This window comes from Pseudonocardia oceanicola (assembly GCF_047200735.1).
Taxonomy (GTDB): Bacteria; Actinomycetota; Actinomycetes; order Mycobacteriales; family Pseudonocardiaceae; genus Pseudonocardia.
In genome coordinates this window covers 113,656-171,326 of the sequence record NZ_JBJZON010000005.1, presented here as the reverse complement: position 1 = coordinate 171,326, position 57,671 = coordinate 113,656, and the positions used below count along the sequence as shown (strand labels likewise).

Below are 57,671 nucleotides of genomic sequence, written 5' to 3'. Positions count from 1 at the left end.
GCCGCCGGAAATCACACCGAAGGTGTTGCCGTAGGTGGCGTGCAGCGACGCCGCGTGGCGGAGCCAGAGCGCAGGTGCCACCAGGGCCGCGACTCCGGCCAAGTAGAGCGATGGGCGGCGTAGCCGGTCCCGGGCCGCGAACACCACCCACAGTCCGATGACCAGCCCCAGGTGCAATGACGTGGGCTTAACCAGCGCTGCGACCGAGGTGGCTGCCGCGGCCCAGACCAGGAAGACCGGCCGGTCCTCGCGGAGCCAGCGCAGGAAGCCGAGGAGTGCGAGCAGGTAGAACGCCAGCACGGTTGCTTCGGGCATGAACGCCGTGCCCCAGCGCATGAATGCGGGGGAAAGGAAGAACGCAGCGAGCGCCCAGCGGGCTGCGATAGAGGGCAGTACGCGCCGGGCGACTCCCCAGAAGGCGGCGGCAGCGATGAGCATGAAGGTCAGCGAGATCAGCCGACCCAGCACAACGTGCTCGCCGAAGATCAGGTAGGTGACCGCGGTCAGCCAGGGCAGCAGCTGGAACTCGGTCTCCACATACCCCGGGCCCGCTCCGCCCCAGTTGATCTGCGGGAAGAAGATGTTCATCCCGTTCACGGCGAAGTTGCGCGCGATCGTGGCGGTGTCGGACTGCCGCCAGATGTCGCCGGGGTAGGTCATCGGCGCAAAAGCGCGCACGACCGACAGCGCCACGACCGCCGCGGCGATCGCCAGCACCCACCAACTCAGGGAGGCCAGCCTCGTTGTTGCGGGGCCGGTGTCAGCGGATGGCGTCTCGCCGGTCGTCGTGGAGGGGCGGCGCTGTAGTTGTTCGGTGGGAAGGTCGAAATTCGGGTGCGGCGCACCCGTAGGTTGCCGGGAGGACACAGCTCAGTCACCTCGCCAGAAGGGCGGGAAGGAGGGGAACGCCGAACGCCTCGAAGGATTCGCTGCCCACACGGGCGTGACGACGGCGTCGGGTGAGGACGTGCAGAAGCGTGGAGGTCGGCCTACGTGCGGATCACGCAGAGCGCGTATGGCGAGGGCCACTGCGCGGGTGGAGAGCCGTCGTGCGGGGTGTTGGCCGGGAGTTCCCGAGCGATCGTGGCTGCCGAGTCGGAAAGGGACGTCGCGAGCGCGGGGAGGAACAGCCGAGCGGGCGATCCGGCTTCGAGCGTCGGCGTGGGCACGGGTGGCCCGCAGTCCGCGGCGATGCCGGTGAACCGGGCCGCGCTGTCGCGGTCTGCGGGATCCGGGGCGTTGTCGGCGTCGAATCCGCTCGACGGCCTCCAAGACGCGGCAAGGTCGCCGTCAGCGGGGGAACCCGGCACGACGGGGTCAGCTGCCGCCAAGGGGGGAAGCATCCGCGCGTGAACGTCGGCGGTGTCACCGTCCTTGCTGTGGCCAGCCAGGACGACTGAGGAGGACGTGGTGCTCGACATCGCAGCGACCGGGTGATCGGTACAGCAGCACAGAGCGAGCACTCCGCCCACCAGCACCGTGGCCGCAAGTAGGGCAACCCAGTGCAGAACCCAACGGCGGCCGCGCACGATTCGGGGAGGGGCCGCTCCGCTGCGGAGTGCGGCCCCCTGCAGCCGCATCGGCGCTCGAGTCACGAGCGGGAAGCCTAATCGGGTGAGTTGAGACGGCGCTGAGGCCGCCCGCCGAACTCCTTCCCTCAGCGAGCAGGCTAGGGGTTGGGGTGGCGCCACCGGCGAAGGTCACGGGCTTCGACCCGATCCTGTGCCGCGCCCCGGCCAGTGGTCGCCCGCAGCCGCTGCCTCGTCATGACCGCCAGGAGGGTCAGATATGTCAGAGCGTGGCGAGCAGCTCCCGGCCCGCGGTCTCGCACCGGCGGCACTGCTCGGCGCAGGCTCGGCAGTGCTCCATACCCATCTCGGCATGCTGCGCACACTCGTCCCCGCAGCTCTTGCACGCCTCGCACAAGCCTCCGGCACTGCGCGCGTGAGCTCCGCGTCGTAGCCGGTGTGCCGTGACAGCACCCGCCCGGTGGTCTCGCACATGTCTGCGCAGTCGTTGTTCGACCGAATGCACTTGGTCAGCTCGGCGACGTTCTGCTCACTGACACACACGTCTGCACAGCAGTGCAGGTCTGGGTACACGCGATGCACGCCTCGATGCACGATCCAAGTTGTTCTGGCGGCAGCAGGACCGTACCCGCGGGCGCAGTCCCGCGTCAATCGGCAAGGTGCGAACGAGAACCTGAGCAAGCGGGGCAGGCCGCCGTGAGCAACGGCTCGCGCCCGCCTGCGGAATCAACCGGTAGCCCTCGCCTTCATCGGCTGGGCCTGGACGTATGCGCGATCGCCGGATGACGCCAGCGGCTGCGGCTCGGGCAGTTCTTGAGCGGGATTGCCGCCCCACCGGGCGCCGGCCGGGATCTCCTCGCCCTTCATGACGAAGGAGTCGGGGGCGATCTCCACGCCGTCACCGATCGACACGCCGTAATGGATGAAGGCATAGACACCGACTGTCACGCCGGCGCCGAGCGTGGTGCGGTCGGACTTGAACGCGCCGTCCTCCTGCGAGTGGCACTGGATGATCGCGCCGGCGTTGAGAGTGCAGTCGTCGCCGATGGTGGTCAGCGTGCGCTCGGTGAGCCCGGACCCGTCGTCGAACACGCACCGTCCGACACGCACACCGAGCATCCGGGCGATGAGATTCTTCCACGGGGTTCCGCCGAGCAGCCGCTCCAAGGGCGGGACCACCATCTTCCAGAAGCGCTCGTGCCGCCAAAAGATCGGGTCGTAGATCGAGCACGACTGCGGACGAAGCCGGCGGAACCAGACGACCAGCCGCTCCCACAGCACGAACCAGAGGATGGTGAACATCAGACTTGCGACCAGCTCGGCTGCGAAGGCCGCGGCGCCGAACTCCTGGAAGTGGTCCAGCGCCAGCAGACCGAGCAACAGCAGCCCGAGCACGTTTCCCCAACGAACGAGCAGGACGAGGGCGATGGTGCGCAGATTGTGGCCGTTCTTGCGGCGTAACCGCCGGCGTCGCTCGCGCGCGTCGAGCTCGAGCGTCCGGTCGCGCTGCACGGTGCGGGGGATCTCGAAGGCCGGCGAGCCGAGCAGCCCGACCCCCTGACGTACTGGCCCGTCAATCGGCACCGCGACTTTGTTCGCGAGCAGGCAGTCGTCGCCGGTGCGGCCGCCGATCGGATAGGCGATGTTGTTGCCCAGGAAGTTGTGATCGCCGATCGACACCCGGGACAGGCGGAACGAGGTGCTGGTGAAGTCGACATTGTTCACCGACAGCCCGTCGGCGACGACCGTGCCACGGCCCACCGAGGCGAGGAACGGCGACTCCTGGGCCAGGTTGGACCCGAAGTTCGACCCCGTCTGCTCCCACTTACCCAGGTTGTAGCCCAGCAGGTAGAGGTAGCCGACGATGTAGGAGCTGTCGCCGAACAAGTAGACGAAGGTCTTGACGTTCGTCAGGCGGGTGACGGTGCGCTGCATGGAGTACCGCCACCCGTGGATCGGATAGACGCGGTCTGGCCGCACGAACAAGGCCAACAGCCGGGGCACCGTCAACACAATGAGCAGCCCGACGGCGAGGCTTCCGAACACCAGGATAGTCGATTCGATCAGCGCGTTGAGGTAGAACGGCGCGGATCTGTAGCCGACCGCTCCGGGCTGGAGCAGCTCCGCCAGCCGCGGTATCTCGGTGATCAGCAGGAACAGCCCGCCGAAGCCGAGCGGCAGGTAGATCCCGAACAACTTGACCAGCTGGCTCGTCACATAGGTGATCTTGCGAAGGACCCGTACCCGGGTCGGCGGAACCGCACGGAAGTCGGTGCCGGTCGACACCGCGGGCGAGCCATGCCAGCTCTGCCCGGTCGGCACGCTCTGGCCGCGGTGCAGGGCGGACGCGTGGCCGAGCTGGGCGCCGTCGCCCATCACGGTGTCGATGTCGAGCACGCTTCGCTCGCCGACCACGACGTCGCGCCCCAGCGTGACCCGCCCGGTCTGGATCCGCCCGAAATGCGCGCGGTAGCACTGGAAGTAGACGTCCTTGCGGATCACCGTCCCCGATCCGATGCTGAGCAGGTCGGTACAGATCGGCAGGTGCCGGGTGAAGATCGCGACGTTCTTGCCGACCTTCGCACCGAGCGCTCGGAGGTAGAGCGTGTAGAGAGGCGAGCCGACCATGAGGAAGACGAGCGGGTTGGCCCGCACCAAGGTCTTGACGAGCCAGAATCGGAAGTAGCGCAGGCTCCAGACCGGGATCTCCTTCTGCCTCCAACGCCCGATCAGCAGCCACTTCAGCACGATGGGAAGCAGGGCCATCGTCACGAACGCGGCGGCACCGGCGGTGACCGAGCGGACGTAGATCTCGAGTTCCCCGACGCTGGTGGAGATCCACGCGTAGGCGCGGTCCATGACGATCCCGGCGCCGGTCGCGTAGAGCAAGAAGCCCAACAGCTGCAGGAAACCGGTGAGCAGGTACCCGAACGTGCTGTGTCGTACAGGCGTCACAGGTGTGGGCGCCGACGGCAAGGGAGACGGCCGGGCCTGCATGAGCGCCCCCGGCATTGCCGCGGCAGCCATGCCGACGATGGTGGGATTGGCGTAGACGTCGCGGATGGAGATGGACGGCAGGTCCTCCCGCTTGCGCAGCCGCGCGCAGAATCGCGTCATGACCATCGAGTCGGCGCCGAGGTCGTCGAACACATTGCGGTCGGTCGGCACGCTGTCGACGCCCAGCACCTCAGCGAGGACCTGGGCGAGCTTCTGGACGACGTCGTTGCCAGGGACCTCGGACGGCATTACTGGGGCGGCGGGCGTGGACGGCGCGAAGGCGGTGGCGAGCCCGGCGATCGTTGGGTGGGCGTAGACGTCCTTGATCGAGATCGACGGCAGGTCGCCCCGCTTGCGCAGGCGCGCGCAGAAACGGGTCATCATCATCGAGTCGGCGCCGAGGTCGTCGAAGACGTTGCTGTCGGTCGGGACGTGCTCGGCCTCCAACACCTCGGCCAGCACTCCGGCGAGAGCCGCAGCGAGACCCGCTGTCGCGGTCGCGTCGCCGGCTGTGGCGGTCGCCGTTTCCTGCGCGGCGAGCGGTGTCGCAGCAGTCCAAGCGCGTGCAGGGTGTGTCGGGATCGCTGCTGTCGGGGCCGCCGTCCGCGGATACGGAGTGGGTCCTGCCGACGGGGGTGCGCCGGTTGCCGTCGTGCGGGGGTACGGCGAGGGCCGTGGGGCCGGAGATGCCTTCTCTCGAGATGGCGATGAGTACGGCGCTGAAGGCGGTGGTGCCGGTGGTGGAGTTCCGACGATCTGATCCGACGTGAGTATCTCGGGCTGTTCCCTAGGCGGCTGAGCGGGCTGAGGCTGCGTACGGGATTCCGCGTCCTCTGTACGCCGCAGGATTTGGTCGAAGGTGAGGATGTCGGGGTTAGGAATCCCAGGATGCTGGCTCGGTACGCTTGGCGGGACCGGGTCTGGAGGCACGGCCGACGCCGGTTGCTCGCCGAGGTCTTCCGCTGAATGCAGTCCTTCTAGCTCATCGTGTAACTGCGTGTTCTCGAGAAGTAGCCGATTCCTCTCCTCGGTCGAGAGCAACGCCGGAAGCGCCGATCGATCGACTCGACCTTCGACCGTCAGGGGCAGGGCATCGACTCGGTGCAGCCGGGCCGGCAGGTGGCGGGCCGGCAACCGGTCCCGCAGCGACGACCAGATTGCCTGCTCGTCGGCCGCGGGCTGCGTGCCGAAACAGGTGTAGAAACCGCTGAGCTCGGTAACAGCTGCCTGCGGGCTGTGCGCCGTCACAGCAGCTGAGGCCACCCCGGGCACCGCCAGCATCGCGGACTCAACCGCGGTGAGGTCGACTCGCTCACCGTTGAGGCTCACTTGTAGGGAAAGGCGCCCACGATACTCGACCTCGCCTGTCGGGCCGACACGCCCGAGGTCGCCGGTGCGAAATATCCGTCCACTCGGATTTCCGGGTATGCGCAGGAAGTCTTCTATGAACGCGTCGCCGGAGGCATCTGCGTATCCACAGGCCAGCCCGAGTCCGGCGAGGCCGATCTCGCCCGTCTCGCCGTGTGGGAGGGCACGCGGGAAGTCCGGGTCGAGCACGACGATTGCGTAGGTCGGCAACGGCACGCCGATCATCACACGATCGTCGGCGTGCACCTCGGTCCAGGCCGCGGCCACCGTGGCTCCGGGCGGCACGTAGACCGAAAGGACACGTCGGGAAGGACGGTCCCAGCGAGCGACGAGACTCGGCGGGCACGGCTCGCCGGACACCAGCAGCAGCCGCAACGCCGGCAGATCCGCCTTGAGTGTGGACAGCACGGCTGGCGTGGTGCACAACGCGGACACCCGCCGTTCTGCCAGCTCAGCGGCCAGCGCCGCGCCGCGTTGCGGGGGGCCATGGCGGGCAGGAACGAGGGTGGCGCCAGCTGCCCAGGCCATCCAGACTTCTCCGACACCGCTGCCGGAGAAGAGCGGCCCGCCCTGGTAGAGGCGATGTCCGCGGACGCCGAACGTCTCGGACGCGATCCGCACGGCGTTGCAGATACTGCGGTGGTCGACAGCTACAGCCTCCGACCAGCCGGAGGCGTCGGCGACGTGCACGATGTAGGCGGGGCGGTCGTCGGTGAGACCGCCGCGCTCCACCGGCTGCAAGCGTTGCGGACTCATCTCACGTATCAGCGCCGCCGCCTCGTCGATGGCGACTACCTCGGCCGAACTCCCCAGCAGAACGCCCGTTGGCGCGACCCTCCCCGGCAGGTGCGAGCAGCTGAGCACGATCCGCACCGCCGCGTCCGCAAGAACGAAGGTCAACCGGTCTACCGGCGCGGCCGGGTCCAAGGGTACGCAGCTGCCGCCGATCTTGAGCACCGCGAGGAGCGCGACATAGCAATCGACGCGGTCGTCGAACAGCAGAGCGATACGGTCGCCTGTGCCGGCACCGTGCAACCGCAGGTACCGGGCGAGGCGGTTGGAGCGTGCATCGAGCTCGTCATAGGTCAGCGAGGTCTCTGGCCCGTCCACGGCGAGATGGCCCTCGCGCCCGTATTCGCGCATCCAGTCGCAGCGCTCCTCGAACACATAGTCGAGCCGCTCATGCCTGCGCACCCGCCAGCCCTGCGCCTCATGCCGATCGACAACCACGAGGTCGCCCAGCGGGATTTCGGGCTGGCTGCCGAACGCCGACACCACGCGCTCGAACTCGGGGTCGGAGCTCGCCGGGGTAGAAGGCATCGTTCACACCACCCGCCCCGGCTGTGTGCGGAGGGGTTCTACGGGTACAGCGATCATGGGCTCCTCATCCAGCAGACGCTGCTGCGCGCCTCAGCAGATCACTCCGCGCGATCCGGCTACACCCCTACGGATACCCTGGGTAGAGTTCACCGGCAATGGAACAAATACCCGCAACGGGGGGGCGGAGTATTTTTTGCCGTCCGTTTACATCGCCGGGCCGCGCCGCCGGTGTCCGGGCTGATCATCAGACCGGAAGACGACGGTCTTGGCCCACCCCGCATCCACATGTCCTCGAGCAGCGGTAGGGCCAAGGGGGAGCGGCCCGGCTGCCGAGCCGCCTGTGGTCGACACGCCTACGGCGCCTGCGTGCGTGCGCATCGCAAGACGACGGGGTGTCCCCGCCCCGCCGCCGGCGCGAGCAGCGGCAGGGCGAACGTTCGTGCCTACAAAAGCGCAGGCTTCCGAAGCCTCCAGGGCTACCCCGACACCATGACGCATGGTGTCTTGGTCAAGCGGGCTGCATCGAGAAGTGCTAGCGCAGCTCGCGGACGAAGGAGTGCACGAGCGGCGCCGGCACCTGCCTTCCCCGACGAGCTCGATCCCGCTGTGGGCTCGGCGCGCTGAGATCACTCCAGTTCGCGCCCGCCATCGTCCGGCTCGGTACGGAGTCCGTCCTCGCTCCAAGGCGGGCGGCCCTCGCTGCGCTGCCTGCGACGACGGCGTCCCCGAACCGCGGCGATCGCGCGAACCACGGGCGTCAGCTCGGCCACCTCGGCCTGGCAATCCGCGCAACCGCCCAGATGCCCAAGGAACGCCTCGTGCTCGTTGGCCTCCAGGCCGCCGAGCATGTATGCCCCGACCTCGATTCCCCATGGACACCCTGAGGTCAAATCCATCGCCTCCCGATTCACCTCAGCTGAGTCCGAGCGCCCAGCCTCACCATCGCGCGCCGTCCCTGCGCCCGCCCCCGCCCGCAGGGCAACGGCCTCCACTCGGTTGTTAACCAGGACTAGAACGCCAGCGGCGCCCCCGAACCGGCATCGCTGTTGCCGCGCAGCCGAGACCGTGAGATCGAAAGCGAACCAATAGCACGCGACCAACAATCCTCCGCTGCCCGCCGCGCCAGGCGCCGGACCCGTAGCTGCGTGACAGACCCGCGTGGACACACTACTATCTCCGTACAGAGATAGTAGGTAGTAGATCGGCGCGCAGGTAGGTGTTCGCGGACGAAGCGCGAGCACCCTCTACGAGAGGGGAACCTTGGAGTCGTTGCTGTACGGCGTGGCCATCCTCGCGTGCCCGGTCGGAATGGGCGCGATGATGTTGATGATGCGCGGGAAGAGCAAGAGCACGGAGAGCGCGAGCCAGCAGCAGGTTGCGCAGTTGCGTGCAGAAGTCGAACAGCTTAAAGCCGAGCGCGCTACGCAGCGGGCGCAGGAAACACTCTGATGCCGACCTTGCTCGCCGCGCTGACCGCAGTCGCTGCGATGACGGCAACATACTTCTTCTGCGTGCGACCCGTGAGGCGGGGGAACTGCACCATGGGTGGCACGTCGGGGACGGACTCCGAGATCGATCGCCAGCTGACGGAACTGGAGGACGAACTGCGCGCACTGCGGGCTCAGATCGCCTTCGAGACTGCGGCCATTTCGCGAAGTTCACCAGGTCACGGCCCTAGAGGTGAAGCAGCACGCCTCCAATGACTTCTCCCGGCGTGGTCTGAGAGACGGCTGCACGGGGGCCACGCCGAACCTTGCCGCCCAGGGCGGCTTGCACTTGCGGCCTGGCTACACCCATGTCGTAGCCAGGAATCTGGCGATGAGCCTAGATTCGCCCGTCGAGGGCGCCATTCAACGTCGTCAACAGCACCCGGCACCCATTTCCGCAGACCGGGCAGCCAGCCGATCTGGATGAGCTCGTGATGGCTGATCGCTGAGTACAGCGAACTGCTCAAGAGTGTTCTGACGGCCGGGCTGCCCGCGGGCCGCCTAAGGTCTTGAAGCCCGGAACTTGGCCGTCCTCTCCTGCGCGAGTTCTTCACAGTCCGCACTCGGTGCACGAAAGGTTCCGCACGTGCCGTCCCCGTTCCGTCACACCTCGTTCCGAAGGTCTCCCTGCGGACGAGCTGTTGAGCGGTCCCGGACCTCCTTCAGCGGATGGCTGGCCCGGCCGATGACCTCGCTGCACCTGCTTCTCGCAGTGTTCGGGTTGCTGACGCTGTTTGGTCTGGTAATGGTCCTCTCGGCTTCCTCCGTGACGGCCCTCACCTCGAGCGGGTCTTCCTACTCGGTGTTCAACAGGCAGCTGATGTTCGGCTGCGTGGGACTCGTGGCCTTCTACATCGCCCTTCGGGTTCCACCGCATTGCTGGCGGCAGATCTCCCCGATCCTGCTCTTGGGTTCGATCGCCGCGCTGATTGCCGTGCTGGTTCCCGGAGTTGGTGTGATACGTAACGGGTCTCGGGGCTGGTTTGCCGTCGGGTCCCTATCCCTACAGCCTGCAGAGATCGCCAAGCTCGCCCTGGCACTTTGGGGCGCGCACATGCTGGCGGCTCGCCGTAAGGTCATGCAGCACTGGCGTCATGCCCTGTCCCCGGTCCTACCGGTCTCGCTGGTCATGCTCACACTGCTGGTGCTCCAGCCCGATCTCGGCGGAGCTGTGTCCCTCGCGATCGTGGTCGGCGCCCTGCTCTACTACGGCGGCGCTCCGGCAAGGCTGCTGGCGGCATTGGCCGTAGGCGGTGCAGCCGGCGCGGTGATCCTCGGGCTCACTGCCGGCTATCGCGCTAGCCGGATTAACTCGTTTCTCTCTGGCGACACCGGCGATCCGTTCGGCGCCGCCTACCAAGCCCGCCAAGGTCTGTACTCCCTCGCCGACGGCGGGCTGCTCGGAGTCGGACTCGGACAGGGCCGGGCGAAGTGGGACTACCTACCCAACGCCCACAACGACTTCATCTTCGCGATCATCGGCGAGGAGCTCGGTCTCATCGGTACCTTCGCGGTCCTCGCCCTCTTCGGCACCCTCACCTACACCGGGTTGCGCATTGCTGTGCGGGTCGTCGACCCCTGGTGCAAGATCGTCGGCGCTACGGCGACCACGTGGCTAGTCATCCAGGCCGCCATCAACATCGGCTACGTGGTCGGCCTGCTGCCGGTGACCGGTCTGCAACTGCCACTGATCTCCTCGGGAGGAACATCGCTAGTCACGAGCATGTTCACCTTCGGCCTGCTGGCCAACCTCGCCCGTCATGAGCCCGAAGCAGTCGCCGTGAGCCGCGAAAATGGCCCGGGGCCCCTCGCTCAACTGCTCCGCCTTCCAAGGCCGGTCTCCACTCCTGGGCCCACGTCGAACTATGCCGCGCACAGGACAGCACCCGGCTTCCGCCGACCGCTTGAACGGTAGGGCCACGCGCCTGCTCTCGGTGGTAGCTGACACTGGCCCGAAGGGGCTGGCTCCATTGTCGATGAGTGGTCGTGGTCAGACGGTGATAACGCGCGCAGCTACCAGGCGCCCGTCGCCTTCGTGCTCCCGCCGGGCACGTCGCCGCGACGCTGACCATCCCTCCCTGAGCTCGGTGTCGCCGAGAGTTCATCGAGGCCTTCCTCGCCACCAGTGATTCCGCAAGCCTGCTTCCCAACATCGAGGTCAGACGGTGGTGGCCGCCCGATGGATCTCAGGCGCAGAGCAGTAGCTCGGTGATCCAGCCAGAGCCCCGGACAAGCGGTCGAACTCCAGCCTGGTGATGGCCAAGGAGCACGCAACACCGACCCTTCCCCTCCTGAGGACTGCGCTCCTCAGGCTGCTCTACTATCTACGTACAGAGATAGTAGGACGCGCGTTAGGTGCAGACCCATCCGGTCTGCACCCCTACCTGCACCGGCATCTCGGCCCCCACCACGGTTGGGCCAAGATGCCGCGACCTGAGGTCGAGGAGGGTTAACAGTCCTTCGCCCCTGCCCTGCCGACTCGGCAACAGCGGGGGCGACCACACCAGGGGCCCGGGTCATCAGAAGACGATCAAGCACGGGCTTTTCGCTCGCCGCCAGGGGGCCGGCCTCCGCTGCACCGCGGTGTGCCCTTCAAGAAGTGAGGACCCGTCCGTGACTACCGATTCAGCACAGGCCAGCGTGCGAACTCCTTTACTGAACAGGCCGAACCTGGTTAGCGTCGGCACCATCGTCTGGCTCTCCAGCGAGTTGATGTTCTTTGCAGGGCTCTTCGCAATCTACTTCACAGCGCGCGCTCAGAATGCAGGAGATTGGCCGCCACCACCGACCGAGCTGAACGTGCCCTACGCATTGGTGGTTACTTCCATTCTGGTGGCTTCATCGTTCACTTGCCAGTTCGGAGTTTTTGCGGCGGAGCGCGGCGATGTTTTCGGCCTGCGCCGATGGTACATCGCAACACTCCTCATGGGCGCAGTCTTCATCGCCGGCCAGAGCTACGAATACTATCAACTCGTGAAGGAGGGGACTACGATCGCCTCAAGCGCCTACGGAACGGTTTTCTTCATGACTACCGGCTTCCATGGCCTTCACGTGGCGGGCGGACTCATCGCCTTCATACTTCTTTTGATCAGAACGAGGCTCAGCAAGTTTACTCCGGCTCAAGCTACCGCAGCTATCGTAGTCTCGTACTATTGGCACTTTGTGGACGTTGTCTGGATCGGACTCTTCACTGTCATCTATTTCATCCGCTGACCAAGATGCCCCGATGCCCACGGTAACGCGCTTCAGCGCCAAATTCGCGTCTCCATCGATGAAGGAGTTCTCTGGTGTTCTCATAGTGAAGTGCACCTCGGCGGCCCGGTGCAGTGAAGATCAATGTTGCTGCTGAGTTCGTCGGCCTCGATAGGTTCAGTAATCAGCCGCCACTGTCGCGTCCGGCGTGTACGCGCCCCGTGCGTGTGGCCGTCGCCGACGGCGCTGCGGGTCTGCAATGACGCGCACTCTCGATCATCAGCGACTTCTGACCGGCTCGGCAGGGCCACAACGGCTTGGCGAACCGATGGTCGGGCCACCTCTGCTGGCAGGTGCGATCGGTCGCTCCTATACGGCAGGGTGTTGGCAGCTGGGTTCTGGTTCTCGATAAAGCTCAAGCCCGCAGCGACTGTCCCGCCGACGGTCAACCTCGTCCGCTTCCGAGCATCCCGCCATGCGGGTATAGCAGCTCGGGATGGGAGGGGCTACGAGAAGGTTTCAGTAAGGGCGTCGACTAGCCGGTCGATGTTCACGTCCGACAGGTCGCCCATGGTCGAGATTCGGAAGATCGAGTTGGCCAACTTGCCCTGCCCGGCGTAGATCACGAAGCCCCGATCTTTCAGCCTGTCGTGCAGGTCGACATAGGAGACGGTGTTCGGCAGCCGGTAGGAGCGCAGGACGACGGAGCTCCCGCCGTCGGGCAGTAGCGGTGCGACGTCGGCTGCGCGCAGGGTTTTTCCGACGGCGCCGGCGTAGCGAGCGTAACGGTCGTGCCGGGTCCGCCAGCCGCCCTCCGACCGCAGCTCGTCGAGTGCCTCGACCAACGCGTACAGGCTCTGCACGGCCGGCGTGAAGGGCGTGTTGCGGTGGTCCTGTAGGGTCGCCAGCCGGGTCAGGTCCAGGTAGTAGGCCCGCTGCGCCGCCGAGGCGAGCGCGGCGCGCCGCACCACGGCGAACGCGATGCCGGGGACACCGTGCAGGCACTTGTTGGCCGTGCCGGCGACGGCGTCGATCGGCAGCGCGAAGTCGATCTCCTCGCCGCCGAAGCTGCTCACCCCGTCGACCAGCAGCCGCACACCGTGCTCCCGGCACACCGCCCCGACCTCGGCGAGGTCGATGAGCCGCCCGGTCGTGGTCTCGTGGTGGACGACGGCGACGTGCGTGAACCCCGGCGAGCTCGCCAGCCGCGCATCGAGGGCGTCGAGGTCCGGCGCGTCGAGCCAGTCCCCGGCCAGCGTCTCGTGCGCGATGCCGTGACACTCCGCGATCGCGGTCATCCGCTCGCCGTAGACCCCGTTCTCCAGCACCAGCAGCCGGCCGTCCGCCGGAACCACCGACGCGACCATGCTCTCCACCGCCGCGGTGCCCGAACCGGTGAGCAGCACGGCGGCCCACTCGGCGGGATCCAGGTCGTAAACCGACAGCAGCCCGGCCCGGGCCGCGTCCTGCAGATCGAAGAACTCCGGCTCACGGTGGCAGAGATCGGGCCCGAGCAGGCTCTCCCGCACGCGCGGCGACAGTGTGACGGGGCCGGGGTTGAGCAAGAACACGATTTACACCTCGAGGGTCAGGCGGGGGAGCACGTCCGCGCGGGCGCGCTCGACGTCGTGCGAGAAGTCGATCTCGGTCCACGGCGCGCCGGTCACGTCGACCGCGGCGAACCGGTGCTCGCCCGCCCGCAGCAGGTCCCGCACCGCGTCCTCGTGCGGCAGCGCCGCGCCACCGGCGGTCACGCTCACCCGGACGATCCCGGCCAGCGCCGCGGCGGCCGCCTCGCCGAGGCGGAAGAAGCCGACAGACTCGCCGACGGCGTCGTGCGGCAGGTCGGAATCCGGCCGTTTGGCCAGGTCGACGGGCACCCCCTCGCGCAGCAGCACCTTGACCGGCTCCTCGCCGGGCTCGAAGTCCCGGTCGACGAGCAGGGCGTTCGCCGACGGCGCGTGGACAAGAGGGCCGACAACGCGCGCGTCGCACAGCACGTCCGCGTCCATCAGCAGGACGGTCCCCCCGGCGGTGAGCTGCGGCCCCACCACGTCGACGGTGAGCATGCTGCCCAGCTCATACCGCTCGTTGCGGACGAGCGTGGGTCGGGGTAGGTCGAGGAGGTCGAGCTCGCGCTCGATCTCCTCATGCGCGTACCCGGTGGCGACCACGACCTGGGTCACTCCGCAGGCGTGCAGCTCGCGGAGCTGGCGTTCGAGAAGGCTCATGCCGCCGAACCGCAGCAGGCACTTCGGACCGGGACGTTCCCGGGTCTCCAGCCGCTTGCCGCGGCCTGCGGCCAGGATCACCGCCCGCATCGACTCACCCGTCCTAGTTCTCATCTCGACCACCTGTCGCGTCCGGGACGCGGCGGTCGCACCGCGCCGCCATGATGAACAGGACGGCGGTGATCAGGACCAGCAGCCCAGCCGCGGCCCAGGCGTAGAGGACCAGTTCGTGGCGGGTCAGGACGAGCACACACACTGCGGTGACCACCGGTGCGGACACCATCCGCACCGCCAGGAGCATGCCGCTGGCCCCGGAGATAAGCATGGTCAGCGTGGCTGCGTGGCCGAGGGCTGACGCGGCTGCGTACACGGCAACAGCTAGGACGACCGGTGCGCTGATGGCCCACGCGTCGCCCACGATGCTCTGCCCAACAGACACCGGCAGCAGCGTCAGGCCCACGCCGATCGCCAGCGCCAGACCTGCAAGCGCACCGAAGCGTTTGGAGGCCCAGCGGAGCTTCCCGGAGGGCGTGAGCTCGAGGTCGCGCAGTCGAGGCAGGACGGTGTAGTTCAGTGCTATCGCCAAGGTAGCGACCGGCCCCAGGGCCGACTGCGCCAGCCGCAGCCCGCCGAGCGCCACGGTGGACAGGAACACCGCGGTGAGCAGGGTGAGCAGCTGGTCGAGCCCGGTCGCGATGACATAGTCGCCGGCGAGGTTGGCGCTGACCCGCCGCGGCCAGGGCCGGCGCCAGCTCGTCCACCGGGCCGACCACGGCGGCAGGACGACCAGACAGGCTGCCCACGGGCCGGCGCCCAGGCCCAGCATTGTGACCAGCGACCCCTGCTCGAGAAGGACCGTCGCGGCCACCCAGCCGACCATCACTAGCGCGGCAATCAGGTCGCCCGGCAGTAGCCGCAGGTAGTCCGACCGGCCCTGGTAATGCATCCGTACCGCGTCCCAGTACAGGCAGCCGGGCAAGACGAGTCCTGTGGCCAGCACTGCGACCCGGAGCTCGCCGGTCAAGACGAACGATGCCGCGACGGCGACGACCAGTCCGCCGGTTCCGATCAGCAGGACGACCCGCCGCGCCTCGGCGACCGGCCTAGTCGGGTCGACCGTCGGGTCGGACACGATCGGCATGAGCACGCTCGCGTTGACGACCCCGACGCAGAACAGTACAGCCAGCTGCACCGAAACGAACAGGCCGAACGCTCCAGGCGGCAGCATTCGTGCTGATAGCACCACGACGGCCAGGTTGGCCAGGCTGACGGTGGCCTGGTTAGGGGCCGCGGTATGGAGCAGCCGCGCGATCTTCCTGGGAGGGTCTGAGATCGGTGTGGGGACCGGTGCCTCCGATGTCACCGGCCCGGCTCCGCTGCGAAGGGCACCCCGACCCGCTCGGCGAGGTGGGACATCAGACGGCGGGCGACCTCGGGGGGCGTGACCGTCGGCCGGGGCAGGTCCTTTGGCGTCCCGGTCCCGATCCGCAGGCGCGCGAACCGGGGGCCCTCGGCCGCGGCCTCGAGCAGCGCGTCGACCAGGCCGGGATCGTCCCCCTCCAGCGCCACGGGGTAGCCGCAGGCGGCCGCGACGCCGGCGAACGACACGTTCGGCGACACGGTGGCCTGGCCGCCCGTCGACTCGTGCGCGCCGTTGTCCAGCAGCAGGTGCGTGAGGTTGGGCGGGCCGTAGGTGCCGAGCGTGGCGAACGCGCCCATCCGCATGAGGGCGGCGCCGTCCCCGTCGAGGGCGACCACGTGCACGTCGGGCCGGGCCAGGGCCAGGCCGAGGGCGAGCAGCGCCACACAACCCATCGAGCCGACCATGTAGAGCTGGTTGGGGCGGTCGGCGAGCGCGGAGAGCTCGCGACCGCAGTATCCCGTGGAGGCGAGCACCGCGGTCGACCCCTCCGGCGTCCGGTCGATCACCCGCTGCAGCGCCTCCCGCCGGGTCGGCAGGGCGCCGGCCGGAGCCCCGCTCGCCTCCGGGGCCGGGGCTGCACCGGGCACGCCCGGCGGGCGCACCCCGTCGCGCAACGCGTACGGGGCGACCGTGCCCTTGTGCATGACCAGCGCGTAGGGACGACCGGTGGAGTCCATGTGCGCCACCGCGGCGTCGAGCGCCGGGCCGACGGCGGCGTCCTCGGACGGGAAGTCCGCCCACGGGATCTCCATGGTCTCGAGCATCTGCGGCGTGATCCGCCCCATCAGCTCGTGCTGCGGCTCGTCCGGGTTCCCCGGCTCGCCGCGCCAGGTCACGATCAGCAGCTGCGGCACCCGGAAGGTCCAGGTCAGCGAGGTCAACGGGCTGACGGCGTTGCCGAGCCCGGAGTTCTGCAGCATCGTCACGGCGCGCCCCCCGCCGAGGGTGACCCCGGCGGAGATCGCGACGGCGTCGCCCTCGTTGGCCGCGGACAGGTACCGCAGGTGGTCCGCCTGCAGCACGTAGTTGATGAACGGCGTGAGGTACGAGCACGGCACGCCGGTGTACCAGGCGAACCCGCGCGCCCGCGCCTCGTCGACGAAGGTCTCGGCGGCGATCACAGAAAGCTCCCGTCGGGGTCGGGACTCACGGCCGGGCGAACTCCCCGGCACGGTCGAAGTCGTACAGGTCGTTGATGCCGCGCCAGTGGCCGTGGATGTACAGGACCTCGACTGTCTCACCGGCGTCGACGAGCGCGTTGAGCAGGTCCGGCACGTCCAGCCGGTCGAAGTCCGGCCGCTGCACCAGCCGCTCCATCATCGCCGTCAACCGGCCGACGCCCTCGCCCCGCGCGGCGAGCATGCCGATCCACCGGCCGTCCGAGCCGGCCGCCTCGTCGGTCACCCTGCGCAGCAGCACCTGCCGGCCGAAGAGGGACCGGTCGTCGGGCTCGGAGCACTGCACGAAGTCGTTCGTGCTGCCCGCGTCCTCGTCCGTGACGGCGGAGGAGTCGACCACCACGGCGAAGTCCGCCTTGACGTCGAGCAGGTCCCGCAGGATGTAGCCGCGCAGCATCAGGTCGCCGTAGGAGACGACGGTGTCGTGGGTCATCGCCGGCAGGGCCCGCCGCAGCGACTCGAGCTCCCCGGTCTCCTCGTGACGCTCGTTGACCTCCAGCTTCAGACCGGAGGTGTCGATCGCGTCCGCCCGGTAGCCACCGACCACGGTGATGTCGTTCATGCCCTGGGACTTGAAGGTGTCGACGAGCCAGCGCAGCAGCGGCTTGCCGGCGATCGGCAGCATGACCTTCGGACGGTCCTCGGTCACGGCCTCGAGCCCGCGGCCGCGGGTCGCGGCCAGCACGACCGCGGCCGGCGCCCGGTGCGCGACCGACAGGTAGCGACGTTCGGCGGCCGCGTACTCGTCGGCACCCTGCAGTCGAAAGATCTCCCCGACGGGAGCGACACGGTCCTCCACGTCGACCAGCGTGCGGCTGTCGTGGATCTCGCGGGCCACCGACTGCATCGCCGAGGTCGCGGCGCGAAGCAGGTGGTTGGCCCAGATCACGACGCTGATCCCGGCCTCGCGGAAGACGGTGGTGGGGGTGCTGTAGTACTTCGTCGGCACGATCACCAGCGGCGCCCGGTTCTGCCACTGCGCCGCGAACTCGAGGATCTCGTCCGGACGCGACTTGGCGCTGTGGATCAGGATCGCGTCCGCCCCGGCCTCGTGGTAGGCCGCGGCGCGGTGCAACGCCTCCTCGACGCCCCAGCCCGCGATCATCGCCTCCACCCGGGCGACCAGCACGAAGTCCTCGTCGAGCTGCGAGTCCTTGCCCGCCTTGATCCGCCCGCAGAACTCCTCCACCTCGGCCAGCGGCTGCCGGTCGCCGTCGATGAAGCTGTTGGTCTTCGGGAACTGCTTGTCCTCGATGCAGACCCCCGCGACACCACGCTGCTCCAGCTTGCGCACGAGCCGGCGCACGTTGTTGAAGTTGCCGAAGCCGGTGTCCCCGTCGAGCAGGATGGGCAGGTCGCTGGCGTCGGCCATGAACTCCACGACGTCGACGATCTGCGTCCAGCTCGCCTCGTTGTTGTCCCGGACGCCGAGCTGGGCCGACATGGCCAGCCCGGAGGCCCAGATCCCGCCGAACCCGGCCTCCTTCACGATCCGGGCGGAGAGCCCGTTGTGCGCCTCCATGAGGAACTCGAGCTCGTCGGAGAACACCATCTGCCGCAGGGCGGCCGCCCGGGAGCGGGACGCGGGGGGATCGGCGTCGAGTCGGGGCGAGGGCAGGTCCGCTGGCAGCGGCGGGGATTCGGGCAGCGGTTCGGGTAGCGGTTCGGGCACTGAGCGATTCCCCTTCGTCCTGACGACGGCGTTCGCGGTGCGGGCGCGGCGGGTCACCGGGCCCCGACTGGGCGCCACTCGCGGGTCCGCACGATGGCCTTGTCGTCCAGGTAGCCCCAGGACGGGTCGGGCGTGCGCCAGTCCCCGTAGTGGAGCTCCAGGACCTTCTCGTGATCGACGGGCTTGCGCCACGTCCGCCCGAGGAAATCGAACGGCTCGAGGTCGAGCCGGGGCAGCAGCCCGACGGCCTCCACCAGGCCGGCCGGGCCGGTGCCGTACAGGTGGTACTCCTGCATGTCCTGCTCGGTGGGCTGGAGCCGGAAGAACTCGAACAGGGCCCCGTGCCGGATGAAGATGCGCTCGGTCCGCACGCCGGTGTTGTCCCGGAACGAGTACCAGCGCCGGAAGCCGGCGGCGAGCAGGGCGGGCTCGGCCCGTTCCAGGAGCTCGTCGTCGGCCGCGGCGTAGCAGAAGTCCGCGTCGCCGACGTCGTGCGGCAGCAGGCGGCCCTCCCGCGCCCAGCCCAGCAGCATCCCGCCCCACACCCAGTAACGGTCCCCGAACGCGGTGGCTGCCAGCACGTCGTTGAGCAGGCGGAGGTCCTCCTCGAACCGACGCGCTCGCCGGCTCCGCACCGCCTTGGGGATCAGCCCGAGCCGGGAGAGTATCCGGTCGGCCTGAGGGCCGAGAAAGTCCCGCAACGCCACGACCTCGTTGCCGGGGATGCGCCGCACCGCGCTGTCCAGCTCGATATTGCGTGACTGGCGGCCCACTGCCGCGGCCACTCGCTCGATCGGCATCGGCAGTTTCATCAGGTCGCCCTCTCACGGCCGTTGGCGCACCGCTGTGATCCAGGGAAGGCAGGGGGAGCGGGAGGACTGCCAGTGCAAGGCATCTGGATGCAGTCGGTCACGAACCTTCCCACCGATCCGACGTTCACGCGTGGCGCCGACGCCGGAGTCAGCGCGGGGATCACAACCGACACCGAGCGCCGCAGGAGCCGACCACTCGATCTCGACGGTTCCGGCACGGCACCTCCTCGAGACAGTAAATGCGCCCGCCTCCTGCAGGCCGCGGCGCGCTGACGAAGCCTGCTGGCCGCAGCAGGCGGAGCATCGGCAAGCAGGCCAATCTGTGCAGATCTGTCCGAGCTGCTCCTCATACCCTCCTCGTGTGACGCGAGACAACCCTACTATCTACGTACAGAGATAGTAGGATCGGTGCTCGGGCTTCCTCCGTGACCTGACCTCGCGTCAGCTACTACTCCCGATGACGACTTGGTCAGATGTCGATCACACGGGAAGGCCCGGCGTTCGGGCCTCGGCCTGACGTCGGAACGTAACGATAACGACCCGGTACGACCGGACACGGGCCGCGCCCCCGGCGGCCCGCCCCGACCCCGACGGGGCTGTCCACCGGGTTCAGAACCTTCGGAAGGATTGTTGTGGCACGGCACCGCTCCCCCCGAAGCCGGCGCGCACACCTCGGCTTCCCGCCCCCGGCCCTCGCGGCAGCGGGAATCGATGGCGCGTACCGGCCTCCCGCGCTCCCCAGGCCAGTCCCTTCGAGCATGTCAGCGCTCTCCGTTCGCGTCATGGCGGCGGCGGTTGCCGGCAGCGCGCTCGCAGCGACGGTCCAAATGGCGCAGCCCGGGTCGACACCATCCGCGTTCGCTGCCGGTAGTGTGCTCGAGCTGGGGGCTGATGAGCCGTTCATGCCGGGCCCTGCGGCTCCTCCCGAGTCGACCGTCCAGAATTCATCCTTCATCGGTGCCGGTCTATCGCCGGCGGGCGGGTCGATCAGCTCCATGCCGCCCGCGCCACAGATCGTCCGCGCTGCGGAGCTCGTCGACGCCCGACTTAGCCAGCGCCCCGCCGAGCAGGCGAGACGCGCTTCCGAGCAGGCGGCTCGCGCCATCGAGGAAGCTCGAGCTGCAGCCGACACCCCACCGGAGAAACTGGCTGGAAGTGGCACGACGGTCGCCCTGAAGAAGGCGTCGGTCGCGTCGGCTGGCGGAGGCGTGCAGATGGTGGTGGGACGCATCAGCTCCGGCTACGGTCCTCGCTGGGATGCCCAGCACAAGGGCCTCGACATCGCGGCGCCGATCGGCACGCCAATCCGTGTTCCGCTGGATGGAACGGTGATCAGCTCGGGGCCGGCCAGCGGTTTCGGGCTTTGGGTGCGGGTGCGCCATGCCGACGGCACCATCACCGTCTACGGTCACATCGACCGCACGCTGGTCGCGGTCGGTCAGCGGGTCTCGGCGGGCGAGATCATCGCTGCGGTCGGCAATCGCGGCCAGTCCAGCGGCCCGCACCTGCACTTCGAAGTCGTCGATCCAAGTGGTAGCAACATCAACCCGACCCCCTGGCTCACCGCGCGGGGGGTGGGCTTCACCTAAGCTCGGCTGGGCTCCGCTGCGGGATCGGTGGGTGCCCATGTATTCGTGGTCAGCCCGCCGCGGGAGCGTCCCACGCCATGATCGACGGGCTCAGGGACCTTGTCATTTGATGGTGCCCCCTGTGCGGGCGTGGGGGCACCGGCGGCGTGTTGATGCGCCCGCACGACGGTGGAGTCGACCGACAGCAGCCAATCCAGGCTCCCCGCTGGTCCTGTCCCGCCAGCATCGCCTCGAAGATCCGCTGGTAGATGCCGTCGGTCGACCAGCGGCTGTGCCGTTTCCACAGCGTCTGCCACGGCCCGAACTCGGCCGGCACGTCTCGCCCGTCTCCAAAGGTCCCGCAAGAAGGACCCGATCCGGTGGCTCCCACGGCACTAGACTTCCTCGACGGTCTCGAGAGACGACCTGCGCGTCGGAGGGCAGGTGTTCGTGTGGTAACCAATCCCGAGAGCCCCGGCTCCCGTGAGCCTCCCAGGACGGGTAATTTCGGCCGGCGCTCGCTGATCACCTGGTGGGCCCTCAGCGCCATTTTCTTGTTGGCGATGGGCGGGATCCACCTCTATCTCGTCCTCTTTGGAGGGACGGGCGGCGTGCTCGGACGCCTGTTCGTGGTGAACGCTATCGGGGCGCTCGTGCTGGCGGTCACCATGGTCCTTGCCCAGGGCCGGCTCCTCGTTCTCGCGAGCCTACTGAGCCTGCTGTTCATGGCAGGCACGCTGCTCGCGCTGGTGCTCGCGTTGACAGTCGGACTCTTCGGGATCCGCTCGAGCCTGAACTACCAGCTGGCGCCGACCACGCTGGTTGTGGAATCGATCGGCACAGTCGTCCTCGTGACGACGACAGCCCGGGCAGCCCACAACCAGCGCGCGGCTCCGACGCAACGCTGATCAGTCGGGTAGTTGGAGCCCGGCATCCATACCTTGGTTCCACTACCGGACCTGGAACTTGGCAACCTAAAGAAGTCAAAGAGATGATCACGCGCTGGGCTGGACCGCCTCACCCGGCGGTTACGGCATTCGACGAAGGGCGCGAATAGCTCGGAGGCTTCGCCGGCCCCACCTGCACGGGCATGGGAGACGCCGGCCGAGGTCGAGGCCCGCCTCTCGCGCGGTGGCGTCTCACCGCCACGGCGCGCCTCCGTTGAGGCGGGCACGAGCTGTCGTACAACCCGGGGTCGAGGTCCCCGGCGGGAAGAGGAAAGATGGCACGGCAGGTTCAGATGGCGCTCATCGATGACATCGACGGCGGCCCAGCCGACGAGACGGTCCGGTTCAGCCTGGACGGCCGCCACTACGAGATCGACCTGGCGGGCGTGAAGTCCGACGCCCTGCGGGCGACACTCGCTCCCTATGTGGCCGCCGGGCGGCCGCAGAAAGCCGATCGGAAGGCCCCGCGCCGCGCCGCAAGTGGCGCGGACCAGGAGCGCAACCGCGCGATCCGGAAGTGGGCCGCGGCCAGGGCCTCCAGATCGCTGCGCGTGGGCGCATCCCGGACGAGGTGACCATCCGTTACGGGCACCTGGCAAGGCGCGACTGACACTCTGGAGAAGACCAGCTGCCCAACACTCTAAACGTGGGCATTGCACCCCTCGCGCCGCCTCCCTCCCCGCTCTCTGTTCGGATGCATCCGTGAGAACACGGACGTAGTCGTCTGGGTCGGGCGTGAGCCGGCTGCCACCGGCGGACCGATCGAGCCCGGCGCCCTACGTAGGTCTCCGTATGTCGAGCGTGGCGGCGCACAGGAACGATGGAGAGCAGCCTCCTAGCCCGGAGGAGTGACCATGGTGCTCGAGCTGCTCGTGGCGGCTAACGACGAGTACGCACGGCGGCTGCAACTCGTCGAACCTGGCGACTGGCGGCGACCGACGCTGTGCTCCGAGTGGCACGTGCGCGCACTCGCCAATCATGTCGTGGGCGCCAAGTTCGCTACCAGTTGCTACAGGGTGTGCCGACTGAACAGGTCGAAGCGACCCGCGTCGTCGATCATTTTGGCGACGACACGCTGGCGCCGTTTGTCCCGACGGCGTCGTCGCCTGCTTTCAGGAGGCCGGCGCACTCGAAAAACGGCACCTTCCGTGCCGGGCGACCGGACCGGGCGCGAATTGTTGTCGATGCGAATCCGCGACGCCGCGGTCCACGGCTGCGATCGCCCACGCGAGCGGCCCGGACGAGACCCTCGACTCGGACTGGCCGACGGAGACGTTCCGCGCGACGCGTCACCGCAGGATCGGCTGCTCCACCGGCTGGGACGCGACCCGAACATCCCAAGGAGGTCTGATGAACGACACCAAGCAGTTTCTCGAAGCGATGATGCCGCGCATTCAGGAGGCCGAAACTGCGCTGCACAACGGCGACGCCGGTCCGCGCTTCGCGATGTGGTCGCACACCGATCCGGTTACCGTCTTCGGTGCTGCTTTCAGTCCGATTGGGTGGGCCGAGGTCGGCCCGATGTTCGAGAAACTTGCCTCGCGTTTCTCAGACTGCAGCTCGTGCGAGTGGGAAGTGGTTGCCGCCGATGTGGGCGAAGACTTCGCATATCTGCTGGCGATCGAACGGACGACCGCGTCGGTGGGAGGCTCCGAACCGGCGCCGTACATGCTCCGCAGCACGATGATCTTCCGGCGCGAGAACGGCGAGTGGAAGATCGTGCATCGCCATGCCGATCCGATCGACGACTCCGCCACGTTGCTCTTGCGAGGCCTGTCAGGGGTAGGGCAGGGCGCTGCTTGAACTCCACGGGCGGGATATGCCGAGAGCGGCACCCTGCCGAGCCGTTTGGCACGGTGCACCACGCCGCGGTCGCGTTCTCCGTTCAATGAGTCCGCTCCAGGAGCGGAACCTGGGTCCGGCGGGCTCGGTTGTGGCTCCCTCCTATACCGCTGCCCATTCGCGTACCCAGCCGGCCCAGTCCGTAAGCGGTGCGCGGCAGGGCCGGTGAACAAAGCCGCCGGACGGGAGTTCTTGTGTCTGCCGCAGATCAGCTGCCCACAACACTGGTCACACGACGTGTTCGACAGCTACGAGTGCGTCGCCAACTTCCGGAGCGGGCACACAACGAGCTGTGCGAGGGGATCCGTGAGATGATGCCGGGCTGAGCTGCAGGGCGGCTGGCGTACCCGGACCATCAGCTTTGAGGGCGTTGGCAGCTTGCGCTAACTCCTGAGACCTTGGGGGCCGGGTCGTTCAACGTCCTGCAGTGCTCAGCGAGCGTGGCATCACGAGCGGTTGACCCTCGGGTCGTAGAGGTCGCAAGCCGGGGCAGTGGCTAACCGATTACCGCGGCGGCGCAACGCCTCACCCGAGGAGGCCTGGATGGTCGACCTAATGTGCCTTCGCGCGAGAAGGCCTGAACGATCGCTCTCCTCGTTCAGCCGGTTGGGCTCTCCCGGTGCGACCGCTTCACCCCGGCCGGCGGCCGAGCTCGGGAACCGGCGCGGTCTCACCGGGATGGCTCGGGCGGGTTCCTCTGACCGCTTGCCCGACCCGTCTGTGCTGACCTCTGGGCGGTCCGCTCGCCCCGACCAGCGGGAGGCCCGCCCTCGCACTGACCGGCCGCCTGTGCTTCAGCACCTGCCCCGCGGGCTCGACAGGCCGGCAGCACAGCGGCCCGCGCCGTCAGGCCATTTCGCACGGGTGGCACCGGGGCGGACTGCGTGCGGGACGCGGCGACATGGCGACGAACCCCCGGGACTGGCGCCTAAAGAAAGATCGATCTTCGGTGGCGAGTCTGTCCGGGCTCAACCCTCCGTGAGTGTCTCGGCCCGGCGCTTCCGGCCGTGCAAGTCCGGCGAATGTCGTGTGTAGGCCCATTGAGCGAGTGATTCGCGTGAGCTTCGTCTGCGCACTGTGCGGGACCTCGGCACCGCAATGACGAATCCGGGGCGAGGCGGCACCGGAACGAACCCCTCCCGCCGCCAGGGGCCGCCTTGATGCTCCCGGGAAGCCCGGTGAGTGCTTCGCTTCTCCAGGTGATTTCCGGTGCAACATCGGGGGTAGTCGGTGGACCTGGGTGTCCAGGGCTCAGCGTTGCTTCGGAGGGGTCGTGGAGGATCAGGACGAAACTCAGGACGAGGCTCTAGCGGTGGGTGCAGTCACGCGTGCGGCCGCCCGCACCGCGGTTTTCGCGATCTTGTCCGATGACCACAGCTATGAGGCGGGGCTGGCAGAGGCTCGAGCCGTCGCCGAAGGCGTGCAAGCCGATCTCGGTCCTCGCGGAGTGATCGAGTTGGTTGTGGCGCTTACCTCGCAGCTTGCCGCGCAGATCGAGGAGGAGGCCAGGGAGAAGGGGCTGCTTGCGGCTGACATCGCCGAGATCCGCCTCCTCGATTAAGGATCGTCTTCTACTCGTCAGCTTGTCGGGGTGCAGTTGGTTCGCCGCTCCTCGGCCTGTGACGGCCAACCAGGGCCGAGGCGGCAGATCGGGCCCTTCCGGCTCCGCCACCGGACGTCAGGCAGCCGTGTTGACGGTGCAGTCCCCGACGACGTCGCCACCGCTATTGGCCGCAACGTGCGTGTGACGGCGCTAGCTGAAGATCCTCAGAGTTACTAGATCAACTTCCCCAGGTGGAGTCATGTCCGGCGTGGTTGCGCGCTGGAGGGTGGCCTGGCGGTCAGGGTCCGCGGTGATCGTGGTGATCACTGCGGGCGATGACTGGAGGGCCGTTCATGCTCTCGCTGGAGGAAGACGTGGAAGTGCACGCGCTGCGCGCGCAGGGCTGGTCGATCTCGGCGATCGCTCGACATGTCGGGGCCGATCGCAAGACCGTCCGCGCGTACTTGAACGGCGAGCGGGTCGCCGGCCAGCGGGTCCGGACCTCGCCGACGCTGGTCGAGCCGTTCCTGGACTACTGTCGGCTGCGGCTGGCCGATGATCCGCATCTGTGGGCGTCGACGTTGTTCGACGAGCTGGTCGGGCTGGGGTTCACCGGCTCGTATCCGTCGTTGACCGCGGCGATCCGCGCGCACCGGCTGCGCCCGCACTGCGAGCCGTGTCAGGCCGCGAAGGGCCGCGACACCGCGATCATCGCCCACCCGCGCGGCGAGGAGACCCAGTGGGACTGGGTCGAGCTGCCCAACCCGCCCGCGGCATGGGGGGCCGGGCGGCATGCGCATCTGCTGGTCGGAGCGCTGGCGCATTCCGGACGCTGGCGCGCGGTGCTGGCCGAGGCCGAGGACTTTCCGCACCTGGTCGAGGCCATCGCCGGGGTCAGCGCCCGGCTCGGCGGCGTGACGCGCCGGTGGCGCTTCGATCGGATGGCCACCGTCTGCTCACCCGCCTCGGGGCGGATCACCCCGGCGTTCGCCGCGTTGGCCAAGCACTACGGAGTCGGGATCGACATCTGCCCGCCCCGGCGCGGCAACCGCAAGGGCGTGGTGGAGAAGGCCAACCACTCCGCCGCGCAGCGCTGGTGGCGCACCCTCGACGATGACTGCTCGCTGGCCGAGGCCCAGGCCGGGCTGGACGCGCTGTGCGCGCGTCTGGACGAGCGCACCCGCCGCCGCGACGGCGCCCGGCTCAGTGTTGCCGAGCTCGCCGCCGGTGAGGCGCTGCGCCCGGTCCCGCTGGTCGGTTTCCCGGCCGAGCTCGTCGTGACCCGCACGGTCAGCCCGCAAGGGCTGGTGGCGTTCCGTGGGAACGCCTACTCGGTGCCACCCGGGCTGGTCGGCGCGCTGGTCACCGTCACTGCCCGGCTGGGCTCGGACCGGCTGCAGATCGCCACCGCCCGCGGCTCGGTCATCGCCGTGCATCCCCGCGCGCTCGACGGATCGGGCGCGGTCATCCGCGACGACGGGCACGTCCGGGCGCTGGAGAAGACCGTGCTCGCCGGGTTCAGCGACGCCCGCCCCTGCACCCACAAGACCCGCCGCCCGCCCTCGCCGGCATCGCTGGCCGAGGCCCGGCGCCTGCGCGCCCACCCGGGCCTCGACCCGCGCCTCGACCCGGACCTGCCCACCAGCGACCCGGCGACCCGCGTTGTGATCGACATGGCGGTCTACGCCGCGACCGCAGCCCGCCTCGGGGCCCGACCCGCCACTCCGACCACCCGGACCAGCCCGACCAGCCCGACCACGACCAGTGAGGAGAACCGTTGAACGACAACAGATCCGAGCCGCCACCGGCCGCGCCGATGAGCGAGGCTCGCCGCTACCAGCAGCTCAAGGCGCACCTGTCCTACCTCAAGCTCGGCGACGCCGCCGACGCGCTCAACCAGGTCCTCGACGCCGCCCGCCACGAACGACTGTCCCTGCTCGCCGCGCTCGAGCGGCTGCTGGAGATCGAGGTCAACGCCACCGAACAACGCCGGCTGGCCTCCCGGCTGCGGTTCGCCTGCCTGCCCAACCCCTGGACCATCAACGACTTCGACTTCGCCGCCCAACCCGGCGTCGACGAGAAACTCATCCGCGACCTGGCCACCCTGCGCTTCCTCGACGACGCCTCCAACGTGCTGTTCGTCGGCCCACCCGGAGTCGGCAAGACCATGCTCGCCACCGGACTGGCCCGCGCCGCGGTCGACGCCGGGCACCGGGTCTACTTCACCACGCCGCCGACCTCGCCGCCCGCTGCCACAAAGCCGCCCTCGAAGGACGCTGGGCCACCTGCATGCGCTTCTTCGCCGGTCCGAAACTGCTGGTCATCGACGAGCTCGGCTATCTGCCCCTGCCCGGGGACGGCGCATCCGCGCTGTTCCAGGTCATCAACCAGCGCTACCTCAAGTCCTCCACGATCCTGACCACCAACGTCGGGGTCGCCGACTGGGCCGGCGCGTTCGGTGACGCCACCGTCGCCGCCGTTATCTGACTACTGCATGTCGAGTGTCGGAAGCGTCCGTGACGGGGTGGCGAGTCTGCGATCGGCGTTGTCGTGGACGGCTTATCTCTGGTGTCCATGACGACCTTGGTTCGGGTTCAACGTGTGCTGATGCCCTCCGGCGTGGAGTCGGCGACGGTCGTGCGCGACGGTGGCGTCGTTGACTGCGCCGATCGGTTCCTCGCGCATCTGACGGCGATCGAGCGGTCACCGAACACGGTGCGCGCGTATGCCCACGACCTGCGTGACTTCCTCGCCTTCCTCGCCTCACGAGGGACCGCGTGGGATGGCGTCGTGCTGGAGGACCTCGGCAAGTTCGTCGCCTGGCTGCGACTGTCCGGGGCCGCACGCGACGGGCGGGTGGCAGCTCTGCCGTGGGTGGAGGGCGGCTTGTCGGCGGCGACGGTGAACCGCAAGTTGTCGGCGGTCGCCTCGTTCTACGAATTCCACCACCGCCACGGCACCGACCTGCACGAACTGCTGACGCGGTGGCGACCAGGCGGGCGCGGCGGGTCCTGGCGGCCGTTCCTGGCGCATCTGGGCGACAAGCCGGAGCGGCGACGCGTGATCTCCTTGCGCAGTGGCCGGCGCCTGCCGCGGGAACTGACCGCGGCGGAGATGACGACGCTGGTCGAGGCGTGCGACCGGCTGCGGGACAGGTTCCTGCTGTCGCTGTTGCGCGGGACCGGGCTTCGTATCGGTGAGGCTCTCGGCCTGCGGCACGAGGACATCGACGCGCTGCGGCGCGTGATCGTCGTCCGGCAGCGGGCGAACGTGAACCGGGCTCGCGCGAAGACCCACTCACGCGAGGTGCCGGTGGATCCGGCGTTGGTCCGGCTCTACAGCGACTACCTGCACGAGGAGTACGGGCCGCTGGACTGCGATTACGTGTTCGTCAACCTCTGGGCGGCACCGGTGGGCCGGCCGATGAGTTACCCGAGCGTCGACCGGCTGGTCCGGCGGCTGCGTCGTCGGACCGGCATCGAGTTCACCCCGCACCAGTTCCGACACAGCTACGCCACCGGCCTGCTTCGTCGCGGCGTCGCGGTCGAGGTGGTGGCGCACCTGCTCGGCCACGCCAACGTCAGCACGACCGTCGACACCTACAGCCACCTCGGCATCGAGGACGCCCGCCGCGCCCTGGTGGCTGTCGGGGTGCTGGCCGAGGCGACGCCGTGACCCGCCTTCGGGCACCGGCGCGTCCGGCCCGCGACGATCTGCCCACGCGGCTGCGGACGTTGCTTCGCCCGGAGTTCGCGGCGCCGGTCATCCTGGTCGACCCGTCGGACCCGGTGACCGGCGGGCCGGTCTGCGTCGCCGCTGTCTGCGACCGGTGCACCAGGGCATGTGCAACCGCCACTACCAGCGCTGGCACGCCGACGGCCGCCCCGACGTCGAAGCCTGGGCAGCATCGGTCACCGCGAACACCCGCTGGTTGACCGAACCGCGCAAGTGCACCGTCGCGTCGTGTCGCCGCGCGCTCTGCGAGCACGACCTGTGTCATTCCCATGCCGTCCGATGGGAGCAGGCCGGACGGCCCGAACGCGGCGCGTGGATCGCTGCTGGCGGCGGCGGTCGGTTGCCGGCGGCACCGGAGTGCGCCTTCCCGACCTGCAGCTTGGACGCCGAAGGCGCGGCTGGACTCTGCCAAGTTCATCGCAGTCGATGGATCCGTCACGGCCGTCCACCCGTCGACGAGTGGATCGAGCACTGCATGCTCTGGGGCCGCGACAAGTTCGACCTTCGCGCGCTGCCGACACCGATGCGGTCCGAGATCGCCTACGCGATCCAGCGGCGCGTCGACGAGCGGCGCACCAAGACTCGCCCGGAGAGCATCCTGCGGCTGATCCGTGCCCTGCCCAGGGCAGGTGCCGCCTCGTTGCTGGACCGCACCCCGGAGGAGTGGACCGCCTACCTCGGCTACTCCAGCGAGCGCGGCAGCATCGAGCGGCGGTTCCTGCTCGACGCGATCAGCTACCTGCACGACCTGACCGACGGCGTCGGCTGGGACGCGGAATACCCCCGCGACGTCTGGCTGCTGCGCCGCCTCGGTTACCCGGGCCGGGACGGCCAGCTGCGCTTCGACGGCATCGAAGCGGCGTGGCTGCGATCATTGACGAAGCGCTGGATCCGCTGGCGGCTCTCGACCGGGATCAGTGTCGGCGCGGTGCGCTCCGACGTGCGCGCGATCACGCTGTTCGCGCAGTCGTTCCCGTCGCTGCAGCGCGGGCCGCAGGCGGTGACCCGCGAGTTGATCGAGGCCCACCTGGCGCATCTGGCGGCTCGATACCCGTCGCCGAAGACCCGCACCCGCTACATCGGCGCGGTCGCCGGCTTGCTGCGGACGGCGCGGCAGCACGGCTGGGAGCCGCGGCTGGATGCCCACGTCGACCTCTACCGGGAGGACTACCCGCGGCTGCACCAGCGCCAGCCGCGGGCGCTGTCCGAAGCGGTCATGGCGCAGCTGGAACACCCCGACAACCTCGCCCGGTTCAAGGACCCACGCGGCCGGCTGCTCGTCCGCATCCTGATGAGCACCGGCCTGCGAGTCGGCGACGGATGCAAGCTCGCCCTGGACTGCGTCGTCCGCGACGTCCACGGCGCTCCCTACGTGCACTACACCAACCACAAGATGCGCCGCGAAGCGTTCGTGCCCATCGACACCGACCTGGCCGACGCGATCAGCCGACAGCAACAGGCGGTGCTCGCCGAGCTGCCGTCCGCGACGTTCCTGCTCCCACGCCCGACACGCAACCCCGACGGCCGCGAGCCCTTCAGCACCGCCACGTTCCGCGGCGAGCTGAGCGAGTGGCTGCGCGCCTGCGACATCCGCGACGAGCTCGGCAAGCCCGTCCACGTCACGCCACACCAGTGGCGACACTGCGCGCCGAGACCGAGCAACGCCGAGACCAGCTGCGGGCCACCCAGCGCAGGCTGGCCCGAACGGCTGCGGATCATCCGAGGCTGCGGCTTGGGCTCGATGCGTGTTCATCGCTGGTCCTTCCCCCGGGGGAACGCTCGGAGCTATAGCCCAGTGACATTGAGGAATGAATTGTCCTCCGCTGTCATGGTGATCAGCCTGATCGGGAGGTGGGTGTCAGGGGCTCGACGAGCCGGTACTTGCCGCCCGTACCGGGCTCAGGCGGTCCGGTGGCTCGGCGAACGGTCACGTGGGTGAGGCCGTTGCGGGCGATGAGCTCGGTGAGCTCGCGGTGCACCAGGGACCACACGCGGTCGGGGACCGCGTCCGCCGCAGCGGTCAGCCGCACGGACAGCTCGGTCGGAGTGGTCTGCCGGATCTGGAACAGTTTAAGGCCGGGCACCCGGTCGAGTCTGGTGGTGAGGTCCAGCGGCGTGATAGTCACGCTGCTACCGGTCGGGGTGGGCAGGGTGAGCAGGTCGGCGGTGCGGCCCTGTACCCGCAGGGCCGGTAGCGGGGCGCCGCAGGGACAGGGGTCGGGCCGGACCAGGACGCTGTCGCCGAGGTCGTAGCGTAGGATCGGCTGGACCCTGTTCGCGAGGTTGGTGAGCAGCACGGTGTGGGACTGCTGCCCGGGTGGGATGGGGCGGTGCTTGGCGTCGACGGGTTCGAGGAGGGCCCAGTCGGCGTTGACGTGGAGCCAGCCCTCCGCACAGCTGTAGGACAGGAACGGGCATTCGGTGGCGGCGTAGGAGTTGCCGACGACAGCGCCGAACGCGGCGGCGATTCGGGTGGTTTCGGCTTCGGGCAGCCCTTCGGCGGTCAACGCGACCAGTGCGGGTCGGATGCGTAGCCGCCCGGCCTGCTGCTCGGCGGCCAGCAGCGCGGCCGTGCTGGCATAGGGGGCCAGCACTGCGGGCTGCAACGCGTTGAGTTGGGCGACCAGCTCGGGCAGCGGCGTGTGCACCGACAGTGCGTGAACTCGGCTTCGGCCCTGGGCGCTACCTCGCAGGCGGGCGGCGGCGGCGGAGGAGGCGAAGTGCCCGCCCGTGGCGGTGACCATCGCCACTCGCCCTCGGCCGGCAACGAGTCGGGGGAAAGCGGCCGGGCTCAGCCAGGTGCTGAGCATGCGCCAGCTCAGCGCGGCTGCCACCGCGAGTGCGTGCTCATCGAGCAGGAACGTCCCACGAACCCCGGTGGTGCCCGAGGTGGTCGCCACCGTGTAGGCGGAGAGGAACCGCCGCCCGATCAGGGTTGGGTCGGCCACGAACGCCTGCACCAGGTCTTGGGTTGCGCGTGAGTCGGTGACCCAGTCGTTGAACCGAGGCATGAGCAGCGCCTTGCTGGTGACCGGCAGTAGCTCAGGGTAGTCGATTCGTGCGGGCAGGTCGCGGTAGAGGTCGCGGTAGAGCGGCGAGTGTTCACGGCTGTAGGCGATGATCGCCGCGAGGCGGTCGCGTCGGCGGGCAATGATCGCAGGCCACCCCCGCCGGTAGGCCCGGTGGGCGTCGCGCAGCAGCCGCAGCACGCTGTGCTCCTCGGCAGTCATGTCGGCAGCCATGTGGACCTGCACGGATCGTCCGGCGCTGTGACGGTCGGACACCCGAACGCGGGAGGGAACCGCCTAGAGGCGGCGGTGTGCTCGACGTAGGCCCGCGATTGGGTCCGGCCCCGGTAGGGCTGCTCGACGACACGAACAACCTGGATCTTTACCCCGGCCATTAGAGCGACGAGGACCCGGGAAGTGGGCGGGCAACGGGGCGGGCAACGGGGGCGATCAAAGTCGGCGCCATGAGTGCGACGCCGACCAGAACCGCGACTCATGCTGGTGAAGATCGGGTTGCGGGTCCGGCGAACAGCCCGTTCGGGATCAGCTCGGTGCGCTTGGACTCGTCGGCGCCGATGCGGCCAGGAGGTGCCGGCGTTCTGCGTGATCAGCGCGACGCCGAGGCCCGTAATCAGCACGACGCCAAGGTCGATGACCGCGACCAAGGGCCCGAGTCGGGCGATCACGGGATGCAACAGGGACCGGGCCGGGGCCGCGGTGTCGGTGAGCAGAAGTGTCGGCCGCGGCCGGCCGAGTACCAGCGCAGCGGGGAACATGGTCCCGCCCCACCACGCCAACGAGACGGGGCGGCTGGGGATGCCGCGAAGCCCGCTCGTGCCGGTTGGGCGGATTTGGAGCCAGGTTCTGATCCCCAACGCGAGGATCGAACCGACCAGATCGAACCCGCGCGCGGTCCACGCCCGGTAGTGGGCCTGTTGCGGCGCGCTCACCGAGCCTCCTGGCCTGAGTGGGGGCGCTCGGCCACCCCGAGGAGGTAGTGCCCGCGGAGGTGGGTACGGGAGCGGGGGTCGACGCGCAGGCCCTGGTGTTGCAGCTCGGTGAGGAACTCCTCGCCGCTGAACCGTTCCTCGGTGGGGTGGTCGAACAGCCATCGGTAGGCGCGGGTGGCCAACGCGGCCGCGGTGACCTCGTCGAAGTAGAACCGCCCGCCCGGCTTGAGCACCCGGGCCACCTCGCTCAGCGCGGCCCGCCAGTCCGGCACATGGTGAATGATCGCGAAGTCGAACACCGCATCGTAGCTGGCGTCCTCGGCGTCGAGTGCGGCCCGCAGGTCCGTAGCGTCGCCGACCATCAGGCGGACCCGCCCCTGGTAGCCGGCGAGTCGCCGGCGGGCCCGCGCCACCATGGCCGGGTCCAGGTCGACCGCGTCAACCCGGGCGGCGGCGAACTGGGCCAGGATCAGTTCGGTGCCGTAGCCGGCGCCGCAGCCCAGCTCCAGCACCCGCGCATCGTGCGGTAGGGATCCGCCCAGCCGCTGCAGGGCGGGCACCTCGTAGTACCGCTGCAGGGCGCGCCGCGGCGGGCTGTTGATCAACGCCGTTTCCACCCGGTTCATCAGCATGGGACGGCTCCTTCCAGGGCAGGCCGATCGCGGCGTCAAGGGCTCGAGCACGTCGGGGCATGCGAAGCACTCGGTGATCTGGGCTGTGATCGGAGCAGGCTTGGGTCAGGCTGTCGGGGTCAGAGGGTGGACTCAGGGCCGCTCGGGGCGCTGTTCGCGCAGCGCGCGGCCGCTGAGTCCGTCGCGCAGGGTGGCCCACACGGCGCGCCGGCGGCGGATGAGCAGGATCACGGCCAGCAGCAGGTACAGCGCGCCGAGGCCGATCCGTTCGATCGCGGCCAGGTCTGGGGGCAGGGTCCAGGCCAGCGCGAACTGTGCCAGGAACAGCCCGAGCAGGGCCCAGGCTCCTCGTCGCGACAACGCGCCCGCGGCGACGAGGGCCACGGCGAACATCGACTGGGCCGCGGTGAGGAACAGTTCCTCGCGCTGCAGCGGATCGATCGGCAGCCCGCTCAGCGAGCCCGCGGACACCGCGAAGACCAGCGGGAGGATGCCGACCAGCAGCGTCCACTGGTTGATCTTGGAGGAGATCAGGGCGCCAAGGGCAGCGGCACCACGCAGCTTCCAGGCCAGGATCAGCACTGCGATGAACTCCGGGGTCTCCGAGGCGAGCGGGGCCACCCACTGGACGAGCAGGAACTGGCTGACTCCGAGCTCGGTGCCGGCCTCGACCAGGCTGTCGGCGAAGGACTCGGCCACGGCCAGGATGACCGCTGCGGCGAATACCAGCATCCCCACTGCGGCCCAGCGGCGGGGCCGGGGCGGGCCGGTCGCGATCCGCGCCGCGGGACCGATCAGCTCACCGCCCTCCTCGTCGTCGTCCTCGTCATTGCCCTCGCCCTCGGCGCCGCGGACCCGCACCAGGTAGATCCCGAAGATTGCGAACAGGACGAGTGTGTCGAGCAGGTTGAGGGTGTCGCGCAGCGCGAAGCTCAGTGCGTACAGACTCGCCACCGCAAGGTAGGCGACCTCCACGGTCTGCACCGGCTCCAGCCGCACCGCCGAGCGGTCCTCGGGTGGCCCGTCAGGGTCGCGGCGCCGTCGCGCAGCCAGCGCGGCCAACACCACCACCGACCAGCCGATGCCGATCAACAGCCGGTTCGCCCCGGTCATGTTGGCCAGCGCCAACGGAGCGTAGATCTCGGGGTCCTGGCCGGCCTTCCAGGCGAACACCACGTCGACGGCGTACTCGGGCAGCACCGCGATCAACGCCAGCAGCGCCAGCGCCAACCCCTGCCCGATGTCACGTTCGGCCAGCTCCGCGCCCCAACTCAGGAAGAACGCTGCCCCGATCACCGCCGCACCCAGCAGCAGCACGGCCAGCCCCGCCGGGACGTGAACGCCGCTGAACCGCAGCACTAGCCCAGGCGCCGCAGCCAGCACCGGCAGAGCCAGCGGCCAGTTATGCCGCACCGTGGTTGCCGCTTTCATCGCTGCGCTCCCTGAGGTCCTGCTGGAGTGATGGCGCCGAGCCGGGGTATGAACTGCTTGGTTGGCGCGGCGGGCTGCCCGGTGGCCATGGAGCCCCCTTCATCGAGGAAAGTCGATAGCATCGCTAGATCACGATGATTAACTGTACTCGCGGCCGGCCGGGATGCGGAAGCGCCTAAGGGGCAGAAGGGGCGAAGTTCACCCTGCAGAGCCGCAGCCCCGCGCAACGGATCTTGTAAGAACTCAAGGCAATGCGCGCACCCGTGCTTGTCCAGCTTCGGCGCCGGCCAACGGCCCGAGACCTCCACGTCGTGTCGTGCAGGCCGCTGATCGTGGCTGTCACGACAAGGGGCGACAGGGCCGTTGTGCCGGCGGCAGGATTGGCGAGCGGTCGGGAGTAGCGGCCGAGCGAGGCGATGTCGGCCGACCTTCGGCTGTCCGGCACACTTCCACGACAGATCACCGTGGGGCCCCGAGCTAGACTCGCCCCGGCCCGCCTCCTGGCCACCCAGGGCCGCGCGGCCCCTGGACCGAGGACTGCGCATCGCTAGCAAGCGGCGCCGGAGATGCGGGGGTTGGTGTCATCGGCGGCACCACAGCGGCACCACGGCCCACAGCAGCGCGTAGACGCCCAGAAGTGCGCTACTGATCCACAGTGCCGCGCGCTCGCCCAGTCCGATCTCCAGGGCGAGGTACACGCCGGTCACGATCGTGACGGCCAAGCCGGCCAGTCCGATCAGCGCCAGCCGGTGCGCGATGCGGACCAGCTCCGACTTGCGACCGCGCTGGAACACCATTCGGTGGATCGCCACCGGAGCGATCAACAGCGCCAACGTGGCCACGCATGTGCCCACCGTGATCAGGTAGAGACTGCGGCCGACGCCATCGAGGAGGGTGAACCGGGTGGTGAACGGCAGCGTCAGCAAGAAGGCGAGGAGAATCTGTACCCCCGTCTGGCGACCCGCAACTCCTGGAGCAGCTCACAAAAGTTCCGGTCGACCCGCTGCAACGGGGTTTCCGCACGCTGACCAACGTTCCAGGCGTCATCGCGCACCGGCGCGCGCCAAGACCGTTCTCCGCGACCCGGCCAAGCGCCAGCGGCGCCGAAGTGCTGTGGCGGAGACGCCCCGTCCCCGGCACCGCTCAGGGGTGGGCACCGCTCCCGGTAGCGGCCGAAGGAACCGGGAACACCGTCGAGGTCTATCTCGTCGTCTACGCGAGCGGTGAAGGCCCCGCGGTGGCCGACCTCAATTCGGTCCGCCACGCCGTGGTCCTGCTCGAGCGTTACCGCGCGGGCGCTCCGCCCCCGTCCGTCAGCCAATGAGTGCCATCGGGGGCATGGGCCGAGCTGGGCGTGGGCCGAGCTGGACGCTGCGGCCGCCAGCGGCAGCGTCTCCGGGGGCGCCGTCGTGTGCTCACCGTCCACCCGGCGCGGCCCCTTTCGGCGGCCGAGATGGTTCCCGGGAGTGGACGTGGAGGTGACTGTTGGTTCTCTCGAGAATTGCGCAGACGGTGACAGGTCGGTCATCGCTGCAGCTGTCGGCCCGTTGCCGGGTTTCGGCGAGGGCGTCGCGGAACGCGGTGAGTTCCGCGGCGGCGGCCTCGAGCTCGACGATGCGTGCGTCGAGCAGATCGCGAACTGTGGCGCACGGAGGAAGCCCTCGATCCCGGGTGGCGAGCACCTCGCGGATGTCGTCAAGGTGCAGGCCCAGGGTACGGGCCTGGCGGATGAAGATCAGGACTTCGACGTCGTGTGGGGTGTAGAGCCGGTAGCCGGTCGCGGTGCGCTCTGGGGAGGGCAGCAGGCCCTTGGCCTCGTACAACCGCATCGCTTTGCGAGTCAGACCGGCCGCACGGGCGGCCTGACCGGTGGTCAGCTGCGGGCGCGGCATGCGATGCCTGCCTTTCGTGCTTGGCGGGGTTGACCTGGCCCCAGGGGCCAGCTTCTAGCGTCGGAAGGGTTCGACGAAAACGCGACGAAAGAGGTGCTGATCATGCCGTTCCGCGAGGGTGAGGTGTTTCGCTGCCCGGACGATGACTGCGGGTGCGAGCTGACCGTGACCCGCGCAGCTCCTCCCGTGTGCACTGGCCCGCAGGATGCCCCGACGTGCTGCTGCGGCCAAACCATGGTGCGCGAGCCGGCGTAGTGTCCGGGCCAGCCGGGCCACCAGACCCGCGATGCCATCCCGGCGGAGCCCACCGCCGGATTGGCGCTCGACGCCCCGGTGAGCCGACTGGTGCTGCGGTCTCCGCCTGGGCCAGGCGGCGATGGCCGACCCTCGGCCGAGGAAGGGATCCTTCGCTCGGCCGAGGCTCGGCCATCGCGCCCGGAGGAGACAGGTCGGGCCGGTGTCTCGAACCCCTCGGTCTCGATCGTGGGGGGCGCCTTGATTGTCGTGCAACTGAGGGGCGGTTCCGAGGGTCCCGGGCTGCTCGTTCCTGGTCGGCACCCGCCGCTCTGACGCCGGGGCCATGCCGCGACCCGGCAGCATCGATCAGACCTGGGGCAGCGTCGATCAGCCGCTGCCCCCGCCGTCGCTGTCCGGTGCGTTCGTGTCGCGCGAGCCCTCGTCATCGCTTGGCTGGGGTTGCTGCTGGGTCGAAACCTGCGGGCTGTTCGAGTCCTGCCCAGAGCCGCCTCGGTCGTCAGTCTGGACGCAACTACTGGCGCCGGTCAGCACCGCCACGACGAAGACCAGCGCACTCAGGGTCACTTTCCATGCCGCGGTGCGTCTCATCGCTCGGCCACCTTCCAGTATCGGCAAGTGGCAATGATAGCTTGTTCGGGCGATCCGTTGGTGTGGCGATCGCGGTCTCAGGGTGACCAGGCCGACCAGCGGCCGGCACGCGCGATGGAGTCGCGTGACGGCCCCGTGAGAGGGCGCGACGAATGGAGTGGCCGATGACGGGCAGGCGGGGAACGGCGCGCCGCGCCCGGGGTGGTAGGCGGATCACCGGACGGTCGACCCCGTGGGGAACCATCGCGGCGGTGGCCGTGGTCGTGCTGTTCGCGGTCGGCGTGTTCGGGTATGCGTGGCTTCGGGACCGATCAGAAGACGCTCGGTCCGCCGCGCTGGCCGGATACACCCCGTCTGCAGCGGTACCGGACCCCTCCACTCAGATTCCCGGCGTGGAGGTGGTGGCCTACCGAGGTGGTCAGCATGTGGCGAGCACCGAGCAGGTCGCCTACACGCACTCGCCGCCCAGCGGCGGCGCCCATGACGGGATGTGGGCGGCGTGCACCGGGGTGGTCTATGACCAACCCGTGCGCAGCGAGAACCTGGTGCACTCGATGGAGCACGGCGCGGTGTGGATCACCTACAACCCCGAGCGGCTCGGGAGGGATGGCGTCGAGCAGCTCGCCGCGCGAGTGCGAGACCGGCCCTACTCCGCGATGTCGCCCTATCCGGGACTGGATCAGCCCATCTCGCTGCAGTCCTGGGGGCATCAACTCAAGCTGGCCGACCCGGCGGATCCGCGTATCGACCAGTTCGTTGCGGCGCTTAGGGCCAACCCGAACACCCACCCGGAGGTCGGGGCGAGCTGCCAGGCGCTGGGGCCGGGCCGGTTCGATCAGGACGATCCGCCCCCCTATCGTCCGGCGCCGCCCACCAGCGCGATGGGCCAGCCTGGCGTGCGCGCCGAGGCCGAGTCCACCGCAGCCAGCGGTGACAACGTGGCACCGATGGGAGGGGGATCATGAGCAGGCTCTCGGGCATCAACACCCCGTCCTCCGACCGCGCCGATGACCGCGGCGCCGGCGAGACGAGCCTCGTGTCGGCACAGACCTCCGTCCCGGTCCGCGTCGCGAGACGTTGGACGCGAGTGCTGCTCGGTATCGGCCTGGCGATTTCACTGATCCTGCTGGGCGCGGCCGCGGACCGGCTCGTCGGTCAAATCGAGGCAATTCCAGACCCGGGCGCTGAGTCCATCGATGTCGGCTTCGCCCAGGACATGAGCGTGCACCACGGGAACGCGGTGCAGATGGCCAGCTGGATACGCGATCACAGTACGGACCCCGTGATCCGCCAGCTTGCCTACGACATCGAGTCGGGGCAGACGGCACAGATTGGCCAGATGCAGGGCTGGCTGTCGCTCTGGGGCGCTGCGCTGCAGCCCGTGAACGGCTACATGCGGTGGGTGCCTGGCATGGAGCAGGCACACGCCGCGGCCGGCGTGGCTGCGATGCCCGGAATGGCCTCGCAGGACGACCTCGCCCGGCTGCGGGCCAGCTCGGGTCCGTCCGCCGATGTCCTTTTCCTGCAGCTGATGATCCGTCATCACCAAGGTGGCGCAGCGATGCTGGATGTGGCCGCTCAGCTGGCCCAGCAATCCCAGGTCCGGAACCTGGCCGCGCAGATGCTCACGGCCCAAAGCGCCGAGACGGTGCTGATGCGGCAGTTGCTGAGCGAACGAGGCGCTACGCCCCTTGAGAAGTGAACGAAAGCCGCCACGGCGATACACCATATCGCCGTCGAGAGGGTGCTGATCGCCGCGCCGGCCGTGGCAGGTCAGGTCGAACCGGCTGGCGTGGCTGGCTTGTTCCCTGGGGCCGTAGTGGGGTTCGGCGCTCTAAGACGAGCTGGTGTCCGAGCCCGGGTCGCATCAACTACTACAACGGGAAGCCAAGATTCACGGTGGGCTTGCTCTCGGTGAGTGCGCCGCAAGTTGTAGCGCAACCGGAGCAGCGTTGATTAGCGTGCGATCCTACCTGGCGGCCGCCCGGTCTCGACCGCTGCGGCGGGACCCTCCGGTCTGCCGCTCCCACGGTTCTTCGGATGGGCCGCGGCGGGTTCTTCGTCGCGGAGTGGCTACATGCGCCGGCCGGCCCAGGCCTTTACGGTGCCATCCCTAACATGTACTGGCGTAGCTACATTCGAGGAGCGCTACTGGCACGAGCGCGCCGTCCCAATAATAGATATCTTTAGGAGGAATGATGGAGTCGGTGCTGTACAGCTTGCTCGCGATTTCTTGCCCTTTCGGGATGGCCTTGATGTGGGTGAAGGAGCGCGGCAAGGGCAACGCGGCTGGTCATCAGGCGGAGAAGGTCCAGATCGCTGAGCTGCGTCGTGAGATCGACCAACTGAAGGCCGCGCGGGCGGCGCAGCGCGTGAACAACGACGCGTGATGTCGACCTGGGTCCTCCCTGCTGTCTCGATCATCGTCACCTACCTCGTGTGCATCCGACCGAGCCTTCGCGGGGGCTGCAAGATGGGCCGTGATGCGTGCAGCGATCCCATCGTCGAGCGGCAGCTCGCGGAGCTGAGAACGGAGCTGCGGTTGCTGCGCGCGCAGGATTCGGGCGACGACGCTGACTCCCTCGGCAACCGGCCGCAGCAAGCGCTGGTACGGGCGGACGAGCACGGCGCGCGGGTTTCCCGACCGAACAGGCCGCGCTGAAGTTTCTCTACCTGGTCATCCGGTCCCTCGACATCGGAGAAGGCAGGGCGAAATGCGGTGGAAGCCGGCCCTGAACGCCCTTTCGGGATCAACCTCCGCCAGCCGTATCGGTCGCAGCAACAGAAACTAGCCACGACCGGTGCCGTCACCAAGACCGGTTACACCGTTGCTCCCCGGTTCCAGCAGCGGCGCGGTTTGGATGGGATCGACGAGGTTGTGCTTGCGCTGACGGCTTGCGGCCGGGCGGCCGGCGACGTTGCCCGCGTCGCCGCGGCCCGCGACACTTCGCTGTTGACGGGTTCCCTGTGCGTGGTAGGACGCCTTGTCGGCGGCGGCGATCTCCCGATCTGGTCGGCTCTCCCCCCGGGTTCTCGGGGATGCGGCTTCCGGGTTGCCGAATGGTGCAGGCCCCAGATCCCGGCAGGCGTACTGACACTCCCAGGCCGATCGCATGGCGTAGGCGACGACGACGAGAACCTGCAGAGCGAAGGCGAGACTGATCGGGATGCTCATTCCGGTGTCCGGCGTGTGCTTGACGTCTGCCTTTTGTGGGCAAGTGCCGAGTGCTTACTCGGCCGGTAGAGATGCCTTGAGCCTTCGTCCTGAGCCGAAGCTGCAGGATGGCGGGATGCTGGCCCGGCCGCGGCACCCGGTCGACGCTTCACTGGTTCGGGTTGGCTTGCGGGGTGAGGTGGGTGCGGCCGGCCAGCCAGGGCAGCGCGTCGTCGAGGGCGGTGGTGGCCATCGTCCAGCTGTGGCCGCCGGGCAGCTCGAGTAGCTCAATGTTCATCCCGGAGCGTTGGGCGGCGTCAAGCACTGTGCGGGCTTGGGGCCCGTAGTCGCGGTCGTCGCGTCCTACCGCGAGCACGCCCGCGGTGTGCGGGAATCGGGTGGTGGCGAGGATGTCGAGCGGGTTGACCGCGCGGTAGGCGCTCTGATCACCGCCGAAGGCGGCTTGCACGGTCTGCTCGCGGGTGCCGAGGGTGGGCTCGGCTTGTCCGGAGATGTCGAGGAAGGTGGGGTAGACGGCGGGTTGGCGCACGGCGAGCTGCAGGGCGCAGGTGCCGCCGTAGGAGAATCCGCCGATGGCGCGGCGGCGCGGGTCGGGGTCGGTGTGCAGGGCGGTGGTGATCCAGTCGGGGACGTCGCGGGCGAGGTAGGTCTCGACGTTGCCCAGCCGCGAGTCCAGGCACAGTGGGTTGGCCAGCGTCGACCCGGTGGCGTCGGGCAGGACCACCACGGGGGCCAGCCCGTTGTGGGTGGCGGCGAAGCGGTCGAGGACCTGGGCGAGCTTGCCGGCGACGAGCCAGTCCTGCGGGGAGCCGGGTTGCCCGGCGATCAGCACCAGGACCGGCAGTTGGGGTCGGCGCTGGGCTGACAGGTAGGCCGGGGGCAGATACACCGATGCCGGCCGGGCGCGGAAGCCGGACACCACGCCGGGGATCTCGACGCGGGCAACCCGACCCGCGCCGGGCATGTCCGGTGGCGGCCGCCAGGCCTGTGCCAAGGGCTGGTCCGGTCGCACCGGCAACGTCGGCACGTTGGGCAGCTCGGTGAGCTCGATGGCGTTGGCGTCGGGGATCCCGAGCGCGGCGCGGACGGTGGGGTAGTAGCCGTAGACCGCATTGATCTTCATGGCCGGTAGCAGCAGCGCCAGCACCAGCAGCGGCGCGGCGAGTCCTCGCGCCGGCCAGCCCCTGCGCCGCCAGCCTGCCCCGGCCAGGCCGAGGGCGAACAGGCCGACACCACCCCAGAGCAGCACGCGAATGGGCAGCGGATCCGGGAACGGGCGCCACCACGTGTTGATGACCCAGCCGCTGAGGGCAGTTGCGGCCGCGGCGCTGAGGGCCACGAGCGGCACGATCGTGGTCCACCATCGTCGATGCCGGTCGCTGAGCAGCCCGACGAACGCGACCAGCCCGAACCCGGTGATGATCAGCGTGGCTGGGCCGGCGAGGACCGAGGCGTCGAGGAGCCTGTTCACCGTCGGCGGCCCGGGGCGGCTGGATCCTCGGATGGCCGAGCCGGGGGAGAGCTGGCTGGCGGCGGGGCAGGCTCTCGCCGGGGCCGGCGCAGGCGGCGAAGCACGTTCAGGGCGCGCCGGGCTGTCAGGTCGGGGAGGTAGGCGCGGGTGATCGCCGCGGCGATCGCGGGTAGCGCGCCCGGGTCGGGATAGGCCAGATACAGCGGCCGATACTCGGGCTGGAACTTGGCCTTGAACGCCAGCAGCGACTGGAACCCGTACACCGGTTCGAGGGTCTCCCCGAGCCGATCCAGCAGCCTTTGCAGCCCGTCGGGTCGCTCACCCCGGTCCCGGCGGGCCAGCGGGGCCCCGGACAGGCTGACGAACTGGGCCCCCTCCTCCTGGAAGGCGAGGACGGCGGAGGCGATGAGGAACTCCATGACCGGGCGGAAGCCGCCGTCGCGGCGGCGCATGAAATCCAGCGTCCAGCCGACGACTTGCCCGTCGGCGTAGACCGGCAGCCAGCTGGTCGCGCCGTGCACGGTCCGGTCGGCGTCGACCGCGAGCAGGCAGCGCACCTGCGGGTCGGCGAGCTCATCGAGGCCGCCGAGGGTGAACCCCATCTCCGGGAGCCCCTTCTCGGCCACCCAGTCCTCGGAGATGCCCCGGATCTGGTCGGCGATCGCCGCGGGCGCGGAGGTGTAGTCGACCCACTCCGCGCAGATGTCGGCCTTGCGGGCGTTGTTCAGCGCGCTGCGCACATCCTGCCACCGGCGGCCGGTGAATCTGAGCTCCGGCAGCGCCAGCACCGTCTCCTCGGCGACCTGCAGCGACGCCCACCCGCGCTGCTCGAGATGATCACGGACCGGGGCGCCGACGCTGTAGAGACAGGGGGTCCAGGCGTGCTCGGCGCAGAACCGGGCGAAGCCATCCACCGCGCCCAGCCGGTCCGGGGCCTTCCCGAAGGGCTCGCCGGTGCTCAGCGCGACCCCGCCGATCACCCGGTAGGCGATGCCGGCCCGCCCGGTGTGGTCGAGCCAGTACCGCTGCCCCCGCCAGGTCGTCAGCCAGGACAGGGTTGATCCGCCGTGGCGGCACAGCAGCTCACGGGCGGCGGCCGCGTCGTCGGGGACCGACGGGGCGTGGCGCAGCACGCGCAGGGCGCTGCCGAGCGCGACCGCCCAGAACAGCACCCCGATCCATCCGAACAGCCAGCTGGCGGCCCAGCCGACCGGGGCGATCGCGACCTCGACTTGGCCGAGGTACCCCACGGGCAGGAAGCGGGTGGGTAGGTCGGCCGCGAGCTGTGCCCAGCCCGGCTGCGGGAAGAAGCCGTCGCGCACCACATAGCCGCCCAGCAGATACACCAGCGACGACGCGACGAACGCTGCGCCGACCGCGGCCGCCCACCGGCGCAGCACCCGCGCCGGCGCGGTGACTGCGAAGCGTCGCCGTGTAACCAGCAGCAAGGCGACGACGGCGAGGGGATGAGCGGCCGCGGCCACGAGTGCGGTACTCGAGCCGCCCGCCGCTGCGTTCGGTCCGAACGTGACGAGCCGTTCGGCGGGTACCGCGGAGGTGAGGACCGCGAGGCTCACCGCGAGCCCGGCGAACACGAGCTGAAGCCCGAGGCTGCCCCACCACGCGAATCGTCGTCCCCGGCGCAGCCCATCGGCCAACAGCAGTGCCACCAGCACCGGCAGCAGCGACAACACCGCCGGCCCGGCCCCGCCGATCCGCAGCCGCAGCCGCAGATCAGCGCAGTCCTCCACCACGGCCGGGTCCGCACAGAGCGCTTGAACGGTCGTCGCGTCCGGGGCCGGGTCCAGCACCAGGTAGCGCAGCACCGACAGCGGCCCGCCCGCGGATCCGGAGAGCGCGGCGAACACCGGCCCGGCCGCTGACGCGGCCACCACCAAGGCCACCAGGGTCCGGACCTCCGGTCCGGTCGCCGCCCACCGCCGTCGAGCTCGGGTTCCCGCTGCTGGCCAGGGCGAGGGTCGCTGTGATCGCCGCTGGGCGGTCGGAGCGGACCGCCACACCAGCGGGACCATCCCCACGGCAAGTCCGGCCAACCCGGTCGCGAGCCGCGACACGTCTTGCCACGACCCGGAGTACAACGCCGCCGTCGCTAAGCCCACCAGCAGCACCAGCCGCAGGCGACGCCGCCACAGCGAGTCGAGCTGCGCACTGACCCCCAGCGCGACGCCCAGCACCGCGCCGGCCGGGCCGACGGCGAGGTCTGTGGCCATGCGTTGCGCCCACAGATCGGACACACTCGCCGTGCTCGTGAGTAGGCCACCGGCCACGGCCATCCCGATGCCTTGCGCCAGCACCAGCAGCACCAGGGTGCGGGCCGAGCCGAAGCGGCGTTCGACGGGGAAGAGCACCGCCAGCAGCAGCAGCGTGGCCACAAGATAGCTGGCGAGGTTGGCGCACCAGAGCAGGCTGGTTAGCGGGGACCACCACGCGCCCACGGCCAGACTGGGAACGCCCACGCCCACCGCCTGGCGCAGCAGCGGGCCCGGGCCGTGCAGCAGGCTGCCGGTCAGGGCGCCCAGCCCCCACAACGCTGCGGTCAGCGAGAGCGCGACCGGGGCCTGCACCATCGCAGACAGCAGCCGAGCCGCCAGGCACCAGGCCCGTCGCAGCCACCGGCGGGGGCGTGGCCGTACCGGCGGGGCGGCGGGAGCGGGCGATCCATCGACCGTCCGGGAGGTGCTGCTCATGGCTGCGCGCGCCCCCGTGCTCTCGGGGGGCCAGCGACGCCAGCCCACAGCTCGCCTTCCGAGCGCAGCGGTCCGTTGCCGGTCGCGGCGAAGCCGGCATGAAGCAGTGGCCTGCTCACGTCAACGCCGCCACGGTGCGCCCGCCGTCGCCGGAACGGTAGATACCACCGGCAGTGGCGATCAGCAGCTGGCCGCCGCCGAGCGCGGTCAGAGCCTGCGCACGGCCGCCGGGAACGACGCCGAGCTGCCGCCAGTCGGCTCCGGGGATGCGGGTGTAGAGGGTGGCGTCGGATCCGAGACCGAACACCGCACCGTCCGGGGCCCAGGACAGGTAGGCCATGGCGGGCCCGGCGGCCCGCCCGAAACTGCGCCCACCATCGCTACTGGCCGCCACCCCGCCCGATACCGTGGCCAGGACCTGCGCCGGATCCGCGGGGTCGACGGCGATGTCCAAGGCTGCCAGCGGGGCACGGGGTTGCCAGCTGCGCCCGCCGTCAGCGCTGACCTGCAGGAGCTGGTTGGTGGCGTCGTAGCCGTAAACGGTGCCCAAGCTGGTCTCCAGGGCGTGGAAGTCCACCTCCCCGGCCAGGCTCAAAGTAGTCCAGCTCGCCCCGGAATCAGTACTGGCGATCAACCCGAGCGGGTTCGCGATCTGCTCGTCCGGGCCGGGGTGCCCGCTGGACAGGAACGCTCGGGGCCCGGTGATGGTGAAGCCCATCAGGTCCCGCCCGGTGGTGCCGGCGGGCTGCAGCGGCCCGGCACCGCTCGGGCCGGTGCGGAACAAGCCGTCGTGGGTCGCCACGTAGATCGCGCCGTCGGCGGGGTCGACGCCCACTCCGTGCACATGCGCGTAGGCCGGCGTGGGCCCGGCTCCGGACCGAGCAGCAGGTCCCGCAGCAGGTCCAGCAGCGGGTCCCGCAGCGGCACAGCCGGCGAGCAGGGCCGTGACCGCCACACCGACGACGAGGGCCTCAACACAGGTCTTGCTGCGCCTCCGGCTGCGCCACGCTGTCCTCACAGGTGCCCACCTCTGTGTCATCGCTGTTGAGTCCTTCCGTGTCACCGGTGTGGCCTAGGGCGGTCCGCCTCTGCGGCGACTCACTTGCTGGTTTGAGCACGCTGTGTTGCGGCGTCCACGGTTGCGGCCACCTGTTGGGGGGAGTGGAAGACCAGGGGGTCGGTGATCCGTTCGACGGTGCCGTCGGGCCGGAGCAGCCAGCTGCTGGGCAGCACGGGGGGTGGCCCCAATGCCGCCTGCAGCCGGTTGTCCGGGTCGCTAAGCGAGGGGTAGCTCATGTCGAGCTCATCAGCGAGGGCCAGGGCGTCGCCGGGTCGGTCGCGCACGTTGACCCCAAGCACCGGGATCGCCCCGGGGGCGGTGCTGTAGGCGTTGAGAACCGGGATCTCCTCGCGGCAGGGACCGCACCACGACGCCCACAGGTTCAGCAGTACCGTCCGCCCGGCCAGGGCGCGCCCGAGTGGCACCGCGCCGGGCGCGCCCAGGCACGGGACCACGACCTCGGCGAGCGGACCACGGGGCACCGCCGCGGGTGCGCCCGCCGGTGCAGGGGCCGGGCAGGCGGGCAGTGCGGCCGCCGCTCGAGCCGCGGTCAGAGCCGAGTCGTCGACAGCCTCGGCTTGCGGTCCGGGGGCCGGCTGTGCCCCGACGGGCACCGCAGCTGCGGGTGGGAAATCGGCGGGCTGCGGGGTTCGCGGCCAGAGCGCGATCACCCCGACCACGCCGAGCACCACCACAGCCACCGTCCACCGCAGCTCCGCACTGCCTAGCCCGCCCGCACTCTGCAGCCCCGCACGATGGGGCGCCGCGCCGCGCGTCTGCGCCTTCCATCCTGCCCTTGTCGGCCTCGGCCCCATCAGACACGGCCTCCACGGTGCAGTAGCGCCCGGCGTGCCGGTGCGACGAGCAGCGCGACGGCACCGAGCGCGACCAGGACCCACTCCACCGCGCCACCGACGGCGGTGGCCGGGGTGACGCGAGCGCGTAGCGGGACCTGCGCGACCAGCGCGTCGGCGGTGAACTGCCCGGTCTGCTGCATGATCTCTCCGTCGGGGTCGATGATCGCGCTGACTCCGCTGGTCGCGGCGACCAGGACGGTGCGGCCGTGTTCGATGGCCCGGATCCGGGACTGGGCCAGCTGTTGGAAGGTCATTTCGGTGCGTCCGAAGGTGGCGTTGTTGGCCGGTACCGCGAGCAGCTGAGCACCGGCGCGGACGGTGTCACGGACGGTGTCGTCGAAGGCGACCTCGTAACAGGTGGCCACCCCGACCGCGGCCGGGCCCAGCTCGAGCACCGTGGCCTCGCGGCCCGGCACGAAGTCGGCCCGCACCCGGTCGACCTTGTCGCTGAACAGGCGCACAACCGAACGCAACGGCATGTACTCGCCGAAGGGCTGGAGCCGGCGCTTGGTGTAGCTGCCGGTCGGGCCTGCCCCCGGCTCCCACCGGATCGCGGTGTTACGCGGGCCTCCGGAGGGCGGGGTTTCCACGGCCCCGACCAGCACCGGCGCGTTAATCGCCGCGGTGGCCCGGTCGATCGCCGCGGCGGCGTCGAGGTTGCGCAACGGATCGATATCCGCGGAGTTCTCCGGCCAGATGACCACGTCCGGACGGGGCAGCCGCCCGGCTGCCACGTCGGCGGCCAGCTGCTCGGTGCGCCGCACGTGGTTGGCCAGCACCGCGGCGCGTTGCGCGTTGAAGTCCAAGCCCAGCCGCGGCACGTTGCCCTGTATCACCGCGACCGTGGCGGTGCCGCTGTCCTGGCCGGTGTCGCCCACGTCGACATCCAGCAGCGGCAGGGCGGTCAACGCGGCCACCACCGGCACAGCCACCCACGCCCCCCAGTGCCGGACGATCAAGGCTCCCGTGGCGGCCGGGCGGACAAGATCGGCACCGATCACCGCCAGCCCGAACCCGGTCAACACGACCGCGAACCCGATCAACGCCGGGCCGCCGACCGCGGCCAACGCGGCAAACACCCCGTCGGGCTGGCCGAAGCCCACCCGTCCCCACGGGAACCCGCCGAACGGCACCCGCGAGCGGGCCGCCTCACCGCCCACCCAGATCCCGGCCGCCCAGACCGGCCAGCCCGGCAACCGCGACACCGCCGCGATCCCGGCCCCGGTCACCGCCACGAACAGCGCCTGCAAACCGGCGAGTACCAGCCAGGGCAACGGCCCGACGTAGGTCCCCGTCCACGACAGCAACGGCACAAAAAACCCCAGCCCGGCCAGGGCGCCGTAGCCGAACCCCGCGACCAGGCCGCGTCCGCGCAGGACCAGCGCGAACACCGCGAACCCGATCGGAGCCAGCCACCACAGCGGCCGAGGCGGAAAGCTCAGATACAGCAGCGCGCCGGCTCCGAGCGCACCGGCACACCGCCAGCCCATACCGACCAACCGCCGGCGCGGGCGCCCGGGGATCGCCGCGGCGATCCCCGCCTCAGCGGAGGCCGCGGCCGCACGGGTGTGGGGGACCGTGGCTCGGGGGCTGGGGAAGCTCATAACGGCAGGGTGTATCCGGCGATCGGCCCGCGCAGCCAGGCGATGAACTCGCCCCACAGCCCAGTGACCAGCAGCCCGCCGAGCGCGAGAAGCATGATCCCCCCGGTGATCTGCAGGCCGCGGATGTGGCGGCGCATCCAGTCGGTGGCCCGTACCGCCCACTGGGTGCCCAGCGCGATCAGCACGAACGGCACGCCCAGCCCGGCGCAGTAGGCCAGCACCAGGACCAGGCCGCGCACCGTCGACGAGCCGACCTGTGTGCCGGTGGCCAACGCGATCACCCCGGTCAACGTGGGCCCCAGGCAAGGCGTCCAGCCCAGCCCGTACACCGCGCCCAACACCGGGGCACCGGCCAACCCGACCCGGGGCACCCGGTGGATGCGCACCTCCCGCTGCAGCGCGGGAAAAAACCCGAGAAACACCAGCCCCATCGCGATCGTCACCACCCCGCCGAGGCGTTGCAGCAGCTGCTCGTTGCCCAGCAACCAGTCCGACAGCCCGAGCACCAACAACACCCCGGCCACGAACACCACGGCGAACCCAGCCACGAACAACAACGCCGCCCCGGCCACCCGCCATCGCCCCGCACGCCTGACAGCCCGCTCGGCGGTCCCGGCGCCGACACCCTCGTCGCCAGCGGTGTCGCGTTGCTCAACGTCGCGTTGCTCAACCCCGACCAGCCCGGCCAGGTAGCCGACGTAGCCGGGCACCAACGGCAGACAGCAGGGCGAGGCGAACGACAGCGCCCCCGCCGCGAGCGCCAACCCGAACGCAATCAGCAACGGCCCGGAGATCGCCAGCTCGGTCAGCCCGCTCACGAACCGCCCCCGCCTGCTGCTCCCGCTGCTCCCGCTGGCTCCGCTGCGGCCCCAGAGCCCCCAGCAGACACAGGTGCAGCGCCACCCGGCGGGGCCGGTTCAGCAGCGATGCGCTGCACCACCGGCAGCAGCTCAGAAACCCGCACCGCGGTCAGGAAGATCGCAGCCACCCGCTGCTGGCGGTCCAGCACGACCGTGGAGGGCACCGTGTTGCGCGGGAAGCCGCGCAGCGCCAACAGAGAGCGGCCCGGATTGTCATAGATCGACGGGTAGGTGAACCCGCGGTCGACCATGAACGAGCGGCCCGTCTCCCGATCATCGCGCACGTCGATGCCCAGCAGGGTGACCCCTTGGGGCTGCATCTGCTCGTGGATCTGCTGCAGGCCCGGCATCTCCTCACGGCACGGCCCGCACCACGCACCCCAGACGTTGAGCACCACCACCTGGCCGCCGAAGTCGCTGAGCCTGATAGTCCGTGCGGGGTCGAGCAGGCTCTCCCCGGACAACTCTCCGACGCTGCCCCGTTGCTCGGGGGGATCGTAGAAGATCCGTGTCTGCCCACCGGGAGCGACGAAGGTGAACGGCCGGGCCTGACTCGGTGCGTTCCCGGTCGGCGTCGCGAACGAGCAGCCCGCCAGCACCACCGCCACGACCCCACCCACCGCCAGCCGAAGCGCCCCCGGGCGCATCCGCAGCCAGCCAACCCGACCAGGACGCCACCGGCTCATCCCTCGACAACCCCCGCAGACCCCGACCGGGCCTCGGCACGAGCACCGCGCCACGCCCCCCACAGCAAACCCAGCGCCCCGAGAGTGATCGCGGTATCGGCCAGGTTGAACGTCGGGAACCAGCCCAGCCACAGAAAATCGGTCACCGCCCCGTCCGGGACCCGGTCCACGATGTTGGCCACCGCCCCGCCCAGCACCAGACCCGCCGGCACCGGCGGAGCAAGAAGACCCAGCACGATCGCCACCGCCACACCAGCGGTCACCAGCGAGGTCAGCCCCAACACCATCCATCCGGGCAGCCCGTCGCCCACGCTGAACGCCACCCCGGTGTTGTGGCTCAGCTGCAACCGGCCGATCCCGAGGTCCACCGCAGCGCCCGGCAGCCGCGTATCGGCCAGCCACTTGGTGATCACATCGACCAGAACCACCGCCGCGGCCATCAGGCCGGCCACGGCAACCACGCCGTACCCGGGCCGCGGCCGTCGCGGCGGCGAACTCGGGAGGGGGTGGTCCCCGCGGCCCGAGACCGGATCCGACGGGCTGTCGATCGCCATGCGACGATGTTACAAGCAGGAGACGATTACAGCGGAAGGCGGGTCTCCAGCGCTGTGCGACCTGCGCACGAACTCGACTATCAACACCGGCGCCTCCCGACTTCCGGCACGTCGGCGCGCGCTCGATGCACCGTGCCGCAGGCAGATTCTTCGCGCACGTCGGAGGATCGTCTATCCTGCCAAGCAGCACCAACTCGCCAGTAGGGCACTCTCTGTCCTGATGCGCCCTTTTGCGGGGTTCGCCTCCCCGCTGGAGCTCGACCGGGCCTTGACGTTATCATCGCTGCATGGCGATTGACGAGGTGGGGGCTGCTCGTCCTCAGTCGCGGGAGGAGTTGCTTCCTGCGGTGGCGTTGTTCCACGGGTTGTCGGATGCGACCAGGTTGGCGATTCTGCAGCGCCTGTCTCAGGGGGAGGCCCGGGTGGTGGACCTGACCGGTCAGCTCGGGTTGGCGCAGTCCACGGTGTCGGCGCATCTGGCCTGCCTGCGCGATTGCGGGCTGGTGGCCGGCCGGCCGCAGGGCCGGCAGATGTTCTACTCACTGACCCGCCCCGAGCTGATGGATCTACTCGCCGCGGCGGAAACGCTGCTGACCGCGACCGGATCCGCGGTGGCGCTGTGTCCCAACTACGGCATCGCCACCCGTTGCGCCCCTGTCGACACCGCCCAGATCATGGCGGCCCGCGATGAGTGATGCCTGTGGGTGCGGCGGCGACGAGCCTCGCGTTCCCGGTGTGGAGGCCGAGGAGCACGAGCCGGAGCGGCTGTGGGAGGTCTCCGAGCTCCGGGCTGCCGCCGTCGCCGGGGTGCTTCTGGTAGCGGCGCTGATCCTCGGTTGGGCGGACGGGCCGGCCCCGGTCGAGCTGGTCCTGCAGGCGGCGGCGCTGCTGGTCGGAGCCTGGACGTTCGTTCCGTCCACCCTGCGTCGATTGGCCGGGGGCAAGATCGGCGTCGGCACGCTGATGACGATCGCGGCAGTGGGCGCGGTCCTGCTCGGCGAGGTCGGCGAGGCCGCGATGCTCGCATTCCTGTTCTCCATCAGTGAGGGCCTCGAGGAGTACTCGCTGGCCCGCACCCGCCGCGGCCTGCGCGCGCTGCTGTCCCTGGTCCCCGAACAGGCCACCGTCCTGCGCGACGGCACGGAGAGAATCATCACCCCGGCCGAGTTGCGAGTCGGCGACACCATGTTGGTGCGACCCGGCGAGCGGGTCGCCACCGACGGCCGCATCACCATCGGGCGCAGCGCGCTGGATGTTTCGGCGCTCACCGGCGAGTCGGTACCAGTCGAGGCCGGCCCCGGCAACGAGGTGTTCGCCGGGTCCATCAACGGAACCGGCGTGCTCGAGGTGCAGGTCACCAGCACCGCCGAGGAGAACTCGCTGGCCCGGATCGTGCGCATTGTCGAGGCCGAACAGGCCCGCAAGGGCGCCGCCCAGCGCATCGCCGACCGTATCGCCAAGCCCCTGGTCCCCGCCGTGATGATCCTCGGTGTGCTGATCGCCGGGGTGGGCAGCCTGCTCGGCGACCCGCTGGTGTGGATCGAACGCGCCCTGGTCGTCCTCGTCGCGGCCTCCCCCTGTGCACTGGCCATCTCCGTGCCGGTCACCGTGGTCTCCGCCGTCGGCGCGGCCAGCCGCCTCGGCGTGCTGGTCAAGGGCGGCGCCGCGCTCGAGGGCCTGGGCCGAATCCGCGGGATCGCCCTGGACAAGACCGGCACCTTGACCCGCAACCAGCCCACAGTCATCGAGGTGGCCGCCACCGACGGCGCTACTCGCGAGCAGGTGCTTGCAGTCGCGGCAGCCCTCGAAGCGCGCAGCGAGCATCCGCTGGCCCGGGCCATCCTGGCCGCCGTCGACACCGTCACCCCCGCCGCCGACGTCGACGCAGTACCCGGGGCCGGACTGACCGGGCGGCTCGACGGGCGCGCGCTGCGGCTGGGCCGGCCCGGTTGGATCGACCCCGCCGGCCTCGCGGCCGAGGTGGAGCGCATGCAGCGCGCCGGGGCCACGGCTGTACTCGTCGAAGCCGACAGCCAGCTGCTTGGCGCCGTCGCGGTCCGCGACGAACTCCGCTCCGAAGCCGCTGAGGTCGTCGCGCGGCTCCAGAAGGCCGGCCACCGGGTGGCGATGCTGACCGGGGACAACCGCGCCACCGCCGCCGCGCTGGCCGCCCAGGCCGGGATCACTGAGGTGCACGCCGAGCTGCGCCCAGAAGACAAAGCGGCGCTGATCGGGAAGCTGCGCACCGAGCGCCCCACCGCGATGGTCGGCGACGGTATCAACGACGCCCCCGCCCTGGCCACCGCCGACCTCGGTATCGCCATGGGCGCCATGGGCACCGACGTGGCCATCGAAACCGCCGACGTCGCACTGATGGGCGAGGACCTGCGTCACCTTCCCCAGGCCCTTGACCACGCCCGCCGCGCACGAACGATCATGCTGCAGAACATCGGACTGTCCCTGGCCATCGTCATCGCGCTCATGCCGCTCGCGTTGTTCGGCGTCCTCGGTCTCGCAGCCGTCGTCGCCGTGCACGAACTCGCCGAGGTCGTCGTCATCGCCAACGGAGTCCGCGCCGGCCGAGCCCGTGCACTGGCCGCAACTCCCATACCGCGAATCGACGTTGCGCCAGTGAACGCGACCGCCGAGGCCTCTTCCGTCCCGGGGACTCGTGGGCCTTCGCGTCCTGCAGATACGGGCGTGGATCCCACACGGGCACAACGGTGAACCCGCCAGCGATTCAACCACCCGACCGCGGCCGTCGCCTACGGCGCGGTTTCCCGGCCTTCACCAGTACCGCTCCCCAGCCGTCGGGCCTGACCCTGGCCGCCCCCACTCAGGGACGGGTCTGACATTTGCAGGGTCAGGGCCGCCGCTGTGGTGGTCCTGACCCTTCCCACCCCTGCCTTGGGGCCTCACTCCGCCTTCTCAGTCCACCGACTCGAGCAAATCGCCGGGCTAACGACCCATCGCGTCCAGGCGATGAATCGCACCAACGCTCACCTTGCGCCGGGTTTGCCGGGCGCGCTGCTGCGCAGCGGTCGCTCAACCAGCCGCGGGTAGTCGACCAGTACTTCGCCGACTACCCGCGGCTGGCCCCGCTGCTGGACCGGGTCGGCGCCTTCGAGATCTTCGCGACGCCCTGGTTCGCCGCGATCTACCTGCTGCTGATGATCTCGCTCATCGGCTGCCTCACCCCACGGTCGCTGGAGTACCTGCGCGCGATGCGGCAGAAGCCCGTCGCGACCCCGCGGAACCTCGCCCGCATGCCGCACCACGCCGAGGGTGTCGTCGACGGCACGCCCGACGAGGTCCTCGGGCGGTCCGCACCGTGCTGAAGGGCTGGCGGCGGTGCCGGGGGCCCTCGGCGGGCCTACGTCGAAGACCTGGTCCCCGCTGGGAGCTTCAAGCAGCACGCTCGCGGTCTTTGAGGTCATCCAGGCGATCGAATAGACGCTGCGGCTCGACCTTTGTCAGCGCACGGCGGGCAGCGGGAACGGCGTCGTCGGTCGTACGCCGCGGGTGTTCCAGCCGAAGCCAGCCACCGGTGCTTCCCTCACACAGCCCGAGGCGGACCGCCGAACTGGCGGTGAGTGGTGTTACTCAGCGCTCCAGGATCGCGCGCAGCTGCTCCACCGTCGGGGCGCCGGTGGTGGCCTGCGTTGAGGGATAGAGCCGGCAGGCTGGGCCTATCTCACCGGTGATGAGCGAGGGGAAGGGCCGCGCTGGCGCACCTGGTCCGCGCCGGCTACGCGCCGAAGTTCGAGCATCGAGCTGACCCGTCGTAGCGGTCGCGCGGGTCAATGGCCACGATCGGCAGCCATCGCGGTTCCCCTTCAATCGGTCACCCCTTCACAACCCGAGCTGGGTCGCGGCGTTGTCCTCCCAGGCGGTCTCGACCCGGACGTAGGCCCCCAGGGTGGCCAGGGACCGGTGTCGGGTCTGGTGGGCGATCGCTCGGCCAGAGGCCCCGCGCAGGTGGGAGTAGGTCACGAACCCGGCGCGCAGCGAGTGCGCGGAGTACGGCCCGCCCGCGAGCTCGGCCCGCGCGGTCGCGGCGTGCACCAGGTCGTTGATCGACTCGGGGTGCAGGCCGCGCTCGAGGGCGCGGCGTTCCTCGAGGATCCCGGCCAGTGCGATCACGGCGGAGCGCTTGTCGTGCTCGGTGGTGTCGCGGCGCCGGAACAGCGAGATGGCGTGCTCGACCCGGCGGGCGACGTCCTCCGCCGCAGCGTGCGTGACCCGGTCGACCAGATCGCCGCGTGCCTCGTCGACGGCTCGTACGAGCCGGCCCATGTCCTCGCCGGTGATCGCGAGCCGGAAGGGGTCGTCGGCGGAGGACAGCAGGTGATTGACCTGCCACCGGTAGATCAACCGCCCCGTCTCGGTACTGAACTGCGAGAAGTGTCCGATGCAGCGGCGGTCGGGGCAGCCGTCACTCAGCCGAGGTCGGGCCACCAGATCGTGGAAGGCCTCGATCAGCCCGTAGAAGGTGTCCTCATCCCAGCGCTGTGGCTTCAGCGGCCATAGGTCACGACGCCCCATCCGTTCGGCGAGAACGACGTTCTGCCGAGCTCGTTCGGCCCGTCCTCGCTGGAGGGGCAGGGCTCCGCGAACGCGCTATCGAGGTACCCGTCTCGGCGCATGTCCGCGATCAGCTGAGCGAAGCGCCGGTAGAGATCTTCACGCGTCAGGCGCCACGGGCCTCGGCCTTGACGCGTCGGCCAGTACGGTCGCAGTACCGACGGCGCCGGCAGCTCGCCGCTGTGCGCCAGCAGCGCAGCGAGGAACGCTTCGCTCTGGAGCGAGCTGTAGGGACGGGCGGGGTCGTTCCGTCGCAACGCACGGCCCGGTTCCTCGCCCACGAACGCTTCGGAGAGAAGCTGGTAGTACACCCTGGTGGTCGACGGGTTCACCGCGACGAGACCCCGTAACTCGTGGACGAAGGCCTCCCTTGGCCACGCGAGCTCATAGTCGGAGGTGTCGAAGGCGATCTCGTCCACACACGGACCCTACCGCGTGTTACCCGGGATTCCGTTTGTTATGCCACGTAATCCAATCGAGGCTGGCGAATCCTTATGGCGAATCCTAGTTCACTGGTGGCAATTTGAGGACAAGAGCGGCATAGACAAACTCAAGTGCCTGTTGAGCGGCCTCGATTCATCCGGCTGAGGGCCGACCGGCTCGCGGTCCGGCGCGGCAGTCAGAGCTCGTTCGCGACCCACCAGCACAGACGCATCAGGGGAGGGAAGGAACTGCCTTCTAGCTGCGAAACTGTCATAAGGTAGATTATCGGCTAGAAACGACGACCAGTTGCAGTGGACGCATGAACTGGTCACCGTGCGGTGAGACCTGCTTCGAACTGCAGGTCCACGGCCTGAGTGAGCGCGACGCGTCGGACGCTAGCGGCCCGCAGTGACGACCTGACCCGCGCCTCGACGTGCGCTGTTGCCAGAAATCAATCATCTGATGCATGATTCGCGCATCGTGGGTCGTTCGCTGATGTCGCTGCGGAGGTCGTTATGTCGGACTCGTCGCACGGTCCGCGGGGTCCGGCCGGTCTGGCTGGTGAGCTGTTCCTGGCGGGCACCTCGCGGCTGCTGCGCCCCGACGAGCAGGTGTTCGAGGCGATGCTCGCCGGCTGGCGGGATCAGCAGTTGAGCCGCAACCTGCACCACAGCACCGTGGACGGGCGCCTGGCCGTGGTGCGGCGGTTCCAGCGGTTCACCAACGAGTTCCCGTGGGACTGGCGGCCCGCCGAGATGGAGGCCTTCACCGCCGAGCTGCGCGGCGAGCGCTGCGCGTTGTCCACAGTGCGCAGCTACCAGGGCGCGATCCGGCTGTTCTGCGGCTACGCCGCCGACCCGCGTTATCAATGGACCGCAGTGTGCGAACGGCTGTTCGGGTCCCACCCGGCGCAGATCTGCTTCGAGTGGAACACCGCCGCCCATGTCCAGGAAACCGAGGGCGATCCGCGGCGGCGGGCGTTGACCAAGGCCGAGTTGCAGCGGCTGTTCGACTACGCCGACGAGCAGGTCGACCAGGCCCGCCGCAGCGGACACAAGGGCTGGTTCACCGCAGTCCGCGACGCAGCGGCGTTGAAGACCACCTACGCCTGGGGGCTGCGGCGCCGGGAGACGGCGATGCTCGAGCTGGCCGACTTCGGCACCAACCCGCATGCCCCGGAGTTCGGCGCGCACGGGGTGCTCTACGTCCGCTGGGGCAAGGCAGGCAAAGGCAGCACCCCGAAGCGGCGCAGCGTGCTCACGGTCTTCCCCTGGTCGGTCCGAGTGATCACGCAGTGGGTCGAGCAGTGCCGGGAGCTGTCCCCCACCGCGGCGCGGAGCACGTCGTTGTGGCCCACCGAGCGCTCCGGCCGTCTATCGAAGGAGAAGCTCAGCGCCCGGTTCGCCGACTACCGCGACGCACTCGGGATGGCGCCCGAGCTGACCCTGCACTGCCTGCGCCACTCCTACGTGACGCACCTGCTCGAGGCCGGCTACGACCCGCTGTTCGTCCAGCAACAGGTCGGCCACTCCTACGCCTCCACCACCGCGCTCTACACCTCGGTGTCCTCGGACTTCCGCACCCGCACGCTGCGCGGAGTGCTCGATGCCAGCGTCGGCCGCGCTTTGGCGCTAAACGCTCGAGGCGCCGAGCAGGAACCTGCGACTGGCCCTGCGACGACGGGAGAGCTCTGATGCCCGCACGTCGCCGACTGGACTTCCAGTGGAACCTGCGACAACTCATGGCCGCGCACCAGCTGTGGAAGACGACCCAGCTCGTCCCGCTGCTGGCCGAACGGGGAGTGAAGCTGTCCGCGGCCCAGGTCTATCGACTGGTCACCGACAAGCCCGAGCGGCTATCGATGAAGACGCTCGTGGCGCTCTGCGACATCTTCGGCTGCTCCCCCAACGACTTGATCACCCCGCACGTCGTCGCAGCCAAGGCTCCCAAGGCCGCCGCAGGCGAGGGCGGAGCCGGCAGCGTGGTGGCTATGCCGGTTGAGTTCCAACCCGAGCGGGCCCGCATCCTCGACGACGACACCGGCGATGGTGGAGATGGCGGCGGAGGGTGAGCCCGCCGCGCAAGC

48 protein-coding genes and 3 pseudogenes (2 of these 51 only partly in view) are annotated in these 57,671 nt (G+C 69.7%); 24 read left to right on the top strand and 27 right to left on the bottom strand.

Annotated elements, in window-relative coordinates; translation table 11 throughout:
* The 4 genes from ACL02T_RS10395 to ACL02T_RS10385 all read right to left on the bottom strand — a co-directional run.
* A protein-coding gene (locus ACL02T_RS10395) for an ArnT family glycosyltransferase (protein ID WP_412830428.1) crosses the window boundary here: on the bottom strand, window positions 1-717 show its beginning. Its footprint begins 840 nt before the window's first position; 717 of the gene's 1,557 nt are visible here — the first part of the coding sequence; the start codon lies at window positions 715-717; its stop codon lies beyond the left edge, outside the window.
* A 1,074-nt stretch (window positions 718-1,791) separates the two neighbouring features.
* On the bottom strand, window positions 1,792-2,001 hold the full coding sequence (locus ACL02T_RS35155; RefSeq protein WP_503129085.1) for a four-helix bundle copper-binding protein: 210 nt from the start codon (window positions 1,999-2,001) through the stop codon (window positions 1,792-1,794).
* A gap of 254 nt (window positions 2,002-2,255) precedes the next feature.
* The gene (locus tag ACL02T_RS10390) at window positions 2,256-7,214 is read right to left on the bottom strand and encodes a Pls/PosA family non-ribosomal peptide synthetase (protein ID WP_412830427.1); all 4,959 of its coding nucleotides are present in this window, start codon (window positions 7,212-7,214) and stop codon (window positions 2,256-2,258) included.
* Window positions 7,215-7,840: 626 nt separating this feature from the next.
* Window positions 7,841-8,062: a hypothetical protein gene (locus tag ACL02T_RS10385; RefSeq protein WP_412830426.1), complete on the bottom strand. Its 222-nt coding sequence runs from the start codon at window positions 8,060-8,062 to the stop codon at window positions 7,841-7,843.
* A gap of 433 nt (window positions 8,063-8,495) precedes the next feature.
* On the opposite strand from ACL02T_RS10385, the gene ACL02T_RS10380 reads away from it, so the two are divergent.
* The 3 genes from ACL02T_RS10380 (at window position 8,496) to ctaE (ending at window position 11,914) form a co-directional block, all read left to right on the top strand.
* Window positions 8,496-8,663: a hypothetical protein gene (locus ACL02T_RS10380; RefSeq protein ID WP_412830425.1), complete on the top strand. Its 168-nt coding sequence runs from the start codon at window positions 8,496-8,498 to the stop codon at window positions 8,661-8,663.
* A gap of 723 nt (window positions 8,664-9,386) precedes the next feature.
* On the top strand, window positions 9,387-10,616 hold the full coding sequence (gene ftsW / locus ACL02T_RS10375) for a putative lipid II flippase FtsW (protein ID WP_412830424.1): 1,230 nt from the start codon (window positions 9,387-9,389) through the stop codon (window positions 10,614-10,616).
* Between the two features lie 698 nt (window positions 10,617-11,314).
* Window positions 11,315-11,914 (top strand): aa3-type cytochrome oxidase subunit III, encoded by a 600-nt coding sequence (ctaE, locus tag ACL02T_RS10370; RefSeq protein ID WP_412830423.1) that lies wholly within the window; start codon window positions 11,315-11,317, stop codon window positions 11,912-11,914.
* Between the two features lie 485 nt (window positions 11,915-12,399).
* On the opposite strand, the gene ACL02T_RS10365 is transcribed toward ctaE, so the two are convergent.
* Genes ACL02T_RS10365 through ACL02T_RS10340 form a run of 6 tightly spaced genes read right to left on the bottom strand, consistent with a single transcriptional unit; the run spans window position 12,400 to window position 19,197 of the window.
* Window positions 12,400-13,464 carry a 2-aminoethylphosphonate aminotransferase gene (locus tag ACL02T_RS10365; protein WP_412830422.1) on the bottom strand — a complete coding sequence of 355 codons (1,065 nt, stop codon included), beginning with the start codon at window positions 13,462-13,464 and terminating at the stop codon, window positions 12,400-12,402.
* A 3-nt stretch (window positions 13,465-13,467) separates the two neighbouring features.
* Window positions 13,468-14,238, bottom strand: a complete 771-nt coding sequence (locus ACL02T_RS10360; RefSeq protein WP_412830421.1) for a phosphocholine cytidylyltransferase family protein — start codon at window positions 14,236-14,238, stop codon at window positions 13,468-13,470.
* Window positions 14,228-15,487, bottom strand: coding sequence for an MATE family efflux transporter (locus ACL02T_RS10355; RefSeq protein ID WP_412830420.1), 1,260 nt, complete (start codon window positions 15,485-15,487; stop codon window positions 14,228-14,230). The genes ACL02T_RS10360 and ACL02T_RS10355 overlap by 11 nt, the downstream gene beginning before the upstream one ends.
* Entirely contained in the window at window positions 15,484-16,668 is a 1,185-nt protein-coding gene (gene aepY / locus ACL02T_RS10350) for a phosphonopyruvate decarboxylase (protein WP_412830419.1), read from the bottom strand. Before aepY ends, ACL02T_RS10355 begins: the two co-directional genes overlap by 4 nt.
* Before the next feature lie 25 nt (window positions 16,669-16,693).
* Window positions 16,694-18,397, bottom strand: coding sequence for a phosphoenolpyruvate mutase (aepX, locus tag ACL02T_RS10345; protein WP_412830418.1), 1,704 nt, complete (start codon window positions 18,395-18,397; stop codon window positions 16,694-16,696).
* A gap of 53 nt (window positions 18,398-18,450) precedes the next feature.
* Window positions 18,451-19,197: a LicD family protein gene (locus ACL02T_RS10340; RefSeq protein WP_412830417.1), complete on the bottom strand. Its 747-nt coding sequence runs from the start codon at window positions 19,195-19,197 to the stop codon at window positions 18,451-18,453.
* Between the two features lie 770 nt (window positions 19,198-19,967).
* Here ACL02T_RS10340 and ACL02T_RS10335 point away from each other — a divergent pair.
* The 10 genes and pseudogenes from ACL02T_RS10335 to ACL02T_RS10290 all read left to right on the top strand — a co-directional run bounded on the left by ACL02T_RS10335 (window position 19,968) and on the right by ACL02T_RS10290 (window position 30,783).
* Complete coding sequence (locus ACL02T_RS10335) at window positions 19,968-20,798, top strand: M23 family metallopeptidase (RefSeq protein WP_412830416.1); 831 nt, start codon at window positions 19,968-19,970, stop codon at window positions 20,796-20,798.
* 431 nt (window positions 20,799-21,229) lie between these two features.
* Window positions 21,230-21,685: a hypothetical protein gene (locus tag ACL02T_RS10330; RefSeq protein WP_412830415.1), complete on the top strand. Its 456-nt coding sequence runs from the start codon at window positions 21,230-21,232 to the stop codon at window positions 21,683-21,685.
* Window positions 21,686-21,999: 314 nt separating this feature from the next.
* Window positions 22,000-22,299, top strand: a complete 300-nt coding sequence (locus tag ACL02T_RS10325; RefSeq protein WP_412830414.1) for a histone-like nucleoid-structuring protein Lsr2 — start codon at window positions 22,000-22,002, stop codon at window positions 22,297-22,299.
* A 279-nt stretch (window positions 22,300-22,578) separates the two neighbouring features.
* Window positions 22,579-22,704: pseudogene (locus ACL02T_RS10320) on the top strand (maleylpyruvate isomerase N-terminal domain-containing protein); the annotation flags it as partial.
* Between the two features lie 370 nt (window positions 22,705-23,074).
* Window positions 23,075-23,527, top strand: a complete 453-nt coding sequence (locus tag ACL02T_RS10315) for a YybH family protein (RefSeq protein ID WP_412830413.1) — start codon at window positions 23,075-23,077, stop codon at window positions 23,525-23,527.
* Between the two features lie 1,312 nt (window positions 23,528-24,839).
* Entirely contained in the window at window positions 24,840-25,127 is a 288-nt protein-coding gene (locus ACL02T_RS10310) for a hypothetical protein (protein WP_412830412.1), read from the top strand.
* Window positions 25,128-25,462: 335 nt separating this feature from the next.
* Window positions 25,463-26,890: an IS21 family transposase gene (gene istA / locus ACL02T_RS10305; protein WP_412830411.1), complete on the top strand. Its 1,428-nt coding sequence runs from the start codon at window positions 25,463-25,465 to the stop codon at window positions 26,888-26,890.
* A gap of 35 nt (window positions 26,891-26,925) precedes the next feature.
* A pseudogene (gene istB, locus ACL02T_RS10300) lies at window positions 26,926-27,596 on the top strand (IS21-like element helper ATPase IstB).
* A 120-nt stretch (window positions 27,597-27,716) separates the two neighbouring features.
* A complete protein-coding gene (locus tag ACL02T_RS10295) occupies window positions 27,717-28,784 on the top strand; it encodes a site-specific integrase (protein WP_412830410.1) in 1,068 nt (355 codons plus the stop codon).
* A gap of 535 nt (window positions 28,785-29,319) precedes the next feature.
* A complete protein-coding gene (locus tag ACL02T_RS10290) occupies window positions 29,320-30,783 on the top strand; it encodes a tyrosine-type recombinase/integrase (RefSeq protein WP_412830409.1) in 1,464 nt (487 codons plus the stop codon).
* Here ACL02T_RS10290 and ACL02T_RS10285 read toward each other — a convergent pair.
* From ACL02T_RS10285 to ACL02T_RS10260, 6 genes are all read right to left on the bottom strand, one after another.
* Window positions 30,680-32,074 carry a phenylacetate--CoA ligase family protein gene (locus ACL02T_RS10285; protein ID WP_412830408.1) on the bottom strand — a complete coding sequence of 465 codons (1,395 nt, stop codon included), beginning with the start codon at window positions 32,072-32,074 and terminating at the stop codon, window positions 30,680-30,682. The two genes, ACL02T_RS10290 and ACL02T_RS10285, sit on opposite strands and share 104 nt — an antisense overlap.
* Window positions 32,075-32,798: 724 nt before the next feature.
* Window positions 32,799-33,434 carry a class I SAM-dependent methyltransferase gene (locus ACL02T_RS10280; protein WP_412830407.1) on the bottom strand — a complete coding sequence of 212 codons (636 nt, stop codon included), beginning with the start codon at window positions 33,432-33,434 and terminating at the stop codon, window positions 32,799-32,801.
* Window positions 33,435-33,566: 132 nt separating this feature from the next.
* Complete coding sequence (locus tag ACL02T_RS10275; protein WP_412830406.1) at window positions 33,567-34,865, bottom strand: calcium:cation antiporter family protein; 1,299 nt, start codon at window positions 34,863-34,865, stop codon at window positions 33,567-33,569.
* Window positions 34,866-35,446: 581 nt separating this feature from the next.
* On the bottom strand, window positions 35,447-35,791 hold the full coding sequence (locus tag ACL02T_RS10270; RefSeq protein WP_412830405.1) for a DUF6328 family protein: 345 nt from the start codon (window positions 35,789-35,791) through the stop codon (window positions 35,447-35,449).
* Between the two features lie 489 nt (window positions 35,792-36,280).
* Entirely contained in the window at window positions 36,281-36,757 is a 477-nt protein-coding gene (locus ACL02T_RS10265) for a MerR family transcriptional regulator (protein ID WP_412830404.1), read from the bottom strand.
* 624 nt (window positions 36,758-37,381) lie between these two features.
* On the bottom strand, window positions 37,382-37,603 hold the full coding sequence (locus ACL02T_RS10260; RefSeq protein WP_412830403.1) for a hypothetical protein: 222 nt from the start codon (window positions 37,601-37,603) through the stop codon (window positions 37,382-37,384).
* A gap of 251 nt (window positions 37,604-37,854) precedes the next feature.
* Here ACL02T_RS10260 and ACL02T_RS10255 point away from each other — a divergent pair, with 251 nt between their 5' ends.
* The 5 genes and pseudogenes from ACL02T_RS10255 to ACL02T_RS35150 form a co-directional block, all read left to right on the top strand.
* Window positions 37,855-38,568, top strand: coding sequence for a thioredoxin-like domain-containing protein (locus ACL02T_RS10255; protein ID WP_412830402.1), 714 nt, complete (start codon window positions 37,855-37,857; stop codon window positions 38,566-38,568).
* On the top strand, window positions 38,565-39,305 hold the full coding sequence (locus tag ACL02T_RS10250) for a DUF305 domain-containing protein (RefSeq protein ID WP_412830401.1): 741 nt from the start codon (window positions 38,565-38,567) through the stop codon (window positions 39,303-39,305). Before ACL02T_RS10255 ends, ACL02T_RS10250 begins: the two co-directional genes overlap by 4 nt.
* A gap of 493 nt (window positions 39,306-39,798) precedes the next feature.
* Window positions 39,799-39,993, top strand: coding sequence for a hypothetical protein (locus ACL02T_RS10245; RefSeq protein WP_412830400.1), 195 nt, complete (start codon window positions 39,799-39,801; stop codon window positions 39,991-39,993).
* Window positions 39,993-40,265: a hypothetical protein gene (locus tag ACL02T_RS10240; RefSeq protein WP_412830399.1), complete on the top strand. Its 273-nt coding sequence runs from the start codon at window positions 39,993-39,995 to the stop codon at window positions 40,263-40,265. Before ACL02T_RS10245 ends, ACL02T_RS10240 begins: the two co-directional genes overlap by 1 nt.
* Window positions 40,232-40,395: pseudogene (locus ACL02T_RS35150) on the top strand (IS256 family transposase); the annotation flags it as partial. The gene ACL02T_RS10240 and the pseudogene ACL02T_RS35150, both read left to right, overlap by 34 nt.
* Here the strand turns inward: ACL02T_RS35150 and ACL02T_RS10235 are convergent.
* The 9 genes from ACL02T_RS10235 to ACL02T_RS10195 form a co-directional block, all read right to left on the bottom strand.
* Window positions 40,392-40,778 carry a hypothetical protein gene (locus ACL02T_RS10235; protein WP_412830398.1) on the bottom strand — a complete coding sequence of 129 codons (387 nt, stop codon included), beginning with the start codon at window positions 40,776-40,778 and terminating at the stop codon, window positions 40,392-40,394. The pseudogene ACL02T_RS35150 and the gene ACL02T_RS10235 sit on opposite strands and share 4 nt — an antisense overlap.
* A 148-nt stretch (window positions 40,779-40,926) precedes the next feature.
* The gene (locus ACL02T_RS10230) at window positions 40,927-42,249 is read right to left on the bottom strand and encodes an alpha/beta hydrolase (RefSeq protein ID WP_412830397.1); all 1,323 of its coding nucleotides are present in this window, start codon (window positions 42,247-42,249) and stop codon (window positions 40,927-40,929) included.
* Complete coding sequence (locus ACL02T_RS10225; RefSeq protein ID WP_412830396.1) at window positions 42,246-44,837, bottom strand: bifunctional lysylphosphatidylglycerol flippase/synthetase MprF; 2,592 nt, start codon at window positions 44,835-44,837, stop codon at window positions 42,246-42,248. The genes ACL02T_RS10230 and ACL02T_RS10225 overlap by 4 nt, the downstream gene beginning before the upstream one ends.
* Before the next feature lie 235 nt (window positions 44,838-45,072).
* A complete protein-coding gene (locus tag ACL02T_RS10220) occupies window positions 45,073-45,996 on the bottom strand; it encodes a F510_1955 family glycosylhydrolase (RefSeq protein ID WP_412830395.1) in 924 nt (307 codons plus the stop codon).
* A gap of 59 nt (window positions 45,997-46,055) precedes the next feature.
* Window positions 46,056-46,718: a TlpA family protein disulfide reductase gene (locus ACL02T_RS10215; RefSeq protein ID WP_412830394.1), complete on the bottom strand. Its 663-nt coding sequence runs from the start codon at window positions 46,716-46,718 to the stop codon at window positions 46,056-46,058.
* 113 nt (window positions 46,719-46,831) lie between these two features.
* On the bottom strand, window positions 46,832-48,478 hold the full coding sequence (gene lnt, locus ACL02T_RS10210; protein WP_412830393.1) for an apolipoprotein N-acyltransferase: 1,647 nt from the start codon (window positions 48,476-48,478) through the stop codon (window positions 46,832-46,834).
* The gene (locus ACL02T_RS10205; protein WP_412830392.1) at window positions 48,475-49,296 is read right to left on the bottom strand and encodes a cytochrome c biogenesis CcdA family protein; all 822 of its coding nucleotides are present in this window, start codon (window positions 49,294-49,296) and stop codon (window positions 48,475-48,477) included. Before ACL02T_RS10205 ends, lnt begins: the two co-directional genes overlap by 4 nt.
* Complete coding sequence (locus ACL02T_RS10200; protein ID WP_412830391.1) at window positions 49,293-49,946, bottom strand: TlpA family protein disulfide reductase; 654 nt, start codon at window positions 49,944-49,946, stop codon at window positions 49,293-49,295. Before ACL02T_RS10200 ends, ACL02T_RS10205 begins: the two co-directional genes overlap by 4 nt.
* Window positions 49,947-50,020: 74 nt before the next feature.
* Window positions 50,021-50,578 (bottom strand): signal peptidase II, encoded by a 558-nt coding sequence (locus tag ACL02T_RS10195; protein WP_412830390.1) that lies wholly within the window; start codon window positions 50,576-50,578, stop codon window positions 50,021-50,023.
* Window positions 50,579-50,865: 287 nt separating this feature from the next.
* Here ACL02T_RS10195 and ACL02T_RS10190 point away from each other — a divergent pair, with 287 nt between their 5' ends.
* The 3 genes from ACL02T_RS10190 to ACL02T_RS10180 all read left to right on the top strand — a co-directional run bounded on the left by ACL02T_RS10190 (window position 50,866) and on the right by ACL02T_RS10180 (window position 53,916).
* Window positions 50,866-51,273, top strand: a complete 408-nt coding sequence (locus ACL02T_RS10190; protein ID WP_412830389.1) for an ArsR/SmtB family transcription factor — start codon at window positions 50,866-50,868, stop codon at window positions 51,271-51,273.
* On the top strand, window positions 51,266-53,305 hold the full coding sequence (locus ACL02T_RS10185; protein ID WP_412830388.1) for a heavy metal translocating P-type ATPase: 2,040 nt from the start codon (window positions 51,266-51,268) through the stop codon (window positions 53,303-53,305). Before ACL02T_RS10190 ends, ACL02T_RS10185 begins: the two co-directional genes overlap by 8 nt.
* A gap of 128 nt (window positions 53,306-53,433) precedes the next feature.
* Entirely contained in the window at window positions 53,434-53,916 is a 483-nt protein-coding gene (locus tag ACL02T_RS10180) for a cytochrome c biogenesis ResB family protein (protein ID WP_412830387.1), read from the top strand.
* Window positions 53,917-54,430: 514 nt separating this feature from the next.
* Here ACL02T_RS10180 and ACL02T_RS10175 read toward each other — a convergent pair.
* Window positions 54,431-55,123 (bottom strand): site-specific integrase, encoded by a 693-nt coding sequence (locus ACL02T_RS10175; protein WP_412830386.1) that lies wholly within the window; start codon window positions 55,121-55,123, stop codon window positions 54,431-54,433.
* Window positions 55,096-55,581, bottom strand: a complete 486-nt coding sequence (locus ACL02T_RS10170; protein WP_412830385.1) for a hypothetical protein — start codon at window positions 55,579-55,581, stop codon at window positions 55,096-55,098. Before ACL02T_RS10170 ends, ACL02T_RS10175 begins: the two co-directional genes overlap by 28 nt.
* A gap of 519 nt (window positions 55,582-56,100) precedes the next feature.
* On the opposite strand from ACL02T_RS10170, the gene ACL02T_RS10165 reads away from it, so the two are divergent.
* The 3 genes in view from ACL02T_RS10165 to ACL02T_RS10155 are tightly spaced (each overlapping or abutting the next) and all read left to right on the top strand, a layout consistent with a single transcriptional unit that may run on beyond the window.
* Window positions 56,101-57,279: a tyrosine-type recombinase/integrase gene (locus ACL02T_RS10165; RefSeq protein ID WP_412830384.1), complete on the top strand. Its 1,179-nt coding sequence runs from the start codon at window positions 56,101-56,103 to the stop codon at window positions 57,277-57,279.
* On the top strand, window positions 57,279-57,656 hold the full coding sequence (locus ACL02T_RS10160) for a helix-turn-helix domain-containing protein (protein WP_412830383.1): 378 nt from the start codon (window positions 57,279-57,281) through the stop codon (window positions 57,654-57,656). The genes ACL02T_RS10165 and ACL02T_RS10160 overlap by 1 nt, the downstream gene beginning before the upstream one ends.
* Window positions 57,653-57,671, top strand: partial view of a hypothetical protein gene (locus ACL02T_RS10155; RefSeq protein WP_412830382.1) — the start only. Its footprint extends 1,484 nt past the window's final position; only the first 19 of its 1,503 coding nucleotides appear in the window; it begins with the start codon at window positions 57,653-57,655; its stop codon lies beyond the right edge, outside the window. The genes ACL02T_RS10160 and ACL02T_RS10155 overlap by 4 nt, the downstream gene beginning before the upstream one ends.

Excerpts from the sequence above, each read along its gene's own strand:
- ACL02T_RS10390 (WP_412830427.1), bottom strand. The coding sequence starts at position 7,214 with ATGCCTTCTACCCCGGCGAGCTCCGACCCCGAGTTCGAGCGCGTGGTG.
- ACL02T_RS10385 (WP_412830426.1), bottom strand. The coding sequence starts at position 8,062 with ATGCTCGGCGGCCTGGAGGCCAACGAGCACGAGGCGTTCCTTGGGCAT.
- ftsW (WP_412830424.1), top strand. The coding sequence starts at position 9,387 with ATGACCTCGCTGCACCTGCTTCTCGCAGTGTTCGGGTTGCTGACGCTG.
- ACL02T_RS10360 (WP_412830421.1), bottom strand. The coding sequence starts at position 14,238 with ATGAGAACTAGGACGGGTGAGTCGATGCGGGCGGTGATCCTGGCCGCA.
- ACL02T_RS10340 (WP_412830417.1), bottom strand. The coding sequence starts at position 19,197 with ATGCCGATCGAGCGAGTGGCCGCGGCAGTGGGCCGCCAGTCACGCAAT.
- ACL02T_RS10335 (WP_412830416.1), top strand. The coding sequence starts at position 19,968 with ATGTCAGCGCTCTCCGTTCGCGTCATGGCGGCGGCGGTTGCCGGCAGC.
- ACL02T_RS10325 (WP_412830414.1), top strand. The coding sequence starts at position 22,000 with ATGGCACGGCAGGTTCAGATGGCGCTCATCGATGACATCGACGGCGGC.
- ACL02T_RS10315 (WP_412830413.1), top strand. The coding sequence starts at position 23,075 with ATGAACGACACCAAGCAGTTTCTCGAAGCGATGATGCCGCGCATTCAG.
- istA (WP_412830411.1), top strand. The coding sequence starts at position 25,463 with ATGCTCTCGCTGGAGGAAGACGTGGAAGTGCACGCGCTGCGCGCGCAG.
- ACL02T_RS10295 (WP_412830410.1), top strand. The coding sequence starts at position 27,717 with ATGCCCTCCGGCGTGGAGTCGGCGACGGTCGTGCGCGACGGTGGCGTC.
- ACL02T_RS10290 (WP_412830409.1), top strand. The coding sequence starts at position 29,320 with ATGCTCTGGGGCCGCGACAAGTTCGACCTTCGCGCGCTGCCGACACCG.
- ACL02T_RS10285 (WP_412830408.1), bottom strand. The coding sequence starts at position 32,074 with ATGACTGCCGAGGAGCACAGCGTGCTGCGGCTGCTGCGCGACGCCCAC.
- ACL02T_RS10280 (WP_412830407.1), bottom strand. The coding sequence starts at position 33,434 with ATGCTGATGAACCGGGTGGAAACGGCGTTGATCAACAGCCCGCCGCGG.
- ACL02T_RS10275 (WP_412830406.1), bottom strand. The coding sequence starts at position 34,865 with ATGAAAGCGGCAACCACGGTGCGGCATAACTGGCCGCTGGCTCTGCCG.
- ACL02T_RS10265 (WP_412830404.1), bottom strand. The coding sequence starts at position 36,757 with ATGCCGCGCCCGCAGCTGACCACCGGTCAGGCCGCCCGTGCGGCCGGT.
- ACL02T_RS10260 (WP_412830403.1), bottom strand. The coding sequence starts at position 37,603 with ATGAGACGCACCGCGGCATGGAAAGTGACCCTGAGTGCGCTGGTCTTC.
- ACL02T_RS10250 (WP_412830401.1), top strand. The coding sequence starts at position 38,565 with ATGAGCAGGCTCTCGGGCATCAACACCCCGTCCTCCGACCGCGCCGAT.
- ACL02T_RS10245 (WP_412830400.1), top strand. The coding sequence starts at position 39,799 with ATGATGGAGTCGGTGCTGTACAGCTTGCTCGCGATTTCTTGCCCTTTC.
- ACL02T_RS10240 (WP_412830399.1), top strand. The coding sequence starts at position 39,993 with ATGTCGACCTGGGTCCTCCCTGCTGTCTCGATCATCGTCACCTACCTC.
- ACL02T_RS10235 (WP_412830398.1), bottom strand. The coding sequence starts at position 40,778 with ATGAGCATCCCGATCAGTCTCGCCTTCGCTCTGCAGGTTCTCGTCGTC.
- ACL02T_RS10225 (WP_412830396.1), bottom strand. The coding sequence starts at position 44,837 with ATGGTGCAGGCCCCGGTCGCGCTCTCGCTGACCGCAGCGTTGTGGGGG.
- ACL02T_RS10220 (WP_412830395.1), bottom strand. The coding sequence starts at position 45,996 with ATGACACAGAGGTGGGCACCTGTGAGGACAGCGTGGCGCAGCCGGAGG.
- lnt (WP_412830393.1), bottom strand. The coding sequence starts at position 48,478 with ATGAGCTTCCCCAGCCCCCGAGCCACGGTCCCCCACACCCGTGCGGCC.
- ACL02T_RS10195 (WP_412830390.1), bottom strand. The coding sequence starts at position 50,578 with ATGGCGATCGACAGCCCGTCGGATCCGGTCTCGGGCCGCGGGGACCAC.
- ACL02T_RS10190 (WP_412830389.1), top strand. The coding sequence starts at position 50,866 with ATGGCGATTGACGAGGTGGGGGCTGCTCGTCCTCAGTCGCGGGAGGAG.
- ACL02T_RS10185 (WP_412830388.1), top strand. The coding sequence starts at position 51,266 with ATGAGTGATGCCTGTGGGTGCGGCGGCGACGAGCCTCGCGTTCCCGGT.
- ACL02T_RS10175 (WP_412830386.1), bottom strand. The coding sequence starts at position 55,123 with ATGGGGCGTCGTGACCTATGGCCGCTGAAGCCACAGCGCTGGGATGAG.
- ACL02T_RS10165 (WP_412830384.1), top strand. The coding sequence starts at position 56,101 with ATGTCGGACTCGTCGCACGGTCCGCGGGGTCCGGCCGGTCTGGCTGGT.
- ACL02T_RS10160 (WP_412830383.1), top strand. The coding sequence starts at position 57,279 with ATGCCCGCACGTCGCCGACTGGACTTCCAGTGGAACCTGCGACAACTC.